The following is a 57,671-nucleotide window of genomic DNA, read 5'->3' as shown; positions in this document are numbered from 1 at the left end:
GCCGCAACAGATCGCACCCGACGATCCCCTGGCGTACATGCGCGGCGGCGGCATCGACATCCCCCAGGTTCATGCGGGCCATGCTGGCTGCGGCATGAGCGATGACCGCGTCGAATCGGGATTGCCGGTGCCGCAGGGCGAACAGTTCTTCGATCAGCCGTACGGATTCGTCGCTGTGCGTCGCCACGCCGGAGTAGAGCAGGATCCGCCCCAACAGCGCGTCGGCGACGACATCGGGATCGCCTGTCTCGCGGGCGATCGTGAGAGCCCTCCTGCTGAGTTCGTCCGGAACCGACGAATCCGGGTGGTAACAGCTGCCGACCGCCAGTGCCGCGAGGACCCGGGAGTGGGCCGCCGGGTCGTCGGAGACGAAAGGTTCCAGGCCCGAAAGTCTTTCGAGGAGGGGCCCCGGATCCTTGCCGTAGGCCACCCACGGCCACGCGCCTGCGGAGCGCAGCAGCGCCGCGGCCAGTCGGCCTGCGGCCGAGGTTCGGCCCTCGCGGACCGCCGCGAGCAGACCGGCGTCGACGACGTCGAGCACCGTCTGGCCGCGGCCGGCCCGCGCGAGTGCTTCGACCCGGGCCACGAGCAGATCGTCACGGGCACCGGCCGATTGTTCGGACGCCGGCAGCAGGTCGAATGCCTTCACCGCCGCCTCCCACCACTGCGCCGCGGTCTCCGAGTTCCATCGCTCGGTCGCTTCCCGTGCCGCTTCCGTGCACGCATCGAGCACGGTACGTGGATCGGCCACAGGCAACGCGGCCATCAGATGCTGCGCTCGCCTGCTCGAGCGGTCGCTGTCGGACGAGTCCGCCAGCGCTTCGGCCACCTGGGCGTGGATGCGCTGGCGGCGCAGTTCCGGTATCTCTGCGAGCACTTCGTCACGGAGCAGACCGTGAGCGAACACGTATCCGCGAACTCCGGGGTCGGCGACGATGATCCGCTCGTCGGCTGCCTCGTCGAGATAGTCGGCGAGGGTGTCGAGATCCAGCCGGGTCGCGGCGGCCAGGATGTCGGTCTCGATGTTGTCACCGATCACTGCGGCGACCCGAAGCACCTGCAGCACAGCTGGTTCCACGGCCGTCAAGCGGCGGCCGAGGACCGACCGGACGGCCAGCGGGATCTCCCCGCCGAGTCGCTCGTCCCGCGGAAGTCGCGCGTACTCGGAGACGAACAGCGGATTGCCACCGGTGCGTTCGGCGAGCATCCGCGCCTCGGTCGCACCGAGTTCCTCGCCGGTCACGTGACGGGCCAGCGCCGCCACTTCCGACTCGGCAAGTGCCGGTACCACGATGTGCCGGTTGCCGTCGCGGCGCAGGACGGCGTCGACGAATTCGCGTACACCGGAACGCATCTCCGAATCACGCAGCGTGAGGACGAACCAGACCCGATGCCGGTGCAGCGCCCCGACCAGGTATCGCAGGCAGCGGAGGGACGTCGGGTCGGCCCACTGGATGTCGTCGACGACGACGGTCAGCGCGGCCTTCTCCGCGGCCACCGTCTCGATCGCGTTCGATACCCGTTCGTAGACGGCGAAACGCGCTTCGTCCGGTTCCACCCCGGTCGGCGGGATGAGTGCGGCGTCGGCGTCGACACCGAGTTCCCTCAGCATCCGCCGGATCGGCCACCACGCGGGCGCACCTTCGTCCTCGAGGCACCGCGCCCACACCGCGGTGCCGCCCGCCGCGACCGTGCGGGCGTCGCATTCCTCGGCCAGCCGGGTCTTTCCGATACCTGCCGGTCCGGTCAGCACCACCCAACGAGGTGCACCGGCCAGGACCTCGTCGAACATCCCGTCGATCACGTCGGTCTCCGTCTCGCGTCCGACGAACACACGTCCGGATTCGGCCTCTGCGACCGGGATCGTGACGGACGGCGGGGCCGGCGCCGGAACCGATTCGGCGCCCGTCCATTCCGGAGTCCTCGGCCAGGCCGCGAGTTCGGGTTCGTGTCTCAGGATCGCGCCCTGCAGTGCGGTCAGTTCGGCGCCCGGCCGCAAGCCCAGCTCGGCATCCAGGCGAGTGACATGAATACCGAACTGCTCCAACGCTTCCGGCGAGCGGCCAGCCCGGTGCAGAGCCAGCATCCGCAGCCAGCACGTCCGGTCCCGGAACGGGAACTCGTCGTACAACCGGGTCGCCTCGGCGAGGGCCGGGGCCAGCCGTCCCATCGCGAGCAGTGCCGTGACCAGGGTCTCCCGACACTCGGTGCGGACCTCATCGAAGCCGGCGGCGGCCACCTCCACCCACTCTTCGTCGCGCAGGTCCTCGAGGAGCGACCCCCGGACGGACGCGAGAGCACGAGCGGCCGTGTCCAGCGCGGATTCCCATTCGCCGTTCTCGGCGTGCCGGCGCGCCGCCTCCGCGTCGTCGAGGAACACGGACAGGTCCACGTCGTCGCGGGGGATGTCGAGGACGTATCCGGGTGGCTGGCGCACGATCGGCGATGCGGCACCCGATTCGGTGCGCAGCGCCCGGCGCAGGTTGGAGATGTACGCCTGGAGGCTCGAGACGGCGCTCGCGGGCGCGTCACCGGACCACAGCGCGTCGATGAGCCGATCGGTGGAGACGACCTTTCCGTGGCTCAGGAGCAGGACCGCGAGCACCGCTCGTTGCTTGCGCGGGCCGAGATCGACGAGATCCGTCCCGGATCCCGGGTCGTGTGGACTGCCCGGCTTCCGCGCGACCTCGAGTGGTCCGAGCAGTCGATAGATCATGCGGGCTCCTCGTACCGGCAGGTGTGGAACGGTAGAAGTGTAGGGACCTGATCCGGCCGACGCGCGGGGACGGTCAGGCGTTGACGCTCGCGGTCTCGCGGGGGTCCTCGGCCGGTGTACGGGTCGGACGCAGCATCACCACGCACACCAGCGCGCCGACTGCGGCGATCACGCCGGCGACCAGCAACGCGTGGTGCAGGCCGGTGACGAATTCGTGCGGCGATCCACCGGGCAGCAGCGACTGCGCGGGCAGCAGTGCGCCGAGACCCGCGACCCCGACCGCGATACCGGTCTGACGGAACGCGTCGTTGATCCCCGCCGCCAAACCGGAATGGTCCGATGTGCTCTCACCGAGAACCAGGCCACTCATCACGGGGTTGAACACCCCGGCCCCGACGCAGGCGAGGATCAGGCCGGGCAACATCGAGTACCTGGACCCGGTGACGTCGACGGTGGTCATCATGACCAGCCCGACGGCGACGAGGAGCAGCGAGACGCTCAGAGAGATGTACACGGGGATCCGCCGGTCCAGTTTCGCGGTGGCGCCGGCCACCACGAACATCGCCACGGTCGCGGGAATGTAGACGAGCCCGGCCTCGACCGGCGACAGATGCAGCACGTTCTGCAGATAGATCGTGGTGTAGACGAAGACCGCGAACAGCGACGCGGAGATCGCGAACGCCGCGATCTGAGCGCCGGCGAACGCCCGGTTCGCGAGCAGGTGCGGCGGCAGCATCGGTTCGCGGGTGCGGAGTTCGTGCAGCACGAACCAGACCAGCGCGACGGCGGCGACCGCACCGGCGGCGACGGTCATCGAGTCGAGCCAGCCGTGTTCGTTGCCGTGCAGCAACCCGAAGACGAGGGCCGCCAGGCCCGTGGAGACGAGGAGTTGTCCGGGCAGGTCGGCACCGCGGGGATGTGGGTCGCGCGACTCCGGTACCCACCGGACCGTGAGCGCGAGCGTGACGAGGCCGATCGGAATGTTGACCAGGAAGATGGCCCGCCAGTTCAGCAGTTCGGTCAGCAGGCCACCGACGAGTGGGCCGACCGCGAACGCCCCGCCGATGGTGGCACCGTAGGCGGCCAGCGCCGCCGCGCGCTGTGGGCCCTCGTCGAACACGTCCGCCAGCAGCGCGAGCGAGCACGCGAACAGGATCGCGCCACCGATACCCTGTGCGGCGCGGGCGATGTCGAGGATCCAGATGTCGGGAGCCAGCGCGCACAGCAGCGATGCCGTGGTGAACCACACGATGCCGATGAGGAACACGTGACGCCGGCCGCGGCGGTCCGCCCAGGATCCCGCGCTCAGGACCACCGTGGCCAATGCCAGCGTGTACGCGTCGATCACCCATTGGAGCGCGCTCACACCGCTGTCCAGGTCGACGGCGATGGACGGCAGCGCCGTGTTGACGACCGCGATGTCGAGCATGAGCATCGCGGTCGTCACGCACACCACCGCAAGGGTGGCTCGTCGGGTCGCGGGGCGGTTCGGGGTGGCCGGGGGAATCATCGGCCCGCCTTGGTTCGTCGAGGTTGAAGTCACCTCGCAGACGTTGCTCCCCCGCGCTTGGACCGGACCGGGTCGAACGCTTGGATGCGTGAAATTCGGTGTGCCCCTGCCGAGTGTGCACAAATGGTTGCGATACGCCGCGTGAAGCGACCATTTGTGCACACTCGAACCGCGCGCCTACGGGCGCTGCAGTGTCACCGTGATCAGCGCGAGTACCCGCTCGTCGTCCCCGGCGTCGACGAGACGGATGTCGATGACGCTGTGGTCGGGGGCGTCGCGCACCACGGTGCCGTACGAGCGCGCCGGACCGGACCGCACCTGGGACAGATAGCGGACGAGCATGTCGGTGGCGACGAGTCCCGGTCGCATCGCGTGGGCGGCAGCCTCGGCGAGCAGGGCCTGTGCGCCGCCCTGGATGGTGCCGATCTGGTTGATGACGAACACGCTCCGGTCGAGTTCGAGGATGCCGACCGCCGCGTCGACGACGCGCAGATCGAGGCGTTCGTAGATGTCGCCGTCGATTTCGCGCTCCGGGTGACCGCGTACCTTGCCCACCCACTGTTCGGGTGTGTAGAGGTCCGCGTGGGCCGCCGCGTGCCGTGGCAGCCGCGCGAAGGTGACGAGCCCGCGCGCCACGAGGGTCGGCCCTTCGGGTTCGTCTGCCGCGCCGGCGTCGATCTCGCGTGCGAAACCGGCGATGTCCTGGCGACCGTGACCGTCGTAGACGTCCGCCGAGACGACGACCGTCTTCTTGCCGGTGCGGACGAGGTTGGCGTCGACGAACAGCGGGCCGTCCTTCGGCGTGCTCACGGCGTGCAGGGACAGGTCCTGCGTCGCGGTCCAGTCGCCGGCCCCGGCGACGAGCGCAGGGTCGGAGGTCACGATGTCGACGGCGGTGACCAGGAATCCCAGAGCCGCCCCGCCGGCCGGGGAGCGCACCTTGTCGGTGAGGTTCGCGCGGATCACCGAGCGGCGCTCGTCGAGCAGGAGGGTGTTCAGTCCGAAGTCCCCGGTGAACGTGCGCGCCCCCGACAGGATGAGCTCGGACAGGTCCTCCGAGAAGTCGACGGAAATGGCGTTCTCTTTCATATCGGCATCATGACAGAGGTTCTGCCTGCCGTGTTGCCGCCCCTTCGCTGCGTCCCGAAATCTGGATTCTCAGTTCTGAAAGTAATATTCTCACAGGAAAGCGAGTGCCGCCGGACAGCTCTGTTCCGCACGAGAGGATTCCGATGAACATTGACGACATGGTGATGATCAGCATCGACGACCACGTGGTCGAACCACCTGACCTCTTCGAGAAGTACTTCCCCAAGAGCCTCAAGGACCAGGCACCGAAGCTGACCGCCAACCCGCGAAATCCCGATGTGCAGGCGTGGATGTTCCAGGGCGTCGTGGTCGGGAGCTCGGGTCTCAACGCGGTCGCGTCGTGGCCCAAGGAAGAGTGGGGCATGGACCCCACCGGCTACGCCGAGATGCGGCCCGGCATCTACGACATGAGCCTGCGCGTGCGCGACATGGACGCCAACGGCACCCTCGCTGCGACCCTGTTCGCCACGTTCCCCGGATTCGCCGGCACCCACCTGGCGAGCCTGCCGGACAAGAAGCTGTCGCTCGCCGCGTGCAGGGCGTTCAACGACTGGGTGGTCGGCGAGGTCCCGAGCACCTACCCCGGCCGCTTCATCCCGCTCGGAATCATCCCGTTCTTCGACGTCGACGAGTCGGTCAAGGAGATCGAGCGGCTCGACGCGATGGGTGTCCGTTCGATCAGCATTCCCGAGACCCCGTACGGCGTCGGCGAGGGTTATCCGCCGTTCAAGTCGGGCTACTGGGATCCGATCTTCAAGGCGTGCGCCGACCGCAACATCGTCCTGAGCCTGCACATCGGCGGCGGCATCAACCTCGTCAAGCGCGCCGAGGGCTTCGACCTCGACGACATGATGATTCTGACGCCGCTCATCTCGACGATCGCCGCGACCGACGTCATGCTCAGCGGTGCGCTCAAGAAGTTCCCCGACCTGAAGTTCGCGATGAGCGAGGGTGGTGTGGGCTGGGTTCCGCCGTGGCTCGACCGGCTCGAGCGGCACGTCACCAACCAGGAATGGACCGGGCGGACCTTCCTGCCCAAGGGCGTGACCCCGACCGACGCGTGGCGCAAGAACTTCCTGGCCTGCTACATCACCGAGCCGAGCGCGCTGAGCAACCGCGACCGTCTCGGCATCGACACGATCGCCTGGGAATGCGACTACCCGCACTCGGATTCGACGTGGCCGCGGTCACCCGAGATGCTGATGGAGGAGCTGAAGGCGTCGAACTGCACCGACGAGGAGATCAACAAGATCACGCACGAGAACGTCGCCCGCTTCTTCGGCTGGGATCCGTTCAAGCACATCCCGCGTGAAGAGGCCACCGTCGGCGCGCTGCGCGCCAAGGCGACCGACGTCGACACCAGCGAGACCTCCAAGCACGAGTACCGCCGCCGCTACGAGCTCGCAAACTCCTAGCGGAGTGGTGTGCCTTTCCGGCGGCCAGGGCCGCCGGAAAGGCACACCGGCGGCGAAGCCGCACTACACGGTCACGGCGCTGCGCCAGCGCTCGAGGATCGTACGGTCCCCGAACACCCCGAGCCCGGCGGAATCCACCCGGTTCCACAACAGAAGCAACAGATCCGACGCGGAACCACGCACCGCGACATCACCTTTCGCGTGCGCGTGTTCGACGGTCACGGCGTCGGCACCCAGCACGATCAACCACTCACCGGCGCCCTCGCCGAGATCCGGGTCGGTCGCGTGCAGGTGGATCGTCTCCCCACCGCGATGCAGTCTGCCGGTGCCGCGGTGCGGGATGCTCACCTCGAACAGCTCGTCGACACCGTCGACGGCCAGGGCGGTATCGATCGGCGTGGGCGCACCGGCCGCCAACTCGCCGTCGACACGGTGCAGCGCGGTTTCGACAGCCATGCGCCGGACCCAGAACGCGGAATGCCGTGGCCCGTCCCAGGTCTCGACCGTCTGCGCGGGGTCGACGGCGGCCTGCGCCGCGAGCAGCTCGTCGAGGCCGCGGCGCACCCAGTCCACGAGGCTCCCGGAGCCCGGCGGCCGCTCGATCTCGGCTGCGCCGCCCCCGGTTGTCAGCCACGCCGCGGCGCGTCGATGCACCCGGCCGACGTGCCCCACCAGCCGTTCGACGGTCCAGCCGGGGCAGGTCGGAACCGGCCGATCGAAGTGCCCGTCGGCGACGTGGAGCAGCCGGTCGGTGTCGGCGCGCAGCAACGCCGGGTAATCGGGACGAGTCATTGCCCGATCATGCCTCAGGGAACGAACTCGGCTCAGGGAAACAGCCGGTCGAGGAATTCGTTGCCGAAGACGCGGTGCGGGTCGTGCCGGTCGAAGACCTCGAGAGCACCGTCCCAGCCGGCCTTCGACGACAGTCCGGTGCGGTACATGGTCGGAATGGTCTCGCCGAGGAACTCCGCATTGCGGTAGCCGCCCTCGTCGTCGAACGCCCAGCCCTTGGACCATTCGGAACGGAAGGTCGCGTAGTCACCCGAGTAGTGGGCCGCCATCCACTGTTCCATCTCCCGGAAGAAGGCCGGCATCCCGGCTGTGCCCGGAAGCGAGACCACGTTCAGCCAGATCGCGGTGTCCCAGTCCGGCCGGTCGGGCCGCGGCCGCACCGGCGACAGGTTCGGGGCGCCCGCCGAGTCGACGAGAACCTCGGACTGGTCGTCGACGGTGCACAGCCGGACCTCGAACGGGCCGTTGACCGGGTACTGACCGAGCGAGGCGTAGTGGGTCATGCGTTCGTGCAGCCACGTGGTGAACTCGTTGATGACGCGCGCGATGTTCTCGCGACGGGTCACCACGACACCACCACCGGCGACGACCCGCAGCGTCGTGTGCCGCAGGTAGAACAAAAGGTCCTTCGACCAACCCCACAGATCGGTGGTTCCGGTCGCGACGAGTCCCGCCGAGACCGCCCCGAACTGGCCCGCCCCGAAGGCCGGGGTGGCGGACTGGAGACCGCTCGCGACCTGACCGAGCGGGGTGGTCACAGCCTCCGGGATCGAGTCGGAGAAGAAGTAGTTGTAGGGACCGGACACCTCACGGGATCCGGCCGGCTTCTCCGGGCTGACGGACCAGATCTTCAGCCACGGAGTTTCGGTGAACGGGAACCAGATCGCCTCGACGCGCCCGCTCTCCTCGACGAACCGCTCGAACGTGCGGCCGGGCGAGCCGGCCGGAGCGAACAGTTCCTGCCACGGCACGTCGGTGAAGCTCTGACAACGCAACCGGTAGTTCGCGCCGGCCTGCAGGGTCACCGACGTGACGAAGCTACGGCCGACGTGGGCGAGCAGCGCGGTGATGTCGGCGTCGGACCGCTGGAAGGTGCGCACTTCGTAGGCACCGGATGCGGAGTTCCACACGACGGCGTCGAGCGCGACCACGAGGTTCGACAGGGAGCCGAACGACTGTCCCGGGATCGCCTTCTCCCCCGCCGCCGGGTAGGTCGCGCCGTGGGCACCGATGGACAGGGCGCCGGCGATGGTGATGTCGCCGATGGCAGGGGAATTCGCCCAGCCGAGTCCCTCGTGCTCGAGGGCGGTCAGGATCGACTCGATGCTCGCCCCGGCACCGGCGGTGACGGTCGCGGGAGTGCCGGAGGGGTCGACGGTCACGGAGTTCAGGTGCGCCATCGTGTCGATGAGCACGATCTTCTCCACGCTGCCTCCGGGTACCACCGTCAGGGGGCTCCAGCTGTGCATGGTGCCCCGCGGACGGACGCGGTAGCCGTGGGCGTGCGCCCAGTTCGCGATGCGCGCGACGTCCTGGGGATCGCGGGCCGTCGCGGTCCACACGGCGTCGAACCGGATGGTCTTGGCCCAGTTCTCGAAGCGCTGTTGGGCGAGCGGGATGTCGGCCGGGAAGTCGGGCGGTGCCGGGATGGTCGCCCGCGGGTCGCCGAGGGGCACGGCACCGGCGGGGCTCCAGCCGAGCCCGGTCAGCGCGGCTGCTCCCGCGGCGGCGCCGAGGAATCCACGTCGGCTGAGGCTGATGGCCGGTGCGCTGTCGCTCACGTCGTCGAGCTCCGATCTGAGGTGGGGTAGAAGATCAGAGCCAAAATAGAACAAGTTCAGTTCCGATACCAGCGGCCCCGAAAATATCCCTCAGAACGCGAGCCCGGAAGCTTCCAGCGCCCCCTGGATGTATTCGGGCGCACCGTCGATCGACCAGATCGCGAATCCCACCGCCGCCATCGTCAGGCCGGGCCCGAGAATCCCCACCTCGAACGGACCACCGGCGCGGATCGCGACGGCCTTCGGCATCTTGAACTCCCACCAGCGCTCACCGCGCCACGGCAGGAACGGCGCAAGGAACGGGATGCCCTCCTTCGTGATGGCGTCACCGAGGCAGTGCGTCGCACAGCCCAGCGTCACCGCGACCCCGAGGCCGACGGAACCGACCTCCCCGGGAAACCACGTCCACGTCAGCACCGACAAGATGGCAGCGGTCGCGGTGACCGCGAGCCAGCCGTTCCGCTTCGCCCACCCCCCGAACAGTCCCCGCAGCGCCAGCCCGAGGGTGACGAACAGGACCGCGACGATCGCCTCGCGCCCGAACCGCGCGACGAGTGCGGACACCCCGACCCCGAGCAGTCCGGCGAACAGCGCGGTGTGGGTCAGGGTGCGGTGCCCGCCGCGGCGCTTGCGGTCCCGGCGCCCCTTGGTGAGGTTGTAGTAGCCGACCGAGACCCGGTCGATGCCGCCCGCGACGGCTTGGCTCACCGGACCGAACGACCGGGCGACCGTCGACTGCGCGGTGTCGAGATCGGGCAGCAGCGCCGCACCGGCACACACCCCCGCGAACGCGAACGTCTCGGCGGTGGACGTCGGCCCACCCCATTCCTGCGGCAGCACGTCGGCGACGAGCAACCCGACGAGCGCGCCGGAAACCGCGTGGGTGGGACCCATCACCATGACAGAGAACACCTTTCGAGAGCGCAGGCAGAAGAACCCGGACCGACGCCGAAGCATCGGTCCGGGTTCCAACCTAGCAATGACTCCCGACACATCCGTCACACAGTTGTTCGAACGGACGGGCGGTGGATCAGGCGAGCTGCGCCTGCCACATCCAGTGCAGCTGCTCGAGCCGAGCGGTCTGCCCGATCAGCAGGTCCTGCGTCACCGGATCGGCGTCCGCGGTGGCGTCGATCCGGTGACGCAGCCGCGAGACGACGGCGGCGATGTTGTCGACGATCGCCGCGACGACCTCCTCGCCCTTGGTCCAGTCGTTGCCGAATCCCTTCGTGCCCGATTCGCGCGCGACCGTGGCGGCGCGGCCGTCCGGGGCGACACCGATTGCGGTGAGTCGCTCGGCCGCCTGATCCGCGAAATCACGTGCGACTGCTACCAACTCGTCGAGTGCGAGGTGGATGCTGCGGAACTGGGGTCCGACGACCGTCCAGTGCGCCTGCTTGCCGATCAGGCTCAGGTCGACGAGGTCGACCAGGGCGGCCTGCAGGGCGGCCGCGGCGACGTCGCGGCGGGCCGGATCGAGTGTGCTGGTGATGGGGCTGTTCATTCTGCCGCTCCTTTCGAGGGCTTCGGGGATCGCCCGAAGCGGTGAGCACGTACGTGGTGGAAGTGGATATCGGTGCCGGCGGGGCGGATGATGGAGGCAACGCCCGCACCGCGAAGGAGGCCGACGATGGAATCCTTGATCGTCTTCGCTCTCGCCGTTCTCGTCTACTGGTGGGGTCTGCTCTGACGCTGCGCCCGGTCAGCCGCGGCCGGCGCGGACACCCTCCTCGACCTTCTTGCCGAGGTCGGTGTCGACACTCCGCCAGTAGTCGAAGATCCGCTCGTACAAGGACTCCGAGGTTCCGCCGAGGATGTGGCCGACGATGTTGTCGACCAGGCGCTCCCGCGCGGCGTCGTCGAGAACCTCGCGTACGAGCGTCCCCGCCTGCGCGAAGTCGTCGTCCTCGGCGTGCCTGACGTATCCGGCGCGGACCGCCTCGGTGCCGAACTCCCACAGGCCGTCGTCACCGGCCTGCTGCGGGTCGGCGTGCGGTCCACCGAAGCTGTTCGGTGCGTACACCGGCGTCGCCGGGTCGTTGAACGAGTACGCCATGTTCCCGTCCTGCGAGTACGAGCGCACCTCGTTGCGAGCCGCATTCACCGGCAGCTGTGCGTGGTTGGCGCCGATGCGGTAGCGGTGCGCATCCGCGTAGGAGAACACGCGGCCGAGCAGCATCTTGTCGGGCGAGAAGCCGATACCCGGCACGATGTTCGACGGTGCGAACGCGGCCTGCTCGATCTCTGCGAAGAAGTTGCGCGGGTTGCGGTTCAGCGTCCACTTGCCGACCTCGATCAGCGGGTAGTCCTTCTGCGACCACACCTTCGTCAGATCGAACGGGTTGAAGCGGTACCCCTCGGCCTCGGCGACCGGCATGACCTGCACCTTCAGCGTCCAGCTCGGGTACTCGCCGCGCTCGATCGCGTTGTAGAGATCGGCCCGGTGGTAGTCCGGATCGGTTCCGGCGAGGGTGTCCGCCTCGGCCTGGGTGAGGAATTCGATCCCCTGGTCGGTCTTGAAGTGGTACTTGACCCAGAAGCGCTCACCGGCGGCGTTGATCCACTGGTAGGTGTGCGAACCGAACCCGTCCATGTGCCGCCAGGTCTTCGGAATACCGCGGTCGCCCATCAGCCACGTCACCTGGTGTGCGGTTTCCGGCCGCAGTGTCCAGAAGTCCCACTGCATCGTGTGGTCGCGCAGACCCGAGCCGGGCAGGCGCTTCTGCGAGTGGATGAAGTCGGGGAACTTGATCGGATCCTTGATGAAGAAGACCGGCGTGTTGTTCCCGACCAGGTCGTAGTTGCCGTCCTCGGTGTAGAACTTGACCGCGAAGCCGCGCGGGTCGCGCCACGTGTCAGGGCTGCCCTGCTCGCCGGCGACGGTCGAAAAGCGCACGAGTGATTCCGTTTTCGCGCCCGGTTGGAACAGCTTGGCCTTGGTGTAGGTGCTGACATCGCCGGTGACGACGAGTTCACCGAACGCACCGCCACCCTTGGCGTGGACGACCCGCTCGGGCACCCGCTCCCGGTTGAAGTGCGCGAGCTTCTCGATGAGGTAGTGGTCGTGCAGGAGAATAGGGCCCTGGGTGCCGGCGGTCAGCGATTCGTCGTCGCTGCCGATCGGGTTTCCCACGTTGTTGGTGGTGAAGGGTGTGTTCGTCATCTTGACCTCCTGATGCGTTGTGCGCGGGGATCTTCGGTCCAGGGGGCGGGATTCCGCCTCGGTCGACGGATGGGCCTAGCGGCAGTCGGGGCACAGTCCCCAGAACGTGACCTCGGCCTCGTCGACGACGAATCCGCGGGCGTCCGAAGGCGTCAGACAGGGTGCCGCGCCGACCACGCAGTCGACGTCGACGACCGTGCCGCAGTTGCGGCACACGAGGTGGTGATGGTTGTCGCCGGTTCGGGCCTCGAACCGTGCAGGGGACCCGGCCGGCTCGATCCGGCGGAGCAATCCCGCACTCACACAGGCCTTCAGCACATCGTAGATCGCCTGGGTGGACACGGAACCGAGTTCGCCGCGCACGGCCGCGGCCACCTCGTCGGCATCGGAATGTGGATGTGCGGCAACCATTCCGAGTACCGCCACGCGCGGAGCGGTCACCCGGAGCCCCACGGAGCGCAATTGCTCCCTGGGGTCGAAGTTCTCGTCCGTTCGTTCCATGACTACGAGTATGCCCTTTTTCTGGAATTAGTCAAGAAAACGGGGACGTTGGTCCCGCACAACACCGTCCGAACGGCGCTTCGACCGAGTCTCGCGATACCTCCACGCAACGAGCCAGAGCGCCCCCACAACGCCGTAGCCCACTGCAGGCCATGGATCTCCGGTCAGGATGGACCACACGGCCAATCCGAACCACAGCACCGCCAGGACCACACCGGTGCGGCTTCCCGACCCAGACCCCGGAAACAGCTCACGCATCGAATCCCCTCACCGTTCAGCGCATCCGGCCCGCTCCCCCACGAAGCGACCTCCCCTCGTCGTCGAACACCTTGCCACGACCGCCGGCCCACAACCTCTCACGGGACCGCGCCTGCCGCTTCCGGGCCGCGCGGAGCGAGGGGGCGGCACACCAGCATGTGGTGGGCGCCCTTCTGGAAGCGGTAGTCCACCTCGGCGACGTCACCGGCGATGTCCCTTCCCCGAAGGTCGGTGAGCAGCTCGCCCAAGCGCGGATAGAGAACCGACGATCCCGAGGTCACGAGCGGAAAGATCCGCACCTCGCCGCGGGCCACCCGCACGAGTTCGGCTATGGCGTCGACGTGGAAGGTGTGGTCGAGGCGGTCGGAATAGCTGAACAGCAGGTGCGAGCTGAGCACCAGGTCGAAGCTGCCGTCCGCGAACGGCAGGGACGGCAAGCGCCCGGCGACGTAGCGCTGTGGGTGCCGGCGTATGTCGGCGGCGAACTTCCGGACCGCGTGCCGCCGGACGCGCCGGTGCTCGTCCGGGTCGGTGAAGAACGTCCAGTCGTACTCGTCGGCGTGAGCGCGGACGTATCGGTTGCCGCGGTCGGTCTCGGCGGCGGTGATGGCGGCCAGCTCTTCCGCCTCGTGCCCGAAATATGCCAGGTCGCATGCAGTTACATCACCGCCGCGGTCGTTCACCTCGCCGGTGAACCCGGCCGCACCTCCCGGGCAGTCCAGGATTCGGCGGGACAGGTCCTCGTCGGTGAGGCCGAACATCGCCCGGTACTCGTGCAGCGATCGGGAACTGATCAGCATCTCGCCGATACCGCGGGTCGGAACAGGATCGTCGTGGGTCATGGGTGGTTCCTCTCGAATCGAGACCACCTCACCGGACGTGTCGCTGCCGCCGCAGGGAGCGAGCGTGACCGGCCGCGGGAGAGGCGGCCGGAGAACACAGTCGACGGGCCGCTAGGAGTACGGCCACCAGAGCTGCGTCAAGGTCATCACCGCTCCATTACAGCACGGGAGGCGCTCGATCCGATCCAACGCCACGAGCACCGGCAAGATTGCCGAGCAGACGCTCGCCAGGGCCGGGACACGCTCGGAACACCCGACGATCACGAATCGATCTACCACGCCCGCACCCGTCGAACCCGCAGTTAGTATCCGAAACAACGGATACCCCGCGTCGGAAATCGAGGGCTGTACATGGATATTCGACCCTGTGCCCGTCTGTTCGCCGTGATCGCCGCCGCAGGGTGCCTCGGATTGTTCGTGACTCCCGCGACCGCGGCCGGTGGGGGCATTTCCGGCCTGGTCGAGGGTCCCGCGCGTCCCGTCGGTGCGGGCAACGCCCGCGCGTACGTCGCCCTCGACGACGACGGCACGCCGGCCACGATCGGGGTTCGGCTCGACGCGGCCGCGCTCGACGAACTGCCCGGCGGCGTGCTGCCGACCACCGACGAGTACGTGCTCGATCTGCCCGAACAGGCGAAGGCCACGCCGTTCGACCACGTCACCCTCGACTGGAATTCGCACGGCCACAACCCCGAGCACGGTTTCGACGTGCCGCACTTCGACGTGCATTTCTATCTGCTCGACAGGGCGACAGTGGCCACGATCGACCCGTTCGTCCCCGGCTACGTCCAGGCAGCCACCACCCTGCCGGACCCGAGATACGTGCCCGCGGGCTACGCACCGGGCGGGGATCCGCTGATGTCGACGGTCCCGCGCATGGGCCTGCACTGGGTCGACACCGCCGAATCGGGACACCACCTCACCGAGACGGTGTTGTACGGCACGTGGAACGGACGGCAGGCGTTCGTCGAACCGATGATGAGCCGCGACTGGCTCGCATCCCGGCCGCTGTTACACGAGCAGTTGCCGCAGCCCGACGCGTACCAGCGCACCGGCCTCTACCCCACCACGTACGCGGTGTGGTGGGACGAGGCGGACCAGACGTACACGATCGAGCTCGGCGGACTGACGATGCGCGAGGCGTCGTAAGGGTCCGCCGACGGGGAAGACAGCCGCGCGCGGTCGCCCGCGCGCGGCTGTCTCCTGCCTCCGCCGATCCGCGCTATCGACCCGGTCCCGTACTCATCCGGCCCCGTGTGATGACGATGCCGTGATGGGTTCCGGACCGCAGCCACCGGCCGAGCGTCGGACCTGCGGCCTGCACGCCCACCCGGGCGTACCGGAAGCGGCCGCGCAGCTTGGCCGTCGCCCGCAACAGTCCCCCGCCCTCGAGGGGCTGTGCGAACGTCAGTCCACCGGCGATGGGCAGCTCGGGGCCCTTGGGCGACGCCCTGGTCGTCACCTTCCACGACCCACCGGTCGCCGAGAACGTCCCGGTGACGTCGCCGGCGAACTCTGCCGGCACCTTCGGCAGATGCCAGTGCGTCCGGCCGCCGTGCACCGACGGCTCCGAGTCCACGGCGATGAACGGCACCGCCATCGACGGAATCACGCCCGGTCGCAGCACCGGGCTGGCCAGGATCTCCCGGTAGGGCCCGACCGGCGACTCGAGGTAGTCCACCATCATGGCGAGGGTGAACGGCAGCGTCGTCCCACCCGGCCCGAACTGCGCCGCGTCGGGGGTACTGCGGTGCCACCACAGGGTCGCGCGCACCGCCGCCGGCCAGGGCGGCGGGGGCGAGACGGGCCAGTCCTCCCGGTCCGTGCTGCTCTCAGGCACGCTCCACAGCATGTGCAGGTTCCTCTCGGCGGACGGTGGGCGTGGGCAGCAGCAGCGCGGCCGGAGCGTCGGCGGGCACTGTCGGCCGGACCGGCGCCACCGGCGCCACGGGGACGTAGCCCTCCCCGAGTGCGGGACGGGTGTCGGCTTCGCCCTTGTTGGGCCACAGAGCCATCGCGCGTTCGGCCTGCGCGGTGATGGTGAGCGAGGGATTCACACCCAGGTTCGCGCTGACCGCCGAGCCGTCGACGACGTGCAGCCCCGGATGCCCGTACGCGCGCAGGTAGGGGTCGACGACGCCGGTGTTCGGCGAGTCGCCGATGACGCAGCCACCGAGGAAGTGCGCGGTCATCGGAATGTTCACGAGGTCGGCGATCGAGCCGCCCGCATCACCGTCGAGCTTGTCCGCGACCCGCCGGATCGCCTCGTGTCCCACCGGTATCCACTCCGGCGGCGGCTCCCCGGGCCCGGGCTTGCTCGTCACACCGCGACCGAACGGGCTTCGGCGGCTCCGCAATTCGAGCGAGTTGTCGTCGGTCTGCATGACGAGCGCGATCACGGTGCGTTCGGACCAGTGCCGCACCGACAGGCTGCGCACGAACGCGCCCGGGTTGCGGGCGGCGACACCGAAGAACTTCACCAGTCGCGGTGCGCGGCCGCCCCCGTCGGTGAGCAGCGCCTGCAGCAGGCCGATGGCGTTGCTGCCCTTGCCGTATCGGACCGGTTCGATGTGCGTGTGGTCGTCCGGATGGAACGACGACGTGATCGCCACGCCGCGGGTGTAGTCGATCGTGGTGTCCTGTGCGGACGCGGCGAGCACCGCCTCCGAGTTGGTGCGCACGACCGTGCCGAGACGGGGCGACAGGTTCGGCAGCGCTCCGGTCTCCTGCATCGCCAGCAGCAACCGCGCGGTGCCGTATGTGCCGGCCGCGACGACGACCTGATCGGCGGTGAAGACCTTGCGGCGCTTACGGATCCGATTGGTGCTCTTCGTGTGGATCTCGTAGCCGCCACCCTCCCGCGGACGCACCTCGGTGACGGTCGTGAGCGGATGAACGGTCGCACCGGCCTTCTCGGCGAGGTACAGGTAGTTCTTGACGAGGGTGTTCTTGGCTCCGACCCGGCAGCCGGTCATGCACCCACCGCACTCGGTGCAGCCGGTTCGATCGGGCCCGGCACCGCCGAAGAACGGATCCGGCACGGTCTCGCCGGGCGTTCCGAAGAACACCCCGACCGGCGTGGTCGTGAAGGTCTCACCGACACCCATGTCCTCGGCGACCGAGCGCATCACCTCGTCGGCGGGAGTGGTCGACGGATTGGGGCGGACACCGAGCATCTTGGCGGCCTGGTCGTAGTACGGGCCGAGTTCGGCTTCCCAGTCGGTGATGTGGCCCCACTGGGGATCCCGGAAGAACGCCGACGGCGGCCGGTAGAGCGTGTTGGCGTAGTTGAGCGATCCCCCGCCGACCCCTGCGCCGGCCATCACCAGCACGTCGGGCAGCAGGTGGATGCGCTGGACGCCGTAGCAGCCGAGGGCCGGTGCCCACAGGTACTTGCGCAGCCGCCAGCTGGTCTTCGGCAGCTCGTCGTCGCCGAACCGCCGACCGGCCTCGAGGACACCGACGCGGTAGCCCTTCTCGGTCAACCGCAGTGCCGAGACACTGCCGCCGAAGCCCGAGCCGATCACGAGCACGTCGTAATGGGTCATGCGTCCACCTTTTCGGCGGCGGGTCGCGCCACGTAGTTCTCGGAGTCGAAACGTCGAGTCGCCTGCCGGAACTTCCACGTGAAGGTCGGCCACATCACGGAGTTGCGGCCCTTGCGGTCCAGGTACCAGCTCTGGCATCCGCCCGCGTTCCAGATCGTATCGGCGAGCATCGGATCCAGTCCGGAGTTGTACCGCCGCTGCGCACCGTCGGTCACCTCGACGGCGCTCAGCCGTCGGGTGCGCATCGTGCGGATCGCGTCGGCGATGTAGGTGGCCTGCGATTCGAGCATGTACACGATGGAACTGTGGCCGAGGTTGGTGTTCGGTCCGTACATGAGGAACAGGTTCGGGAATCCGTGCACCGCCGTGCCGAGGTGCGCGGAGGGGCTGCCGTTCCACGTCTCGGCGAGGGTGCGCCCGCTGGAGCCCCGAATATGCTGGGCCACAGGAGGTTCGGTCGGCGTGAAGCCGGTGCCGAAGATGATCGCGTCGACCTCGTACTCGTTGCCCTTGTCGTCGACGACGGCGTTCTCGGTGACCGCGGTGAGGCCGGAGGCGACCACGGTGACATTGGGCCGGGTGATCGCGGGGAACCAGTCGTTGGACAGCAGGATCCGCTTGCACATGATCCGGAAGTTCGGCTCGAGCTTCGCGCGCAGCTCCGGATCGGCAACCTGCCTCGCGAGGATCGACCGGGCCCGGCGTTCGAACAGCGGCACGATCCACTTGCGCGCGAACGGCTTGGTCATCCCGACCACGTAGGTTTCCTTCTGGCCGTAGACGGCCGCACGGACCGCCTTCTGCGCCGCCGGGAACCGGCGATAGAGCGCTTTGACCGGGGCCGCGATGGTGTGGTCGTGCTTGGGCATGACCCACGAGGCGGTCCGCTGGAAGAGCGTGAGATGAGCGACCTTGTCGACGATGGCGGGGACGAACTGGATCGCCGACGCTCCGGTACCGATCACGGCGACCCGCTTGCCGGTCAGGTCGTAGTCGTGGTTCCACTCGGCGGAGTGGAACATGGTGCCGCCGAACAGTTCCAGTCCCGGAACCTTCGGCAGGGTCGGGGTGGACAGGGCACCGGTGGCGGCGACGAGGACGTCGGCGGTCAGGTCACCTTTGGAGGTCGACACGAGCCAGCGCCCACGCGCGTCGTCCCACTGCGCATCGCGCAGTTCACAGTCGAACACGGTCCGATCGGTCACTCCGGTTTCACGTGCGACGCGGCGAAGGTAGGCGTAGATCTCGGCCTGGGTGCCGTGTGCCTTCGACCAATCCGGCTCGGGGGCGAAGGAGAACGAGTACAGCGCGCTGGGCACGTCGCACGCGGCGCCGGGGTAGTTGTTCACCCGCCAGGTTCCGCCGACGTCGTCCCCGCGTTCGATCACGACGACATCCGCCTTCGGATCCTCGCGCAACAGCGTTGCGGCCATTCCGATTCCGCCGAACCCGGCACCTACGACGAGGGTGTGCACGTGGTTGGGGAGCGTTGCCGAACTCATTTCATCACCAGCGCTTTCCAGACGGGGAGCAGCCGCTCCCGGAATTCACGATCGGATTCGGGGGTACGCATGAGGGAGGACACCGCGAAACCGCGGGCCAGTTCGATACTCAGGTCGATGGCGTCCGGACTGATCCGGTCGCCCATGATCTCGAGGCAGCCGACGTGCAGGGCGTCGGACACCTTCCGCTCCAAGGGGATCATCGCCTCGTGCAGAGCGGGGTCGGTGCGGGCGGCGACCCATAGTTCGAGTGCGGCGTCGAACAGCGGACCGACGAACGCGTCGAACAGCGTCTCGAGCGCGCGGTCCGGTTCGGGCCGTGCCTCGAGAATCTCCGCGAGCCGTTTGTCGACGAGGTGCGCGACGGCCGCGACGACGAGCGATTCCTTGGTCGGGAAGTGGTGCAACTGGGCGCCGCGGGATACGCCGGCGCGTTTGGCGATTCCCTGCGTGCTGGTGCCCGCGTATCCCAGTTCGACGAGGGAGTCGACGGCGGCGTCGAGCAACTTGGCTCTCGTCGCCGCGGTTCGCTGGGCCTGCGTGCGGGGCACACCGGCTGTGGTGTCGGTCACGAAACCGAGAGTAACGGTAAAACTACAAACAGTCCAGACTGTTTGTAACTTTATTTTTCGGGGCTCCGAGGACGGTCAGTCGGCCTCCCGGCGCATCGGCACATGGTCGATCCCGGCCTCGGGATAGTTCGGCCCGGTCCGGCGGAAACCCCAGCGGCCGTACCACTTCTCCAGATACGCCTGCGCCGAGATCTCCATCGGACGCGGGAAGTCGCCGATCACGGCATCGATCAGCCGCGCCGCGTGCCCGCGCCCGCGGAAGTGCTTCGCGGTGGCGACCCGCCCGATGTGGATCACCGGTCCCTCGTCGAGGACCCGCAGGGTCGCCACCACATCGCCGTCGACCTCGGTCCAGTACAGCGTGGTGGTCGGTGCGAGATCGAGACCGTCGAGCTCGGGTTCGCAGACGATCCCCTGCTCGTAGACGAACACCTCGAGGCGTAACCGGACTATCCGATAGAGGGTTGCCGGGTCGATGCGGTCGAGCGTCGCGGAGCGGATGGACGGCACGATGCCAGACTGGCACATTTCCGGCCCGGGGCAACGAAAAGAGCGAGTGGACCACCCCGAAGGGTGATCCACTCGCTCGAGTGCAGTTGGGAGTTTCCGCTCAGACGAGCAGCTCCGCGATCTGGATCGTGTTGAGCGCAGCACCCTTGCGCAGGTTGTCGCCCGAGACGAACAGGGCCAGGCCCCGTCCGTCCGGCACGCCCGGATCCTGCCGGATGCGGCCCACGAGCGACGGGTCGTTGCCCGCGGCGGCCAACGGCGTCGGCACGTCGACGAGCGACACACCGGGAGCGTTCGCCAGCAGTTCCTTCGCGCGCTCGACCGACAGCGGCCGCTCGAACTCGGCGTTGATCGACAGCGAGTGACCGGTCACGACCGGGACGCGCACGCACGTGCCCGACACGAGCAGATCCGGCAGGCCCAGGATCTTGCGCGACTCGTTGCGCAGCTTCTGGTCCTCGTCGGTCTCGCCCGAGCCGTCGTCGACGAGCGAACCGGCGAGCGGCAGCACGTTGAACGCGATCGGCGCGACGTACTTCTCCGGCGCCGGGAAGTCGACGGCGCTGCCGTCGTGGACGAGCTTGTCGGCGTCGGCGATCACCGCGCGCGCCTGGCCGAGGAGCTCCTCGACGCCGGCGATGCCGCTGCCGGACACGGCCTGGTAGCTCGAGACGATCAGGCGCTGCAGGCCCGCCTCGTCGTGCAGAACCTTCAGGACCGGCATCGCGGCCATCGTGGTGCAGTTCGGGTTGGCGATGATGCCCTTCGGCGGGTTCTTCGCCTGCTCGGGGTTGACCTCGCTGACGACGAGCGGGACCTCGGGGTCCTTGCGCCACGCCGACGAGTTGTCGACGACGGTCGCGCCGGCCGCCGCGAAGCGCGGGGCCTGCGCACGCGAGAGGGTCGCGCCCGCCGAGAACAACGCGATGTCGATGCCCTTCAGGTCCTCGTCGGACGTCGCCGCGGCGTCCTCGACGACGATCTCCTCACCGCGGAACGGCAGCTTCTTGCCCGCCGAGCGGGCCGAGGCGAAGAACCGCACCTTTTCGGCAGGAAAGTTGCGCTCCTCGAGGAGGGTGCGCATGACGATGCCGACCTGGCCGGTGGCACCTACAACAGCAATGGTGGTCATGATTACCGTCCCGTTCCGGCGTGGACGACGGCTTCTTCCTCGCCGCCGAGGTCGAATGCGGCGTGCAGGGCACGGACCGCATCGTCGAGGTCGGTGTCGTCGACCAGCACCGAGATGCGGATCTCCGACGTGGAGATGAGATCGATGTTGATGCCGGCCGCGGCGAGCGCCTCGCAGAACTTCGCGGTCACGCCCGGGTGGCTCTTCATCCCGGCCCCGACGAGCGACACCTTGCCGATGTGATCGTCGAACAGCACCTGGGTGAAGCCGATCTCGTCCTGCTGCTTGGTCAGCAGCTCGACGGCGCGCGGACCGTCGGCCATCGGCAGAGTGAAGGTGATGTCGGTCTTGCCGGTCTCGACCTTCGAGATGTTCTGCAACACCATGTCGATGTTGATCTCGGCGTCGGCCACGGCCCGGAAGACCTTCGCCGCGTAGCCGGGGGTGTCGGGCAGGCCGACGACGGTGACCTTGGCTTCGCCGCGATCGTGCGCGACGCCGGTGATCAGGGCCTCTTCCACGGGGATGTCCTCCATCGATCCGGACACGATCGTGCCGGGCTTGGTGGTGTACGACGAACGAACGTGCACGGGCACGTTGTAGCGGCGGGCGTACTCGACGCAACGCAGCATGAGCACCTTCGCACCGCACGCGGCGAGCTCGAGCATCTCCTCGAAGGAGACCTTGTCGAGCCGCTGCGCGTCCTTGACGATGCGCGGGTCGGCAGTGAACACACCGTCGACGTCGGTGTAGATCTCGCAGACGTCGGCGTCCAGCGCCGCCGCCAGCGCGACGGCGGTGGTGTCCGATCCGCCGCGACCGAGCGTGGTGATGTCCTTGCTGTCCTGGCTGACGCCCTGGAAGCCCGCGACCAGGACGATGCTGCCCTCGTCGAGCGCGGCCCGGACACGCCCCGGCGTGACGTCGATGATCTTGGCGTTGCCGTGGCTGCCGGTGGTGATCACGCCGGCCTGGGAGCCGGTGAACGAGCGAGCCTCGGCGCCGAGCGAGTGGATGGCCATCGCGACGAGAGCATTGGAGATGCGCTCACCGGAGGTGAGGAGCATGTCCATCTCGCGGGCCGGCGGCACCGGGCACACCTGCTGAGCGAGGTCCAGCAATTCGTCGGTGGTGTCGCCCATCGCAGAGACGACCACGACGACGTCGTTGCCCGCCTTCTTGGTCTCGACGATCCGTTCAGCGACGCGCCGGATCCGCTCGGCCGTCGCGACCGAGGATCCTCCGTACTTCTGGACGACGAGTGCCACGCTGGCGAACCTCCGGGTATTGGGTGCAAGTCCAGGAAGCGAGTCTACCGATGAGGCCCCGGACGAACCCGCTCGGGCCGTCCAGCGCCTCCGGCGCCCGTGTGTCCTTGTGGCGGTTCCGGGCGCCGGTTGTGCACACCGGCGCGGAGCGCGCGGAGGGCTAGCGTGAGTGCATGGACGCCCGCCGCCGCGTCGCTGCCGCCCGGGTGGCCCGGCTCGCCACAGCGGACGGGTTCGGCACGCCGCACGTGGTGCCGATCGTGTTCGCCCTGGACGGCGACGCGATCCACACCTGCGTCGACGACAAGCCGAAGACCACCCGGCGGCTGCGTCGCCTGACCGACATCGCCGAGAACCCGCGGGTGAGCGTGCTCGTCGACCACTACAGCGACGACTGGTCGCAGCTCTGGTGGATTCGCATCGACGGCATCGCCACGATCCACGACGCGGACACCGAGGCGGGCGCCACCGGACTCGACGCTCTGGCCCGCAAGTACCCGCAGTATCGAGTACGACGGCCGCCGGGACCGGTGATCACGATCGACCGGCTGCGCTGGCGCTCATGGTCGGCCTGAGCCACGACGACGGTCGCCGAGGTCCTCGACGTCGGCCACCCGGTGATCACGGCCGCGGGTCGGTGCGGACCCACCGGCGCCGGTCACTCTGCGTGGCCCCGGTGCAGCGACGGCACAGGACGACGCCGTGCTCCCCGAGCTCCGCCAGATACAGCGCTTCGCTCCACGGCACGTGCGCGAAGCGATCCAGACGGGCACGAGAGAGCGGAACTCCGCACAAGGTCTGATTCGTGCCGGGCGTCCATGCATGCGTATCACCGCGCGGGTACCGGATCCCGTCGCTGTCGATCCACCGGCTCGATGCCGCGACCGCGGGTTCGGTTCGCTGGGCCATGAGTCCGGGTTCCCACGGCCGGGTGAAATCATGCCGACCCGGAGAAAGGTGCAATCGGCACCGGCCGGAAGAACACCGGGAGCCGGCCACGGCGACGATTCCGTTCCGCCGAGGGTTGTTTCGCAATGCCGCGGGATGGGAACAGGACTTCTTGTTCGACGCGGACTCCACGGTTCAGCAGGGACCGAATTTCCGTGCCACCCTTACAGATCAGGGAGAATCCCCATGCGCAAGACAATCATTGCCGTCCTCGCCACGACCACGGTCGCCTTCACCGGCGCCGGCCTTGCCCATGCCGACACCTCCGCCCCGGCCCCCTCGGCTGTTGTCGCCCAAGCCGAAAACGATCCCGACGACGGTGACGACACGGGCCTGTGGGGCCTGCTCGGCCTTGCCGGACTGGTCGGCTTGGCCGGACTCAAGCGACGCAACGCGCCGGCGACACCCGTTGCAGACACCACCGCCTACGGCACCGACCCCAACCGCCGCTTGTAATCGCGGTCGACCTGTGGTCCTGCGCACCGGTCGCAGGACCACAGGTCGGGCGGGCGCGACGCGTCCCGGTCGTCGATATCGCCGACAGACCTCGACTCAAGTCTTTTTCGAGGTCAAGTCCTCGACGGGAGCCGAGGCGGCATTGGCCTTGACCGACGCAATACCGTTCTGAGCCGCTGCCTTCGAGGTGTAACCCTGACTGGCCGCGATGATCTCACCGTTGGCTGCTTTCAATCGGAACCGGAAATCCCCGCCGGTGTCCTTGAAGAGCTCGAACCTGGCAGACATGACACCTCCACTGCGATGCCCACGACGGTCGCAGACCCCGTATCACCACGGTAGGTCGCGCTCTCGAACACCGGCTGTGGAACAGCGTGATCGCCTGTGGCACTGCGTGACTGTGCTTGCCGCCTGCGGACCGACACGGAACGGAAGGTCAGTGCGCCGGAAGATCAGCGCGCCGGAAGATCAGTGCGCCGCCGTGTACTCGTCGACGAGCGACTGAGGTATGCGTCCGCGGGCAGGGACCTCGTAACCGGCCTGGACGGCCCACTCCCGGATCTCCTTGGAACTCGGTGAACCCGAGACGCCGGCCGGGCTCCCTCGCCGCTTGCGCCCTCCGACGCGGGTGGCATGCGCCACGTAGGGCTCGATCTTCTTGCGGAAGTCCCGAGCGTTCTTCTTGTTCAGATCGATGGTGTATTCGACCCCGTCGAGTGCAAAACTTATCGTCTCCCCCTCCTCTTCCAACGGAGTTCCGTCGATGTCGTCGAATATTTCGACAACGGTTCTTTTCGCCACAGGAAACCTCCATTTCCGACATTCGAACGGGTCCGAAAGCAGTGTACATACCGACGGTATGAATTCTCCGAAATCATTGAATCGCCACTCAGAAGTGTTGGCTGCCGCCGATTCCGACCTCGGCGACGTCACGCGAGCCGAAATGGATTCGGCAGGTGTCGATCAACGAATCGCCCCCGAAAAATACCGCGAGGAATCTTTACCGAGTGACAGGGCCGAGTCCCGAAAATGATCACCGAGTCGGCGCGCGTAGCGGCAGCGATCGGACAGATCTCGCCGATCTCCCCGGTCGGGAAATTCCATGCTTTCGGTCGAGCGAGATGCCGCGGCCGCTCCGACCACGCCGGGGTCCCGGGAATCCGAACGCGCCGTCACAGGAGATCGCCGCGATCGAAGCACCGAGCGCGCCTCCGGTCGACTCGGCGCAGCCATGACGGGTTGGTACCGGCGAAATACTGTCCACCACAGGGCAATAGGCCCGCTCGTCCTCCGGGTCCGGCCCACGGAGACCGGTGCGGTCGGGTCGGGAACACGAGCACCGGAAGCATGCAGGGGAAGACGCACGCGAGCCGCGCACCGTCACCTGCGCTCGCCCCGAGTCGGCAACCGGACCACTCGGTCGGGTTGCCGATGGGCATCGCGCACCCTTCGCGCCCTCCCGGCAACGGCCGGCTCGGGGGCCGAGCAGCTCGCCCGAACCGAGGAGACCCACCGCCTGGCCGGCCGCGCGGGTGCGGGTCACGTCCTCACCCTGCAGGGTTGTCCTCCATGTCCGGATCACCGGTTTCGGCCGCGCCCATTCTGTGAGATGGGTCGCCCCCCTCTGGGCCCGACTGGGCCGAGACGAGTACACTGCCAGGCATGCAGCGCGCCCTTCTCCTCGGCCGCCGCGGCGGGATCTGACCAGACCGGCTTCCCGTCGCGGGGTTTCGACGCGCCGGTCGATATTCTGATTCGGACCCACAGGTCCACATTTTCTTTGGAGCACGTCATGTCACCCGCCGACGCATTCACTTCCGGTTCGCGCACCATCACGCCGCCGAGCAAGCCGGCTCCGGCCGACCAGCCGTCCTGGAACAAGCAGAAGAACTCCTCGATGCCGGTCTACCGGTACCTGCCGTTCGCGGAGGAGGTCGAGCCGATCTCGCTGCCCGACCGCACCTGGCCCGACAAGGTCATCGACCGGGCACCCGCGTGGTGCGCCGTCGACCTGCGGGACGGCAACCAGGCGCTGATCGACCCGATGAGCCCGGCCCGCAAGCGCCGCATGTTCGACCTGCTGGTCCGGATGGGCTACAAGGAGATCGAGGTCGGCTTCCCCTCGGCGAGCCAGACCGACTTCGACTTCGTCCGCGAGATCATCGAGGACGGCGCGATCCCGGACGACGTGACGATCCAGGTGCTGACCCAGTCGCGGCCGGAACTGATCAAGCGGACCTTCGAGGCCTGCGCCGGCGCACAGAACGTGATCGTCCACTTCTACAACTCGACGTCGATTCTGCAGCGTCGTGTCGTGTTCCGGGCCGACAAGGAAGCGATCAAGAAGATCGCGACGGATGCCGCCGAACTGGTGCTGGAAGAGGCGAAGAACCACCCCGACACGAACTGGCGCTGGGAGTACTCGCCCGAGTCGTACACCGGAACCGAACTGTCGTACGCCAAGGAGGTCTGCGACGCGGTCGTCGACGTTCTGGGCGCGACCCCCGAGAACCCGGTCATCATCAACCTGCCGGCCACGGTCGAGATGGCGTCGCCGAACGTGTACGCCGACTCGATCGAGTGGATGCACCGCAACCTGGCCAAGCGCGACAGCATCATCCTGTCGTTGCACCCGCACAACGACCGCGGTGAGGGTGTCGCCGCGGCGGAGCTGGGTTACATGGCCGGCGCCGACCGCATCGAAGGCTGCCTGTTCGGCAACGGTGAGCGCACCGGCAACGTCTGCCTGGTGACCCTGGGCCTGAACCTGTTCAGCCGCGGTGTCGACCCCCAGATCGACTTCTCGAACATCGACGAGATCCGGCGCACGGTCGAGTACTGCAACCAGCTGCCGGTTCCCGAGCGGCACCCGTACGGCGGCGACCTGGTCTACACGGCCTTCTCCGGAAGCCACCAGGACGCCATCAACAAGGGCATGGACCAGATGAAGGTCGACGCCGACGACTCCGATCAGGACGTCGACGACATCGTCTGGGCGGTCCCCTACCTGCCGATCGACCCGAAGGACGTCGGACGCAGCTACGAGGCCGTGATCCGCGTCAACAGCCAGTCCGGCAAGGGCGGCGTCGCGTACATCATGAAGCACGACCACGGCCTGAACCTGCCGCGGCGTCTGCAGATCGAGTTCTCCAGCGCGGTGCAGAAGGTTACCGACGGTGAGGGCGGCGAGGTCAGCCCCAAGGAGATGTGGGACATCTTCCACGAGGAGTACCTGGCCCCGGTCACGCCGCTGGAGCGGATGCGCCAGAAGGTCACCGCTTCGGAAACCGACGACGGCACCGACCGCATCGTCGCGACCGTCAAGGTCGACGGCGTCGAGAAGGAGATCGAGGGCGAGGGCAACGGCCCGCTCGCCGCGTTCGTCGACGCGCTGGAGACGATCGGCTACCGCGTCGCCGTGCGCGGATACGCCGAGCACGCGATGTCGGCCGGCGACGACGCGAACGCCGCCGCCTACGTCGAGGCGGACGTGACCCGGCCCGACGGAACCACCAAGCTGGTCTGGGGCGTGGGTATCGCTCCGTCGATCACCACGGCCTCGCTGCGCGCGGTCGTCTCGGCGGTCAACCGGGCGCACTGATTCCACTCGCCGTTCGGCTGCATTCGGACAAACGCGGCGGTACTCTTCGGGAAGTCTCCCGGGGGTGCCGCCGCGTTTGCTGTTTCTCCCGGCGTGACGGCTCCCCTCCGGATCGGGACTCGAAGTTCACACGGGACGAGAGGGAAGCTCCATGGATTTCTGGGACATCATCTGGTTCATCATCGTCAGCTTCGCGTTCATCGCCTACCTGATCATGCTGTGGATGATCATCGGCGACCTGTTCCGCAATCGTGAGCAGTCCGGTTGGGTGAAGGCGATCTGGATCATCTTCCTGTTCATCTTCCCGTTGCTCACCGCGCTGGTGTACCTGATCGTCCACGGCGACGGCATGGCCAAGCGGAGCGCGCGTGAAGCCGCCGAGTTCAAGACCGCCCAGGACAACTACATCCGCGAGGTCGCGGGCAAGTCGCCCGCCGAGCACATCGCCGACGCCAAGGCGCTCCTCGACGCCGGGACCATCACCGAGGACGAGTACCAGGCGCTGAAGGCCAAGGCCCTCTCCTGAGGCGCCTGCGGCGGCGGTGTGCCTTTTCGGCGGTCGGAGGCGTCGGATGGGCACACCGGCGCGGAGCGCCGCAGGCACACCGGCCCCACCGCGACCACTTCGTCCTGCAGCAGGATCGCGATACCCGCGACCGGCTCGCCGACGAGCAGGTCCCGCAGCTGCTCGTCGTCGGGTTCGGGTGCGTGCCGCACCACGATGTCCTGAGTACGCAGCGACGCGCAGACGCGGCGCGCAACCGTGGTGTCGCCGACGATCACGGAGGCACCTGCCCCCGATCCCGGTCGTCTCGTCCTCGAGCACGGAACTCACCTCCGCCGGCCGTCTCCCCCTCGATCCCTGCGTCCGATCCCAGGGGAGCACGCGCGGCACACGCCCGCATCCGCCCACGGCCGGTCTGTGAGCGATTCCGGCCGCCCGGTCGGGGTGTGACCGCACGGACACCACTCGGCTCCGCAGCCCGAACGCAGCTGTGGAAAACTCGCCGGGGTGGGTACTAGCACTGGAATCACCACGCGCGGCCGGTTGGCGTTGCGCGCGGCGAAGGCAGCCGCGTGGGCGTCGCAGAAGGCCGGACGCGGCAAGGGTTCGATGATCGGCGGGCTCATCGCCCTGAAGATCGATCCGACGCTGATGAAGCAGCTCGGTCACGGCCGGAGAACGGTGCTCGTCACCGGCACCAACGGCAAGTCCACCACGACCCGCATGACCGCGGCCGCGCTCGCAACGCTCGACGACGTCGCGACGCAGCCGGACGGGGCGAACATGGACGCCGGCATCGTCTCCACCCTCGCCTCGAACCTCACCGCGCCGCTCGCCGCGATCGAGGTCGACGAGCTGCACACCCCGCATGTCGCCGACGCACTCGATCCGCAGGCGATCGTGCTGCTCAATCTCAGCCGCGACCAGCTCGACCGCGTCGGCGAGATCAACATGATCGAACGCAAGTTGCGCGCGGGTCTGCAGCGTCACCCCGATGCCGTGATCGTCGCCAACTGCGACGACGTCCTCGTCACCTCCGCGGCCTACGACAACCCGAACGTGGTGTGGGTGGCCGCGGGTGCCGGCTGGGCCAACGACTCGGTCAGCTGCCCCCGCTCCGGCGAGCCCATCGTCCGCGACGGCGACCACTGGTACAGCAGTGGCTCCGATTTCGCCCGGCCCCAACCTCATTGGTGGGTCGACGACGAGAACCTGTACGGCCCGGACGGGCTGGTGCTGCCGATGAAGCTGACCCTGCCCGGTCGCGCCAATCGCGGCAATGCCGCGCAGGCGGTCGCCGCCGCGGTCGCGCTCGGCGCCGATCCGGCCGAGGCGGTCGCCGCGGCCTCCATCGTCGAAGAGGTCGCCGGCCGGTATTCGACGGTGCAGGTCGGCCCGCATTCGGTGCGCATGCTGCTGGCGAAGAATCCCGCCGGCTGGCAGGAAGCGCTGTCCATGATCGACCCGGCCGTCGACGGTCTGGTCATCGCCGTCAACGGTCAGGTGCCGGACGGCGAGGACCTGTCGTGGCTCTGGGATGTGCGGTTCGAGCACTTCGACGGCGTGCAGGTCGTCGCGTCCGGTGAACGCGGAACCGACCTCGCGGTCCGCCTCACCTACGCGGGCGTCGAACACACCCTGGTGTCGGATCCGTTGCGCGCCATCGCTTCCTGCCCTCCAGGCCGGGTGGAGGTACTCGCCAACTACACCGCGTTCCGAGATCTGAACACTGCGCTCGCGAAGGGGTCCGCACATGCCTGAGTCGACCGTGCGTATCGGGTTGGTCCTGCCCGACGTCATGGGCACCTACGGGGACGGCGGCAACGCGCTCGTGCTGCGCCAGCGTCTGCGGATGCGCGGGTACGACGCCGAGATCGTCCCCATCGGTCTGGAGGATCCGGTGCCGGAATCGATGGACCTGTACACACTCGGCGGCGCCGAGGACTCGGCGCAGCGGCTCGCGACCCGGCACCTGCTGCGATACCCGGGACTGCAGCGCGCCGCGGAGCGCGGCGCACCGGTGCTGGCGATCTGCGCGGCCATCCAGGTGCTCGGCCACTGGTACGAGACGTCGGCCGGTGAACGCGTCGACGGTGTCGGCCTGCTCGACGTGACCACCACACCGCAGAAGACCCGCGCGATCGGCGAGATCGTGATCTCCCCCGCCGTGGAAGGCCTCACGCAGCCGCTCACCGGGTTCGAGAACCACCGTGGCGGAACGACTCTCGGATCGTCGGCGCGTGGTCTGGGCCGGGTGACCCGCGGCGTCGGCAACGGCGTCGGCGACGGCCTCGAAGGCGCCGTGCAGGGCTCGGTGTTCGGTACGTACCTTCACGGTCCGGTGCTGGCCCGCAATCCGGAGCTGGCCGATCTGCTGCTGGCGCGCGCGCTCGGCGTCGACGCACTCGCGCCGCTGGATCTTCCGGAGGTCGAACGGCTGCGCCGCGAGCGTCTGCGGACGAACTGACCGGACCGGTTCAGCCCCGGCCGCCGACGTGCTCGACGACGAGTTCGGCGAGCGCCTCGGGGGCCTCGTCCGGGATCCAGTGGCTCACTCCGGGCAGCGTCTCGAACCGGAACGGGCCGGTGACCCAGCGGCCGCTCGCCGCGGGGCCGGCCCGTCCGATCGCGAAGTCGCCGTCGCTCCACACCATCAGCGTGGGCACCGGCACCCGGCCGACGGCCTCGCGCGGCGACCACATCGACAACGCCCGGTACCAGTTCAGACCTCCGCGTACCGCGGCGCGATCCGCCAGTCGCGCCGCGTCGCGGGCGGCGGCATTCGCCGGCTGACCGCTGCGCCGCAGCACCCGGCGTGCCGTCTTCTCGTCGGCGAACAGCCTCTCGGGCAGCCAGGGCAGCTGGTAGAAGAGCATGTACCAGGATCGGAACAGCTGCAGGCTCGTGCCCAGCGCCCGGACGAACGCGGCGGGATGCGGCACCGACACCGCGGTGAGCGAACGCACCAGGTGCGGATGGCGGGCGGCGGTCGCCCACGCGACGATCGCGCCCCAGTCATGCCCGACCAGGTGGACCGGCCGCCCGATCCGGTCGATGAGCGCCACCGTGTCGGCAACGAGTTCGGACTGCCGGTAGTCACGGCGCCGGCGCGGGCGGGCACCGGGCGAGTAGCCGCGTTGGTCCGGCGCGATCGTGCGGTACCCGCGGGCGTGCAGCAACGGTGCCACGCCGTCCCAGGAGCGGGCGTCCTGCGGGAATCCGTGCAAGAGCACTATCGGTTCGCCGTCGGGCGGTCCCTGGTCGCGGACGTCGAAGGTCAGTCCCGCCCTGCTGATCGATTCGATGCGCTCCGGCACCCCGCCCCCCGTTGCGATCTCCCCCGAACCGCGAACTGCCCCTGAACAGGGGTTCGGCCCGAATATTCGCTTTACGCGAACTCCGGGCCGGATCTCTGCTTCACGAGCCTCTGTCGTCCTCGGACGTCTGCTCGATTCGCACCAACGATGTTACGCGCGTCACAATCGACAGCGCAAGTGCATTTCCGGCCGAGATCGCCTGATCGGCCAGCGCCGACACTTCCGGCCGTTGCACCAGCTCGCGCACGGCCGTGACCGGGGCGAAGAGCCACTCGACGGTGCCGACGATCTTCTCGACGCCCACCAGCGTCGCGTCGACCCTGTCGATCGAGCTACCGAGCCGATCCACAACGGTCTCGAAGTCCCCGAGCCTCGAATCGAAGGAAGCGAGCACACGGTTGAACTCGTCGAGCGATGCCGCGATCCCACCGGAGACGTCGTCGATCCGGGCGATCGTCGCGTCGGCGTTCAGCGCTGCGGCGGTGAGGCGCCGCAGCCGGCTCGGATCGTTCGGCCTGGTCTGATCCACCACGTCGGCTCCCCCTTCCCCCGCTCACGGCTCTCGCCGTGGGCTGTCACTTCGCGTCGGCACCGTCCAGCAGCCACCGGTCGCCGTCACGCTCCAGCGTGATCAGGAACCGCGTCGCGTCGGTGCGCCCCTCCGGCACGGCCACATTCTTCACATCCTGGTCGAGGAACACCAGGACCGTCGCGCGGTCGCCGTCGACGGTTTCGACAGCGGCGTGATCGGCGCGCGCAACCGAGCTGCCCTGTCCGTTCTCCACCAGCGACCGCAACTCTCCGGCGACCGTGTTGTACTTCTGCGCGAACTCGTCCGTGGAGATTTCGGTAACCGCGGCGAGCGAGGCGTCGAAACTCTGGAAGTCGTAGGTGCCCAGCGTGATCGCGTACTCGCGGGCGCTGTCGAGCGCCTCGGTGCGCAACCGGTCCGCCGACTCGGCCCGCCACCACAGCACGGCGAAGACCCCGGCGGCGATCGCGAGCACGAGAACCAGGCCCTTCACGATCCACTGCCGACCCGATCCGGCGTCGTTCGACGTCCGCTCGGGAACCTCGATCGCTTCGAAGGGTGCGGTCACCTCAGGAGCCTTGCCGTCCGACGTATCCGTCGTTGCCATCAGTCGCGCATTCCTTCCAGCGATTTCGCCGTTCGTTGAAACTCCGCCGTTTGAAACTCCGCCGTTTGAAACTCGGCCGTTCATGAAACTCGACACGGGGGCAGCGGTTCGACCGCTGCCCCCGGTCCGGACACGATTCCCCTGTCGTCGTGTTCCGAAATCCCCCCGACCATCCCCCGACCCGAGGGACACACGGCTCCCCCCGCCGTGTGCCCCCCAACTCGACCGTCAGCCCTGCACGACGGCCGAGAGTCCTCCACGCAATTCATGCTTGACGACCTTGCCGCTTGCGTTGCGCGGCAGGGCCTCGACGACCACCACTTCCTTCGGGTGCTTGTAGCGCGCCAGGTTCTCGTCGAGGTACGGCTGCAGTTCCTCGATCGTGAGATCGTCGGCACCGGGAGCCAGTGCGACGACCGCGACCGGAACCTCACCCCACTTGGCATCCGGACGGCCGATCACCGCAGCCTCGAGCACCTTCTCGTGGCCGTACAGGACGTTCTCGACCTCGGCGCAGTAGATGTTCTCGCCGCCGGAGATGATCATGTCCTTCTTGCGGTCCACGACGTAGACGAAGCCCTCTTCGTCGACGCGCACGAGGTCGCCGGAGTGGAACCAGCCGCCGGCGAACGCATCCGCGGTCGCAGCCTCGTTGTTCCAGTACTCGCGCATCATGGTCGGTCCGCGGTAGACGATCTCACCGACCTCGCCGGGAGCGACGTCGTTCATCTCGTCGTCGACGACGCGAGCCTGGATCGTAGGGATGACCTGGCCGACGGAACCGAGCTTGCGAATCGCGTCCTCGCCGTCGAGAACACACGTGATCGGCGACATCTCGGTCTGCCCGAACACGGCGACATTGAATGCGTCGGGGAACGTCTCGGCCATGGCCCGCAGGATCGTGTCCGAGCTCGGGGCCGCACCCCAGGAGATGTTGCGCAGCGACAGATTGCGCGGATTCGCCTGCTGCGCAGCGCACATCGCCTGCCACTGCACCGGTACGAGGAACAGGCTGGTCACGCGCTCGGCCTCGAGCACGTCGAGCAGGGTGTTCGGGTCGAACGCGCCGACCGGGTAGATGACGGTCGTCTGGCCGAGCATGAGGCTCGGAGCCATCGAGCCGAGCGCGGCGATGTGGAACATCGGCGACGCACAGAAGCCGATGTTGTCGTCGCCGAACATGTGGAAGGCGCGGATGCAGGTGAGGGACTGCGCTTCCATGTTCGAGTGCGTCAGCACCGCACCCTTGGGCCGGCCCGTCGTTCCCGAGGTGTACATGATCAGCGCGGGCGTGTCGTTCGGAATATCCAGGGGCGCATGCGCTTCCCCTTCTTCCGCGACGAGGTCCTCGTAGGCCACCGCGTCGCCCTGCGGGTCCGCGCCGACGGTGACGACCAGGTCCAGACCCTCGGACTGTGCACGCGCGGCGTCCGCGAGCGGGACGAGCGGCCCCTCCACGACGATGGCCTTGGAACCGGAGTCCGCGATGAGGAAGGCCACCTCGGGCGGCGTGAGCCGGAAGTTGACCGGCACGGCGATCGCGCCGAGCGCGTTCGCGGCAAGCACGGTTTCGAGGTACTCGGGGCGGTTGAGCATCAGGATGATGACGCGGTCGCCGAAACCGACACCGCGCCGCGACAGTGCGTCGGCGAGCTTGTTCACCCGCTCGTCGAGCTGCGCCCAGGTGATCGACTCACCCTGGAATCGCAGCGCCGTGCGCTCGGGGATCATCAGTGCGTGGCGCGCGACCTGGTTGTTCCAGTTGTTGTTGCGGAAGCGCATGGACTCCGAGCGTGCGGAGGTAGCGGTCATCGACTGTTCCTCTCGAGGGGACGGGGAGCGAACCGGCGGGGTCGGCACCGTTACGTTGTGACACACATTACAGATGCCGAAAGGTATGCGCCAGGCCCTTTGTTAACGTGGATTCTCTGATTTTCGGACGTTCGCGGGCACGTGATTCCGGAGGGACTCCGCCCACAGGATCTCGTAATCCGCTGGTCGGCACGGTGTGCACCGGTGAACAGGCCGCAGGAGCACACCGCCAACCAGTGGCGACAAGTGCACCGTCGGTCGTCAGGCGAAACGCGGGGGTCGCTTCTGCAGCATCGCGGTGGCGCCCTCGAAGAAGTCCGCGGACGTCAGCAGCTCCGTCTGGCCGGCCTTCTCGCGTTCGAGCGCCTCGTCCAGTGCACCGAGCGTCGCTGCGTTCAGCGCCTGTTTGGTCAGGGCCAGCGCGCGTCGCGGTCCCGCCGCGGTCCGTGCCGCGACCGTCCGGACGTGGTCGAGGAGCTGATCGTCCGGCAGTGTCTTCGCCACGAGACCGAACCGGTCGGCGTCCGCCGCGGAGACCCGGTTGCCGAGCAACGCCATCTCGGCTGCGCGAGCCCGCCCGATCGCTGCCGGGACGAGCAGGCTCGACCCGCCGTCCGCCATCAGGCCGACGTTGACGAAGGACAGGAAGAAGTACGCGCTCTCGGCGGCGTAGGTGAAGTCCGCGGCGATGGCGATCGACACCCCGAATCCCGCGGCCGGTCCGTTGACCGCCGCGATGACCGGAACCGGCACGGTGGCGATGGAGCGGATCAACTCGTTCGCGGTGTCCATGGTGACCGAAGGGTCGACCGGATTCTCCGCTCCCGCAGCCAGATCCGCGCCGGTGCAGAATGCCGCGCCCTCACCCGTGACGACCACGGTCCGCACGTCGGGATTCTCCCCCGCTGCATCGACGGCCTCGCGCAGCGCCTGCGTCGTCGGGAGGTCGACGGCGTTCATTCGCTTGGGCCGGTCGATCGTCAGCCACAGAACGTTGTCGATCAACTCCGACCGCAGGCCCTGCACGGCCGCCTCACCGCCGCCGGTCATGCCTTCACCGCCGCCGTGTCGAGGAAGCTCGTGAGGCGGCCCGCGATGATCGATTCCGCCTCCGTGACCATCCGCTCGACGAGTTCTGCCACGGTGGGGATGTCGTCGATCAGGCCCTGGCACTGCCCGGCGGTCCAGATGCCGGCGTCGATGTCGCCTTCCTCGAAGACCTTGCGGCCGCGAGCGCCCGCAACCAGGTGCTGGATGTCCTTGAATTCGGCTCCGCGGGACTCGATCTCGACGACCTCCGCACTGACCGCGTTGGCCGCGACCCGTGCGGTGTTGTGCAGGGTGCGGAAGATCAGCTTCGTGTCGAGTTCGCTGTTCGCGACGATCTGCTCCTTGACCGCGTGCGCGACGGGCGACTCGACGGTGCACATGAACCGGGTCCCCATGTTGACGCCGTCGGCGCCGAGCGCAAGTGCCGCGACGAGGCCGCGTGCGTCCGCGATGCCGCCGGAGGCGATCACCGGAATCCGGAGCTTGCGCGTCGCTGCGGGGATCAGCACCAGGCCGGGCACATCGTCCTCACCCGGGTGGCCGGCGCACTCGAAGCCGTCGATGCTCACCGCGTCGACACCGACCCGCTCGGCCTTGACGGCGTGGCGGACGCTCGTGCACTTGTGGATCACCTTGATTCCTGCGTCCTTGAAGAACGGTAGGTGGTCCACCGGATTCGACCCGGCGGTCTCGACGATCTTGATGCCGGACTCGATGATCGCCTGCCGGTATTCGGCGTAGGGCGGCGGCGTGATCGACGGCAGGATCGTCAGGTTCACACCGAACGGCTTGTCGGTGAGTTCGCGGGCCCGTGCGATCTCGCGCACCAGATCCTCGGGTGTGGGCTGGGTGAGGGCGGTGATGAATCCGAGCGCCCCCGCGTTCGCCACCGCGGCGACGAGTTCGGCGCGGCCGACCCACATCATGCCGCCCTGAACGATCGGATGCTCGACGCCGAACGCCTCGGTAAATCGGGTTCTCACAGGTCCTCCCGGGATCCGCGCAATGTCGTCGGAAGGGCGGGACGCACAGCCCGCCCGTCGCTAAGTCTGAGAATCGTCATTAACTTTGATTCTCGGCTCGCGCTTTGTCAATACGTTGTGTACTGCAGTTTTCTCGGAGTTCGGGAGCTTCCTGATGCTGTCGGGCGTGGAGTAGGATTGTTACCTTAGAGACACAGACCCCGAACGCGAGGAGGCCCTGTGGCCGAACAGGCACAGGTCGAGAGTCGCCCGAGCCGCACCCGCGCAGCCGACGATTCCACCCGGCCCGCACCCCGGCGCCGCCCGAAGAACCGGAAGGCGCAGATCGCAACGGTCGCGGCCGAGGCGTTCAGCGAACGCGGATACCACGGGGTCAGCGTCGACGAGATCGCCGCGGCCGTCGGCATCTCCGGTCCGGCGCTCTATCGGCACTTCCCCAACAAGTACGCGTTGTTCCTGCACGCGGTGACCGCACTGACCGAGGCGCTGCAGGCCGCCGTGGCCGAGCCCGAACCGGACTCCGACGCCGCCGGACTCGATCCGCAGGACGCACTCGACCGGCAGCTGCTCGCGACGATCCGCACCTCCATCGACAACCGCCGCACCGGCGGTCTGTACCGCTGGGATCGGCGGTACCTCGCGAAGGAGGACCGCGCCGAGATCGACCGCATGATGCGGGACATCAACAGCCGCATCGGCGAGACGATCGCCGGGGTCCGGCCCGGGCTGGCCAAGTCCGACTACGTGCTGCTCAGCAGCGCGGTGCTCAGCGTCATCGGCTCCATCACCGCCCATCGGGCACCCCTCGCGAGCCGCCGGCTCGAGCAGCTGCTGCTCGGCGCGTGCCACGCCGTGATCGGTACCGAGCTCGAGCCCGAGGAGCCGCAGACGGACGAGCCCACGCGGGCTCCGGGGCTCGCGGTCGCCAACCGGCGGGAGGTGCTCCTGCGCGAGGCGGTTCTGCTGTTCGATGCGCACGGGTACCACGAGGTGAGCATCGAGGAGATCGGTGCGGCCGCAGGGATCAACGCCTCCGGCGTCTACCGGCACTTCGCCAGCAAGGCGGATCTGCTCGCCGCGGCCTTCCACCGGGCCGGCGACCGGCTGGCCGTCGCCGTCGGTTCGGCCCTCGCCGATTCCACGACACCGTCGGAAGCCATCGACGCGCTCACCGAGGTCTACGTGCGACTGGCGTTCGAACGCAGCGAGCTGATGTCCGTGTACTTCGCCGAGATCGGGAACCTGCCCGACTCCCATCGCGCGGACCTGCGCAACGTGCAGCGCCTGCACGTCGACGAGTGGGCCCGCCTGGTCGGTGACGTGCGGCCCGAGCTCTCCGCGGTCGAATGCCGTTTCCTCGTCCACGCGGCCCTCAATCTGGTCCTCGACAGCGGCCGGCTCGTGCGATTCGATCCGGCACCGTCGAACCTGAGGCGCGTGCAGCAGTTGATGCGCGCCGTCCTGCTCGGCGACACCACCGGGCAGGACGACGCGTGACCCGCACCGCGACCGCGGCCGTGCTGCGCGCCCACGGCAACGCCCCCGCCCTCGAAACCGTCACCATCCCGGACCTGCGGCCCGACGAAGTGCTCGTGTGCATCGCGGGAGTCGGTATCTGCCACACCGACCTCACCGCCGCCGACGGCGGTGTTCCCCTGCCGCTGCCCGCGGTGCTCGGACACGAAGGCGCCGGCATCGTCGCCGAGATCGGCTCGGAAGTCACCGAACTCGCGGTCGGCGACGCGGTGGTCCTCGGATTCGACTCGTGCCGTACGTGCCGCAACTGCAGGCGCGGTCGACCCGCCTACTGCACCCGGTTCGCACCCCTCAACTACGGGGGCCGCCGACCCGACGGCAGCACCACGCTGCACGACGCCGCGGGCGAACCCGTCCACGGCAACTGGTTCGGGCAGTCGTCGTTCTCGTCGCTGGCGGTCGCGACCGCCCGCAACGCCGTGCGCCTGCCCGACGACGTGCCGGTGGCGCTCGCCGGGCCGCTCGGCTGCGGCCTGCAGACCGGTGCCGGCACCGTGCTGAACACGCTGCGACCGGAGCCCGGCTCGTCGATCGCGGTGTTCGGGCTCGGCGCGGTCGGCATGGCCGCGATCGCGGCGGCGAGGATCGCCGGGTGCACCACGATCGTCGGAGTCGACCCGAATCCGCGGCGGCACGACCTCGCAGGACAGCTGGGCGCGACCGCCGTCCTGTCCCCCGACGAGAAGACGGCACGACAGATCCGCGAACTGACCGGAGGCGGAGCCGATTTCGCGGTCGAGTCGGTCGGGTCCGAGGCGGTGATCAGGCAGGCGCTGTCGTCGCTGGCCAGTCCCGGAACGTGCGCCACACTCGGCCTGCGCGCGGGACGCAATCCGATCACCGTCGACCAGACGCACCTGCTCAGCGGTCGCACCCTGACCGGGGTCATCGAGGGCGACAGCGATCCGCACGTGTTCCTGCCCCAACTCGCCCGGTGGTGGCGCGAGGGCCGGTTCCCCGTGGACGCGCTGGTCAGGACGTTCCCGTTCGAGAAGTTCGGCGACGCACTCGCCGCGGTCGAGGCGGGCGAAGTCGTCAAAGCGGTACTGACATTCGAAGAGTGAAGGAGTATGGGATGACGGTCCAGGAGGACGTCGCGGCTCTGCGAGCCCGCACGGATCGCATCGATCCGCGTGAACTCGACACGGTGTGGGACCGACTCGAACCGGCCACGATCGACGATCTGGTCGGATATCGGTGGCGCGGATTCAGTTTCGACACCGGTCACCACACGCACCAGATGCTGGGCGCGGCACGCTGGTACGGCAAGTCGTTCGCCTCCGCCGAGAGCGCCCAGCCGTTGCTGTGTTACGACGAGGACGGAAACATCTTCTCCGACAAGGCCACCGGCCGCGGTGGAGCGTCGCTGTGGGAGGTCCGGTTCCGCGGTGAGGTCACCGCGACCATGGTGTACGACGGTATGCCGATCTTCGACCACTTCAAGAAGGTCGACGACGACACGCTGATCGGCGTGATGAACGGCAAGGGCCGGCTGGTCTTCGACAACGGCGAGCACTACTGGTTCGGCCTCGAGCGCGACATCGCCCTCTGAAACCCGTTGATGGGAGCTGTCATCCGTCGAACCGGATGACGGCTCCCATCACTCGGCAGAGCGCGGGGCCTCGCCGGGGCGAGCGCTGCGTCCGGCGATCAGATGATTCGCTTGCCGGCGGCGAAGCGGCGGCGCATATCGCGCAGGTAGTAGGTCGCCGACAGCTGCCGGATCGGACGGGGCACCTTGACGTAGACGGCTCCGATCGTGGCCATGAGGCGGTCGAATCGGCGCTGGTCGCGGGGACTCCACGGGAGCGCGAACTCGTCCCGGATACGCTGCGGCAGAAGGCCGATCGTGAGGAACCGCTGCAGCGGCATGGCGAGACGCACCGGCAGCGGCGAGTCGCCGCCGCTGAGCAGCACACGGGTGTACGCGCGGACCTTGTCGTCGACTCGGAGGGTCGCGATCTTCTCGTCCCAGTAGGCGTCGAACTCGGCCCGGGTCGCCGGCCACATGTCTTCCTTGACCTGCAGCGCGGTGCCGTAGACCGCGGACTGCCGGTAGATGCGCTCGGCGTCGGCGCCGGACAACTTCCCGAAGAAGCGCTCGTACATGTTGAGACCGTTGCGGTACAGCGTTGCCGCGACCCACAACTGCAGCTCGGGATCGAATGCGTTGTAGGTCTCCGAGCGCACCGGTACGTGGGCCTTGTTGACCAGCCGGACGATCGCCTTCTTCTCCTCCTCGGTACCGAGGGTGACGGCGTAGACGTAGGTCATCGTGGTGCGCAGCCGGTCCAGCGGCCGCTGCAGGGTCGTGCTGTGGTCGGCGACGCCGTATCCGACCCCGGGCTCGGCGAGCTGCAGCAACACGGTGGCGCCGGCGCCGAGGAGCAGCATGGACTCACCGACGAAGTCGTTCAGGTTCACCGAGCCGGGCGGGATCGGCGGCACCGCCGCCGTCGTTTTCGGCGCGGACGTTTCGACACGCTCTTCCGTACGGGTCCCCATCGGTTCGTCCTCTTCTCAGCGAAATTCCGAGTGCTACACGGTCACCCAATATTGTGCACGGGTGTGTGCAGATTCCACAAGGGGTCGAACTGCCCTACTCGGCAGACCCGAAGCCGACGCGCTCGAGATGCGCCACCAGACGCTTCGCGGCGTCGTCGAACAGGGACAGGGTTTCGCCTCGCACGGCGTCGCGGTCGCGGGTGCGCAGCGCGGCGATCAGGCGCCGATGCGATTCGACGGCCCGCTCACCCCACCCGATATCCCCTGCATAGAGGCGGTACGGGGTGTTGCGGGCGGCGCTGCCGAGAAACCAGGCCAGCTTCGGACTGTTCGCGAGGCGGTTGAGTTCCCGGTGGAAGACGAACTCGGCATCCGCGATTCGCTCGATGTCCGGATCCCCGCCTCGGGACGACGAAACTGCCGCAGCCAGAGTCTGATTGAGCTCGTCCAGGCGATCGAGATCGGTCTCCTTCGCGCGATCGACGACGCGGAGCGCCAGCTCCACCGCGATACGCCCCTGCAACCAGAAGACGTCGGCGACGTCGCCGGACCCGAAGGGCGCGACGACGTACCCGCGGTTGGGGACCGACTCCACCATCCCCTCCCCCCGCAGCGTCAGCAGCGCCTCCCGCACCGGCGTGACGCTGACGCCCAGTTCGGAGGCGGTTTCGTCGAGCCGGACGAAGTCGCCGGGACGGAGTTCACCGGACATGATCGACCCGCGCAGATGCGCCGCGACCTCGTCGGACAGTTGCGGCCGTCGCGCCGATCCCGTGCCGCGGGACGCACGTGTGGGTGCAGCCATCGCCTCTCCTCTATCCTTCTCTCGCGCAACGATCCGATCGCGGGTAACAGGCGAATAGGGCGTGGCCGGTTGTCATTTCGCCTCTTCGCGCTCCCGGATCGGGCGAATACGGCCACACCTGCCCACGAGGGGTTGTCGACGCGGGACGCGCGGCCTAGTGTGAAACGCATTACCAGGAATCGCATCAAATATATGTGATGCGCTCGGCCAAGGAAGCGGCGCCAATGACCCAGGAACTGACCCCCACCGAGACGACAGGCGAGGCGGCCACCACGTTCGCCAGCCTCGATCCCCGCAACGGCAATGTGCTCGCCGAGTATCCGATCGCCACCACCGCGGACGTCGCCGACGCGGTCGAGCGCGCTCGGACCGCCGCCCGCTGGTGGGACGCTCAGGGCTTCCGCGGCCGCCGCGACTGGCTGCTCGAATTCAAGAAGGCCATCGCGGTGGACGCCGACTCGCTCGCGAGCGTCGTCTCCGCCGAGACCGGAAAGCCGCACGGCGACGCGTTTCTCGAAGTGATGCTCGCCATCGAGCACCTCGACTGGGCGGCGAAGAACGCGAAGAAGGTCCTCAAGGCGCGCAAGGTGCCCTCCGGCCTCGCGAGCTTCAATCAGGCGGCGACGCTCGAGTACAAGGCGCTCGGCGTCGTCGGTGTCATCGGGCCGTGGAACTACCCGGTGTACACCCCGATGGGTTCGATCTCGTACGCCCTCGCCGCCGGCAACGCCATCGTGTTCAAGCCGAGCGAACTCACGCCCGGCGTCGGCAAGTGGCTCGAGACCAAGTGGAACTCGATCGCCCCGACCCAGCCGGTCTTCCAGGTGATCACCGGTCTCGGCGAGACGGGTGCGGCGCTCGCCCGCTCCGGCGTGGACAAGATCGCGTTCACCGGCTCCGGCCCGACCGCCCGCAAGGTCATGGCGGTGTGCGCCGAAACCCTGACCCCGCTCGTCGCCGAGTGCGGCGGCAAGGACGCGATGATCGTCGCCGGGGACGCCGACCTGGACAAGGCCGTGCAGTTCGCCGCGTTCGGTGCCTTCGGCAACGCCGGCCAGACCTGCGCCGGCGTCGAGCGCATCTACGTCGTCGAGTCGGTCTACCAGCAGTTCCTGGACAAGTTCGTCGCGGCCGTCAAGCGGGCCGTCCCCGGCGGCACGGACGATTCCACGTACGGCCCGATGACCCTGCCGCGCCAGATCGACGTCGTGCGCAGCCACGTCGAGGACGCCCTCGCCAAGGGCGGCACCGCCGTCGTCGGCGGTCCCGAGTCCGTCAAGGAGCGGTACGTCGAGCCGGTGATCCTCACGGACGTGCCCGAGACGTCCAGCGCGGTGTGCGAGGAGACGTTCGGCCCGACCGTCGTCGTGAACAAGGTGCGCGACCTCGACGAGGCCGTGGAGCGCGCGAACGGCACCAGCTATGGTCTCGGCGCGTCGATCTTCACCAAGAGCAAGTCGCGGGGTCGCGCGATCGCCGAGCGCCTGAACAACGGCATGGTGTCGGTGAACTCGGTGCTCGGTTTCGCGGGCATCCCATCGCTGCCGTTCGGTGGCATCGGCGAGTCCGGTTTCGGCCGTATCCACGGTGCCGACGGCCTGCGCGAGTTCAGCCGCCCGAAGGCCGTCACGGTCGAGAAGTTCAAGGCTCCTCTGAATCTGATGTCGCTCGAGCGGTCCGAGCGGGACATGAAGATCTCCGCCGCCATGCTCAAGTACATGCACGGCCGGTGATCGCGTGACCACGACACGTCCGGCCGGCCGCCGCACCCGCAAGCCCGCGGTCGCGGCGGCGCCCGAGGCCCGCATCGAGAAGGCGGGTTCGTTCCCTGCGCCCGATCGTGATCCGCATCCGAAGCGCGGGCGCCTCGGCTGGCTGAGGGTGATCGAGGGTCTCGACCCCGTCACCCACCATCAGGACATCATGCGCATCACGGCGGGCTACGAGTTCCCGTGGGACTACCAGCGTTCGCTCGAGTTCGCTCTGTTCCGCACCTACTGCGTGCCGACGATCTCCGGCTTGCTGGCGCGCACCGGGGAGTTCGAGAAGCGACCGCAGAAGCGGTACGACGACACGTCGCTGCTGATGGCCGAGCTGATCGAGCACGGCTACGACTCCGATCGGGGTCGCGAGTCGCTGCGCAACATCAACCGGATGCACGGGATGTACACGATCGACAACGACGACATGCTGTACGTCCTGTCGACGTTCATCTACGACCCGCTGGACTGGATCGACCGGTACGGCTGGCGGCGGCTGCATCCGAACGAGCGCCTCGCGTCGTTCCACTTCTACCGCCAGGTCGGTATCCGGATGGGCATCAAGGACATCCCGGAGTCCTTCCAGGAGTTCCACCGATTCAAGACGGAGTACGAGCGGACGAAGTTCGTCTACAGCGACTCCAACAACAAGATCGGCACGTACACGCTGCGCCTGTTCGAGTCGTGGTACCCGTCGGTGCTCCGGCCGGTCGTTGCGTCGGCGGTGTATGCGCTGATCGACGAGCAGATGGCGACGGCGTTCGGATTCAAGCAGGGATCGCCGCGGTCGCGGGCGATCGCCGAGTCGGCACTGCGCGCGCGGTCGGCGCTGGTGCGCCTGCTGCCGAAGCGCCGGGCGTCGGTATCGGCGAAGAACCCGCAGAACCGCACGTATCCGGGCTACCCGGTCGGTTACCGGCCGCGCGATCTGGGCGTCGGACACCACTGATCCGGCCGGATCCCGAATCCAATCGGCCCCCGTTCCTCCGCCGGTTCGATCGAACCGGGCGGGTGAACGGGGGCCGACGGGTTGTTCGCTGTGATCAGGCGATGCTGCTGCGACGCCCGCGGGCCGGCAGCGTGAAGGCTGCGGCGAACACGATCACCGCGCATGCCCCGCATGCGAGGTAGGCGAGCGTGAATCCGGTGCCCGAGATCCCGCCGGTCAGGGTGTACGCGGCGAGGATCGAGGCGACCGTCGCGCTGCACACGGTGCTGCCGACGGTACGCAGCAGCACGTTCACGCCGTTGGCGGCGGCGTTCTGCGTGGCCGGGACGGCACCGAGGATGAGCAGCGGCAGCGTGCAGTAGACGAAGGTGGTTCCGATCGCGGCGACGAACACCGCGGCGACGACCGTCCAGACCGGCTTGTCCGGCACGGCGTGGACGCCGTAGCCGACTACGAGGAACACCGCACCGGCGAACATCGCGGCGCGTGCGCCGAACCGGTCCGCGACGCGGGCCGCGACGAGCGCGAAGATCATCATCGCGAAGCTCGCGGGCAGCTGGCACAGCGCGGCCTGCAGGATCGTCAGCCCGTAGCCGGCGCCGTGTTCGGGTGAGGCCTGCAGCAGCTGGGTGGTGATGAGCGTGTTGCCGTAGAACGCGAAGCCGACGACGAGCGCCGTCAGGTGCGGGGCCAGGACCGTGCGCTTCGCGGAGACCCGCAGGTCGACGAGCGGATTGCCGTTGCGGAGCTGCTGCATACCCCACAGCAGGAAGAGCACGACCGCGGTCGCGAACATCGTCAGCACCGCGGGGCTGGTCCAGCCCCACGTGCTGCCCTGGGTGATCGGCACCAGCAGGCACACCAGGGCACCGGTGAGACCGACGGCGCCGACGGCGTCGAATCGGCCGCCGGTGCGGGTTCGGGATTCACGGATGAAGATCACGGCCGCGGCGAGCACCCCGGCGCCGATCGCGGTGGTGACCCAGAAGAGCACGTGCCAGTCGGCGTATTCCACGATGGTCGCGGCGAACGGGATACCCACGGCGGTGCCGATCCCCAGGGTGGCGCTGAGCACGGCGACGGCACGGTCGACGCGTTCGCGGGGCAGTTCGTCCCGGAGGATCGACATGCCGATGGGCAACACCGCGGCACCGGCGCCCTGCAGCCCGCGGGCCACGATGAGCAGTCCGATGTCCGAGGTCAGCGCGCAGATCAGCGAGCCCAGCGTCATGAGAGCGAACGCGGTGACCAGCATCCGCTTCTTGCCGATCATGTCGGCGAGGCGCCCGAAGATGGGGGTCATGATGGCGCCGACCAGCAGTGTGGTGGTCAGCAGCCAGGACGCGGCGGTGGCGCCGGCACCGGTCAGGGCCGGCATGCTCGGCAACAGCGGAACCATGACCGTCTGCATGATGGCCTGGAACACCGCGCCGACGGCGAGAATCGGGAAGACGAAACGCGACGAGCCGCCGCGGGGGGCGGTCGTGCGGGAAGGTGCAGCTACTGGTGAGGACAATCGGTCTGTGCGCGGGAAGCGGATGCGCAAAGGGAGAACCGATGCCTGAGCCATCAGAAACTCCTTGCCTGTAGTAAATAATTGTTCACCACTGTAGGTGAACGCCCATTTACCTCACAAGGTGTGAGAGCTTTTTCACTCGCCGTCGAGCAGTTTCTGCACCAGAGGCGCGTACAACGGGATCACGTCGTCGACAGTCCCGGTCGCGAGCTCACGCATCATCCGGCGCCGCATGATCGCCAGTCCCATCACCATCGACATCGCCAGCTCCGCCCGCAGCCGCGCATCCGGGCCCGGCAGACGCGCGGCGAGCGCGTCGATCATCTGCGTCGAGTAGTTCTCCCGCAGCGTGCGGTTGCTCTCCTCGCTGGTCCCGCTCATGAACAGGATGTTCATCGACAGCGGCCGATAGGGCTCACTCGGTCGCGCGAGCAACGACACCATGTGCTCGCCGAGTCGTTCGACGGGCGCGTCGAACAGTGTTTCGGCGCCGCTGTGGAAGTCGATCAGTTCCTCGAACAACTGCTCCTTCGAGCCGAAATACTTGATGATCAGCGAGGCGCTGACCCCGGCATCCTCGGCGATCTCCTTGAGCGTGATCTCGCGGTACGGCCGGGTCGCGAACGCGACACCGGCTGCGTCGACGATCAGCTTCCGGGTCTCCTCGGCGGTCCGGCGGCGTCGGTGTTCCGGCGCTCCCGCTTCCGGCGGCGCCGTCTCCCTGGGCACCGACACGGCTACAACGTCCGGCGACCGGACAACGCCCGGCCGAGAGTCAGTTCGTCGGCGAACTCGAGGTCGCCGCCCATCGGCAGACCCGACGCGAGCCGGGTGACGGTCAGCCCGGGGAAATCGCGCAGCATCCGCACCAGGTACGTCGCTGTCGCCTCCCCCTCGGTGTTCGGGTCCGTCGCGATGATGACCTCGGTGACGTCGACGCCGTCCTCCTGGTTGCCGATGCGGGTCAGCAACTCGCGGATGCGCAGCTGGTCCGGGCCGATCCCGTTGAGCGGATCGAGCGCACCGCCCAGCACGTGGTAGCGGCCGCGGAACTCCCGGGTGCGTTCGATGGCCTGCACGTCCTTGGGTTCCTCGACCACACAGATCTGGGTGCGGTCGCGCCGCGGGTCCGCGCAGATCCGGCACCGTTCGTGATCGGACACCGTGCCGCACACCTCGCAGAAGCGCACACCGTCGCGCACCTTCTGCAAGGCCGCCTGCAACCGGTCGATCTCCGGCGGCTCCACCGACAGCAGGTGGAACGCGATGCGCTGGGCGCTCTTCGGTCCGACGCCCGGCAGTTTCCCGAGTTCGTCGATCAGGTCCTGGACGGGTCCCTCGTACACGCCGGTCCTCTAGAACCCGGGCAGGCCCGGGATACCGCCCCCGAGACCGCCGGCCAACGGGCCCAGCTTCTCCGCGGCGATCTCCTGTGCCTTCGCGGACGCGTCGGCGATCGCACCGACCACCAGATCCTGCAGCGTCTCGACGTCCTCCGGGTCGACGACCTTCGGGTCGATGTGCACCGCGACGACCTCACCGGTGCCCTTGACGGTCGCGGTCACCAGGCCGCCACCGGCCTGACCGGTCACCTCCGCCTCGGCCATCTCGGCCTGCGCGGACATCAGCTGCTGCTGCATCTGCTGGGCCTGGGCGAGGAGCTGTTGCATATCGGGCATTCCACCGGGCTGCACGAGCACGTCCTTTCAGCAAGTTTCCACCGCCAGCGTAGTCGCTCGCCGGTACCGTGACGGAATGCGTGCGCGCCGATGGTCGGGATGGATCGTCCCAGTTGCCGTTGCTGCGGTGCTGGTTGCCGGGGCCGGGCCGGCGCCGGCGCAACCCAGCGGTCCGCTCGCCGGCCGCACCGTCTATCTCGACCCGGGGCACAACGGCGCGAACGACGGCACCCTCACCACCCAGGTCCCCACGGGACGCGGCGGCACCAAGGACTGCCAGACCACCGGGACCGCCACCGACGACGGATACGCCGAGCACACCTTCAACTGGCAGCTCGCGCAGCTGGTCCGCGACGAGCTCGTCGCGCTCGGAGCGCAGGTGCTGCTGAGCCGGTCCGACGACAGCTCGGTCGGCAGCTGCGTCGACCGGCGTGCGATCGAAGCGAACGAGGCCGGGGTGGACGCCGCGGTCAGCCTGCACGCCGACGGCGCCGCCGCCGATGGCCACGGCTTCCACGTGAACTACTCGGCGCCACCGCTCAACGAGGTACAGGCGGGGCCGTCCGTCGCACTGGCGACCTCGATCCGCGACGCCCTGCTCGCCGGGGGAGCCACGCCGTCGACCTATCTGGGCGCCGACGGGCTGCTCGGCCGCGACGACCTGGCCGGCCTGAACCTGTCGCAGCGCCCGTCCGTGCTCGTCGAGGTGGGCAACATGCGCAACCCCGGCGACGCCGCGCGCATGGCCGATCCCGCGGGCCGCGCCCGGCTCGCCGGTGCGGTCGTCGCGGGGATCGCGACGTTCCTCGGGTGACGACGGAAATCAGTCGACTTCGCGGCGGAGGTTCTCGAGCACCTGCTGCTGGATCTTGCGCAACCCGAGCGGCGCGAAGGTGCGTTCGAAGAAGCCGCCGATGCCGCTCCCGCCCTTCCACTGGGTCAGCGTCACCACGGTCGACCCGGTGCCGTTCGGCACCACACTCCACGTGGTGACCAGCGTCGAATTCGCGTCCTCTTCGGTGATCGTGCTGCCCGACACCGACACCTTCGCCTCGATGTCGCGGACGCGCTTCTCGGTGGCGTGCAGCTTCCACTGCGCGACGGTTCCCGTGCCCTGACCGCCCGAGACGACCCGGTAGTCGGTGTAGTGGTCGGACAGGATGCGCGGTCGCACCGTCTCGTAGTCCGCGAGGGCCGCGAGCACCCGCTCGGGAGCCGCCGCGAGCTGAATCGAACTGCTTGCGCTGACCTGCGCCATGGGGTCCTCCTGGTGTCGTGTCTCGGCCGTCTGCGGTCGCACCGACCGGCAACTCGTCGAGTCCGCGCGGTAACCGGACGTACTCGACACTCCGGTCTATTGTGGATTGCGCCCGCAGACGCCGAGCCCGCAGGGGGAGCCGAATGCCGAGTACGCCACGTCAGATCGTTCCGACCGGTGTGCCGGCGCACCGTGAAGGCGTGGACCGCCTGCTTCGTTCCTACCGCAACATCCCCGACGACGCACCGGTTCGGCTCGCGAAGAAAACCTCCAACCTGTTCCGGGCCCGCGCAAAGATTTCCGCACCCGGCCTGGACGTCTCCGGTCTCGGCGGGGTGATCTCCGTGGATCCCAAGGCGCGCACCGCCGATGTGGCCGGAATGTGCACCTACGAGGACCTCGTGGACGCCACACTCCCCTACGGCCTGGTGCCGCTGGTGGTGCCGCAGCTCAAGACCATCACGCTCGGCGGTGCCGTCACCGGGCTCGGGATCGAATCCACGTCGTTCCGCAACGGCCTTCCGCACGAGTCGGTCCTGGAGATGGACATCCTCACCGGTGCCGGCGAGATCGTCACCGCCACCCCGGACAACGAGCACGCCGACCTGTTCCGGGGTTTCCCCAACTCCTACGGTTCGCTCGGCTACGCAACGAGGCTGCGCATCGAACTCGAGCCGGTGAAACCCTATGTTGCGCTGCGGCACCTGCGGTTCGATTCGCTCGGCGCGCTGCAGGCCGCGCTGGACCGCATCGCCACCGAGCGCAGCCACGCGGGCGTGCCGGTCGACTATCTCGACGGCACGGTGTTCTCGGCGACCGAGAGCTACCTGACGCTCGGGACGCAGACCGACGAGCCGGGACCGGTGAGCGACTACACCGGTGAGAACATCTACTACCGCTCGATCCAGCACGCGTCGGTCAACCATCCCAAGACCGACCGCCTCACGATCCGCGACTACCTGTGGCGGTGGGACACCGACTGGTTCTGGTGCTCACGCGCATTCGGCGCCCAGAACCCCCGGATCCGGCGCTGGTGGCCGAAGAGACTGCTGCGCAGCAGCTTCTACTGGAAGCTCATCGCGCTCGACCACAAGTACGGCATCGCCGACCGGATCGAGGCCCGCAAGGGGAACCCGCCGCGCGAGCGCGTCGTGCAGGACATCGAGGTCCCGATCGAGCGCACCGCCGAATTCATGCGGTGGTTCCTCGCCGAGATCCCGATCGAACCGGTGTGGCTGTGCCCGCTGCGGTTGCGTGATCGCAGCGCCCCGTCCGATGCGCTGTCGTTCGACGCGCAGCGTCCGTGGCCGCTGTACCCGCTCGAACCGAAGCGCACCTACGTGAACGTCGGGTTCTGGTCGTCGGTTCCGACCGAACCCGGCAACATCGAGGGAGCCGCGAACCGGACGATCGAGCGGAAGGTCGCCGAACTCGACGGCCACAAGTCGCTGTACTCGGATTCCTACTATTCGCGGGAAGAATTCGAAAAGCTCTACTACGGCGGGGGCGAATACCCGGCGCTGAAACAGAAGTACGACCCCAGGTCCCGTCTACTGGACCTCTTCGCGAAGGCGGTGCATCGAAAGTGACCACATTCAAATCGGCGCCGACAACCCGCAGAGCGGGCGGACACGACGACAAGCTGAATCTGGCGGAGATCGTCGAGATCGTGACCGGCGGCGACATGCCGCTGCGGTTCACCGCATACGACGGGTCCGCCGCCGGCCCGGAGAACTCCCCGTTCGGCCTGGCCCTGAAGTCCCCGCGCGGTGCCACCTACATCGCGACCGCCCCCGGCGACCTCGGAATGGCCCGCGCCTACGTCGCCGGCGATCTCGAACCCGAAGGGGTGCATCCCGGCAACCCCTACGAACTGCTGAAGTCTCTGGGCGACCTGCACTTCGAACGCCCGCCGGCGCTGGTCCTCGCTCAGATCGCGCGGTCGCTGGGTCGTGAGCTGCTGCGGCCGATCGCCCCGCCGCCGCAGGAACACCTGCCGCGCTGGCGCCGGATCGCGGAGGGCCTGAGGCATTCCCGCAGCCGCGACGCCGAGGTCATCCACCACCACTACGACGTGTCGAACGAGTTCTACGAAATGGTGCTCGGCCCGTCCATGACGTACACGTGCGCCCTGTTCGAGTCCGAGGACCAGTCGCTCGAGGAGGCGCAGGAGAACAAGTACCGGATCGTCTTCGAGAAGCTGAACCTCGAGCCGGGCGACCGCCTGCTCGACATCGGTTGCGGCTGGGGCGGAATGGTCCGGTACGCGGCGCGGCGCGGCGTCAAGGCGATCGGCGCGACGCTGTCGCGCGAGCAGGCCGAGTGGGCGCAGAAGGCGATCGCCGCGGAGGGACTGGGCGACCTGGCCGAGGTGCGGTTCTCGGATTACCGGGACGTGCCCGAGACCGGCTTCGACGCCATCTCCTCGATCGGGTTGACCGAACACATCGGCGTCAACAACTACCCGGCGTACTTCGGGTTGCTGCACAGCAAACTCCGCGAGGGTGGCCTGCTCCTCAACCACTGCATCACCCGTCCCCGCAACAACGGGAAGGCCAAGGCCGGCGGGTTCATCGACCGCTACGTCTTCCCCGACGGCGAGCTGACCGGTTCCGGCCGGATCATCACCGAGGCGCAGGACGTCGGCTTCGAGGTGCTCCACGAGGAGAACCTGCGTCAGCACTACGCCCTGACGCTCAAGGGCTGGTGCGAGTACCTCGAGGCCAACTGGGATGCGTGCGTCGCCGAGGTCGGTGAGGGCACGGCCCGCGTGTGGGGCCTGTACATGGCCGGATCCCGGCTCGGATTCGAGCGCAATATCGTTCAGCTGCACCATGTCCTGGCGGTCAAGCTCGGCGCCGACCAGCGTCCCCTGACCCCGCTGCGTCCCTGGTGGAAGCCGTAGGCGGCTCCGCCGCCCGTGCGTGGTTTCGGTAGCACCCGCTACCGAAACCACGCACGACACTCGCAGGGGTGCAGGTGCCGGACCGCTCCCCTGCCGATGCCCGCCTCCGTCGGCTCGGCCTGGGTGACCAGACCGGTGCGGTCGTCGAACAGCCTCTGCACGTTGCTTTTTCCGAAATCGTCCCCCATGCGGTCGATGATGACCGATGTGGAGACGGGAAAGGGCTCCCGACCGGGGTCGGGAGCCCTTTCCTGTGGATAACTCGTGCGTGGTTTCGGTAGTTGTTGCTACCGAAACCACGCACGGGCGCGCTAGCGCAGGGAGGCCGGCGGGGTGAAGCGCTCGCCGTACTTGGCGGCGAGTTCCTCGGCCCGCTTGACGAAGCCTTCCTTGCCACCCGGGTAGCCGACGATGAACTGCGCGACACCGCCGGTCCAGGCCGGGAAGCCGATGCCGAGGATCGAACCGATGTTGGCGTCGGCGGTCGTCTCCAGAACGCCCTCGTCGAAGCACTTCTGGGTCTCGATCGCCTCGGCGAACAGCATGCGGTCGATCAGGTCCTGCAGCGGCACGTCGAGCGTCGCCTTGGTCTGGTAGTGGTCACGCAGACCCTGCCAGATGCCGAGACGCTTGCCGGTCTCGTCGTACTCGTAGAAGCCGGCCTTCTCGAGGCGGCCCGGACGGCCCTGCTCGACCATCCAGTCGACGACGTCGAGCGCGGGGTGACGGGTGGCGCCCATCTTGGTGTCACCCTTGGCCGCGGCCTCGGCCGTCTCCTTCGCGATCTTCTGCATGAGCTTCATGTTCAGCTCGTCGGTCAGCTGCAGCGGCGGAGCCGGGTAACCGGCCTGCGAGCCGGCCTGCTCGATCGTCGCGGGCTCGATGCCCTCGCCGAGCATCGCGATGGCCTCGTTCACGAACGTGCCGATGACCCGCGAGGTGAAGAAGCCGCGGCTGTCGTTCACGACGATCGGGGTCTTGCGGATCGCGAGCGTGTAGTCGAACACGCGGGCCAGCGCCTCGTCGGACGTCTTCTCGCCCTTGATGATCTCGACCAGCGGCATCTTGTCGACCGGGGAGAAGAAGTGGATGCCGATGAAGTCCTCGGGGCGCTTCACGCCGGTCGCGAGACCGGTGATCGGGAGGGTCGAGGTGTTCGAGCCGAGCAGCGCGTCGGGATCGACGATGTCCTCGATCTCCTGGAACACCTTGTGCTTGAGCTCGGTGTTCTCGAAGACGGCCTCGATGACGAAGTCGACGCCCGCGAAGTCGGCGACGTCGGCGGTCGGCTTGATGCGGTCGAGCAGAGCCTTCGACTTCTCCTCGGTGGTCTTGCCACGAGAGAGGGCCTTGGCCTCGATCTTCTCCGAGTAGTTCTTGCCACGCTCGGCGGCCTCGAGGGTGACGTCCTTGAGGACGACCTCGAAACCGGCCTTGGCGGAGACGTATGCGATGCCGGCGCCCATCATGCCCGCGCCGAGCACGCCGACCTTCTTGATCTCACGCTTCGGCACGTCCTTCGGACGCGACGCGCCCGAGTTGATGGACTGCATGTCGAAGAAGAACGCCTGGATCATGTTCTTCGCGACCTGGCCGGTGGCCAGCTCGACGAAGTAGCGGGACTCGATGGTCGACGCGTTGTCGAAGTCCACCTGCGAGCCCTCGACCGCGGCGGCCATGATGGCGCGCGGAGCCGGCATCGGAGCACCCTTGAGCTGCTTGCGCAGGTTCGCGGGGAACGCCGGGAGGTTCGCGGCGAACGCCGGCGACGCCGGGGTACCACCGGGGATCTTGTAGCCCTTGACATCCCACGGCTGCACGCCGCCCTCGGGATTGGCCTTGATCCACGCCTTCGCGGCCGGGACGAGTTCCTCGATGCTGCCGACGACCTCGTCGATCAGGCCGAGCTCCTTGGCCTTGACCGCGTTGTACTTGTTGCCCTGCAACAGCACCGAGAGCAGCGCGGTCTGGATGCCGAGCAGACGGACGGTGCGGGTGACGCCACCGCCACCGGGCAGCAGGCCGAGGCTCGCCTCGGGCAGACCGATCTGCAGGCCCTTGACGTCGGCGGCGATGCGGTGGTGGGTCGCGAGAGCGATCTCGAGGCCGCCACCGAGTGCGGCACCGTTGATCGCGGCGACGACGGGCTTGCCGAGGGTCTCGAGGCGACGCAGGTCCGCCTTGATGTCCTGCACCTCGTCGAACGTCTTCTGCGCGTCGTCGGGTCCGATGGCGATGAGGTTGCGCAGGTCGCCGCCGGCGAAGAAGGTCTTCTTCGCGGAGGTGATCACGACGCCGGTGATCGAGTCCTTCTCGGCGACGAGACGATCCACGGTCGCCTTCATCGACGCCTTGTAGAGCTCGTTCATCGTGTTCGCGCCCTGGTTGGGGTCGTCGAGGGTCAGCACGACGATGCCGTCGGCGTCCTTCTCCCAGGAAATCATGTTGTCGCTCACTGTTTTCAGATTCCTTCCGGTGTCAGACGCGCTCGATGATGGTGGCCACACCCATACCGCCACCGATGCACAGGGTGACGAGGGCGCGCTTGGCTCCGCGGCGCTCGAGCTCGTCGACCATCGTGCCGGTGATCATGGCGCCCGTGGCGCCGAGCGGGTGGCCCATCGCGATGGCGCCGCCGTTGACGTTGAGCTTCTCGTCCGGGATGTTCAGATCCTTCTGGAACTTCAGGACGACGGAGGCGAAAGCCTCGTTGATCTCGAACAGGTCGATGTCGTCGACCGTCAGGCCCGCCGCAGCGAGGACCTTGTGCGCGGCCGGGGTGGGGCCGGTGAGCATGATCGTCGAGTCGGCACCGGAGGTGGCGGTCGCGACGACGCGGGCACGCGGGGTCAGGCCCAGGTCCTTGCCGGCCTGCTCGGAACCGACGAGCACCAGCGCGGCACCGTCGACGATGCCGGAGCTGTTACCACCGTGGTGGACGTGGTTGATCTTCTCGACGAAGTGGTACTTCTGCATCGCGACGGCGTCGAAGCCGCCCACCTCACCGATCGTCGCGAACGACGGAGCGAGCTTGCCGAGGCCCTCGAGGGTCGTGTCGGGGCGCATGTGCTCGTCGTGATCGAGGATGGTCAGGCCGTTCTGGTCCTTGACCGGCACGACGGACTTCGAGAAGTAGCCACCGGACCACGCGGCAGCGGCGAGCTGCTGCGAACGCAGAGCGTAGGCGTCGACGTCCTCGCGGCTGAAGCCCTCCATGGTCGCGATGAGGTCCGCGGAGATGCCCTGGGGCACGAGGTAGCTGTCGTAGTTGGTGGCGGGATCGAGCATCCACGCGCCACCGTCGGAGCCCATCGGGACACGCGACATGGACTCGACACCGCCGGCGATGACCAGCTCGTCCCAGCCGGAGCGCACCTTCTGCGCAGCCAGGTTCACGGCCTCGAGGCCGGAGGCACAGAAGCGGTTGAGCTGGAAGCCACCGGTGGTCACGGGCAGGCCGGACACGGTGACCGCGGTGCGCGCGATATCGGCACCCTGGTCGCCGACCGGGCCGACGACGCCGAGGATCAGGTCGGAGATGCGGTTCTCGTCCAGGTCGGGGAAGCGAACACGCAGCTCGTCGATCAGGCCCGTAACCAGGGAGATCGGCTTGACGGAGTGCAGCGACCCGGTCTTCTTGCCGCGGCCGCGCGGAGTTCGGATGGCTTCATAGATGAATGCCTCTGTGGTCACAGTGCGGGGTTCCTTCCCGTGCTTTCGAATGTGACGGGCGTTGTCCGCTGTGACAGCAGCCACGCCCAACCTCCACCACCCTAGGAGCGTCCGCTCCGGCGGTTAAGGACCGAACCGATCGGAGTCCGTGACCGAAGCGAGCGAGCGCTCGGGTACGGGACGGACGGGTGGCGTCAGATGCCGAGACCGGCTTCGCGGGCCCGCACGATCGCGGTCGCGCGATCGACGGCGCCGAGTTTGCCCAGCACGTTCGACACGTGGTTGCGCACCGTCTTCTGGCTCAGGACCAGCCGCCGCGAGATCGTGGCGTTGTCGTAGCCGCGCGCGACCAGATCCAGCACCTCGCGTTCGCGGTCGGTCAGTTCGGGGAACGCACCGCGCGCGACCGTGCGGGACGTGGCCATCACGCCCAGCGCCTTCTCCGCGACCGCGGCACCGACGATCAGTTCCCCGCCCGCGACCGCCCGGATCGCCCGTTCAACCCCGGACGGATCGGCTCCCTTGACGAGATATCCGCGCGCTCCGGCCCGCATCGCCGCGACGAGCAGATCCGCGTCCTCGTGCATGGTCACCATCAGCACCCGGAGCGCGGGATATTTCGTGAGGAGGCCGGCGGTCGCCTCGATGCCGGAGCCGTCACCGAGTTCGATGTCCATCAGCACGACGTCGACGTCCGCGGTCACCACGTCGAGGGCCTGGCCCACCGAGCTGGCCTCGGCGACCACCTCGATTCCGTCGAGGGTGCCGAGCAGCGCGACCATCCCGAGCCGGAAGACGGGATGGTCGTCGACGACGGCGACGCGGATACTCATGACCCTCCTGCCGGAACTGCCGGTGACGTGGCCGTCCACGGCAGACGAGCGCGCACGACGGTGCCGTGCGGGTGTGCCTCGACGATGTCGACGACCCCGCCGACGTCGCGGGCACGTTCGCGCATGCTGTGGGTGCCGACGCCGGCGCGGGCGTCCGGTCCCCTGCCGCGACCGTCGTCGCCGACCTCGACGGTGAGCAGGTCGCCGGTGGCGCGGATACGGACCGTGCATCCGCGGGCACCGGAATGCCTGCGCGCGTTCGTGACCGCTTCGACGGTGATGCCGTACGCCGCGGCGGCCACCGCCCGGGACAGTCCGGCCGGGGCGTCGGCGTCGACGTCGATCGTGAACCCGCTGTGCGAATGGATGCCGGCGAGTTCGTCGACCGCGGCGACGAGTCCCAGTTCGTCGAGCACGGGCGGGAGCAGCCCCCGCGACAGTTCGCGCACTCCCTCGACCTGGTGGTCGAGTTCGCGCAGCAGCGCGTCGATCAGTTCCAGCGCGGCCTGCGGGTCGGTGCCGGCGAGGTTGCGGGCCCCCTGCAGCCCGAGCCTGATTCCGGCGAGCGACGGGCCGAGCCCGTCGTGCAGTTCCCGGCGGATGGTGCGCCGCTCCTCGAGGCGTGCCTCCCGCAGCTGGTGCCGCGCCGCGTCGAGTTCCTCCGCGGACCGCAACACGACGAGTCCGGCTTCCACGACGGTGGCGAGCTCACCGAGCGCGCGCAGGCTGCGGGGCCCGAGGGTCTCCCCGGGTGGCGCGGTCACCGTGAGGGTTCCGGAGTCGAGGACCGTCTCCTCGGCGCGGCCGGTGGGTTCGCCCCAGCGGGCGAGGATCTCGCCGTCCCGGCTCACCGTGACCGATTCGAGCCGCAGCGCGGTGCCGATGCCGGCGGTGAGGTCGCCGAGGAGCCGGCGGGGCGTGCCGGCACCCGCGAAGTGCCGGCCGAGGTTCTGTACCGCGCGGGCGGAGTCGATGCCGTCGCCGTACACGAGGCGGTGCACGCGACGTGTCAGGCGGCTCCGCACCGGCTGCACGGCCAGCGCGACCGCGGTCGCGGCGATGGCCTGGGCGACGACCGAATCGTCCGGCGGCAACATCAGCGACGCGGTCACCGCGACCGCGAGGTACCCGGCGGCGAGCACCGCGACGAGGCTGCCGGCGAGGGCGGCGCGGCTGACCGCGAAATCCAGCCCCCACAGTCGTTGCCGCAGCACCACGACGAGGATCGCGACGGGGTAGAACGCCTGGGTTGCCAGGTGGATCAGCGGAGTGAGCATCCACGGCAGCCCGGGAACGGCGAGCGGAATGTAGGAGGCCGTCATCAGTGCCGCACCCAGCGCGAGCCAGCCGAGCCCGGCGGACTCCGCGGCCGCTGCGGTGCGGCGCCGCCACAGCACGTGCGCGGCGGCGAGGAACCCGATCACCACCACGGGTAGCACCAGCCACACGTCGGCGGTGTCGGTGTACGTGCGGGCCCACCAGAACCAGACGGTCGCAACGGTTCCGGCGGTCACCCCGATCCGCTCGCGCCGACCGGGCGCGCCGTCCCGGACCAGCCACGGCACCACCAGGAACAGTGCGAGCGTTCCCGGGATCCACGCCGAATTCTGCAGCGGGGAAAGAGCTTCGACGAACGGCAGTCCGGGCCGCACGAGTGCGAGCCGCGACCACGCGTAGGACAGCGCCGCGACACCCACGCCGATCGCGGCGACCGCCGTGATGATCGGTACCGGATGCACGCGACGCGCGAGCACCACCCCCGCGACCGTCCCGTACACGGCGGCGCCGACGACATCGACGAGGAAGAACAACTGATCGGCGTCCAGCGTCGGCCGGGCGGCGG

At 68.4% G+C, this 57,671-nt stretch carries 53 protein-coding genes (1 of these 53 running past the window's edge); 16 read left to right on the top strand and 37 right to left on the bottom strand.

Annotated elements, in window-relative coordinates; all coding sequences use genetic code 11:
- The 3 genes from ACN675_RS05885 to ACN675_RS05875 form a co-directional block, all read right to left on the bottom strand.
- Positions 1–2,716 carry the 5' portion of a BTAD domain-containing putative transcriptional regulator gene (locus ACN675_RS05885; protein ID WP_420749971.1) on the bottom strand. It extends 704 nt beyond the left edge of the window, so only the first 2,716 of its 3,420 coding nucleotides appear in the window; its start codon is at positions 2,714–2,716; the stop codon falls past the left edge of the window.
- Between the two features lie 73 nt (positions 2,717–2,789).
- Positions 2,790–4,226: an MFS transporter gene (locus ACN675_RS05880; RefSeq protein ID WP_420749970.1), complete on the bottom strand. Its 1,437-nt coding sequence runs from the start codon at positions 4,224–4,226 to the stop codon at positions 2,790–2,792.
- Between the two features lie 177 nt (positions 4,227–4,403).
- On the bottom strand, positions 4,404–5,315 hold the full coding sequence (locus ACN675_RS05875; protein ID WP_420749969.1) for a hypothetical protein: 912 nt from the start codon (positions 5,313–5,315) through the stop codon (positions 4,404–4,406).
- Positions 5,316–5,458: 143 nt separating this feature from the next.
- On the opposite strand from ACN675_RS05875, the gene ACN675_RS05870 reads away from it, so the two are divergent.
- Positions 5,459–6,730 (top strand): amidohydrolase family protein, encoded by a 1,272-nt coding sequence (locus ACN675_RS05870; RefSeq protein WP_420749968.1) that lies wholly within the window; start codon positions 5,459–5,461, stop codon positions 6,728–6,730.
- A 63-nt stretch (positions 6,731–6,793) separates the two neighbouring features.
- On the opposite strand, the gene ACN675_RS05865 is transcribed toward ACN675_RS05870, so the two are convergent.
- The 7 genes from ACN675_RS05865 to ACN675_RS05835 form a co-directional block, all read right to left on the bottom strand.
- Positions 6,794–7,522, bottom strand: a complete 729-nt coding sequence (locus ACN675_RS05865) for a maleylpyruvate isomerase family mycothiol-dependent enzyme (RefSeq protein WP_420749967.1) — start codon at positions 7,520–7,522, stop codon at positions 6,794–6,796.
- 32 nt (positions 7,523–7,554) lie between these two features.
- The gene (locus tag ACN675_RS05860; RefSeq protein ID WP_420749966.1) at positions 7,555–9,303 is read right to left on the bottom strand and encodes a cholesterol oxidase substrate-binding domain-containing protein; all 1,749 of its coding nucleotides are present in this window, start codon (positions 9,301–9,303) and stop codon (positions 7,555–7,557) included.
- 90 nt (positions 9,304–9,393) lie between these two features.
- On the bottom strand, positions 9,394–10,203 hold the full coding sequence (locus ACN675_RS05855) for a metal-dependent hydrolase (RefSeq protein ID WP_420749965.1): 810 nt from the start codon (positions 10,201–10,203) through the stop codon (positions 9,394–9,396).
- Between the two features lie 130 nt (positions 10,204–10,333).
- Positions 10,334–10,807 (bottom strand): Dps family protein, encoded by a 474-nt coding sequence (locus ACN675_RS05850; protein ID WP_420749964.1) that lies wholly within the window; start codon positions 10,805–10,807, stop codon positions 10,334–10,336.
- A 198-nt stretch (positions 10,808–11,005) separates the two neighbouring features.
- Positions 11,006–12,466 (bottom strand): catalase, encoded by a 1,461-nt coding sequence (locus ACN675_RS05845; protein ID WP_420749963.1) that lies wholly within the window; start codon positions 12,464–12,466, stop codon positions 11,006–11,008.
- A 75-nt stretch (positions 12,467–12,541) separates the two neighbouring features.
- Positions 12,542–12,967, bottom strand: coding sequence for a Fur family transcriptional regulator (locus ACN675_RS05840; protein WP_420749962.1), 426 nt, complete (start codon positions 12,965–12,967; stop codon positions 12,542–12,544).
- A 356-nt stretch (positions 12,968–13,323) separates the two neighbouring features.
- The gene (locus tag ACN675_RS05835) at positions 13,324–14,067 is read right to left on the bottom strand and encodes a methyltransferase domain-containing protein (RefSeq protein ID WP_420749961.1); all 744 of its coding nucleotides are present in this window, start codon (positions 14,065–14,067) and stop codon (positions 13,324–13,326) included.
- Between the two features lie 351 nt (positions 14,068–14,418).
- Between ACN675_RS05835 and ACN675_RS05830 the strand changes: the two genes are divergently transcribed.
- A complete protein-coding gene (locus ACN675_RS05830) occupies positions 14,419–15,216 on the top strand; it encodes a DUF5602 domain-containing protein (RefSeq protein ID WP_420749960.1) in 798 nt (265 codons plus the stop codon).
- A gap of 73 nt (positions 15,217–15,289) precedes the next feature.
- Here the strand turns inward: ACN675_RS05830 and ACN675_RS05825 are convergent, their stop codons facing one another.
- From ACN675_RS05825 to ACN675_RS05795, 7 genes are all read right to left on the bottom strand, one after another.
- Entirely contained in the window at positions 15,290–15,907 is a 618-nt protein-coding gene (locus ACN675_RS05825; protein WP_420749959.1) for a hypothetical protein, read from the bottom strand.
- On the bottom strand, positions 15,900–17,615 hold the full coding sequence (locus ACN675_RS05820; protein WP_420749958.1) for an FAD-dependent oxidoreductase: 1,716 nt from the start codon (positions 17,613–17,615) through the stop codon (positions 15,900–15,902). The genes ACN675_RS05825 and ACN675_RS05820 overlap by 8 nt, the downstream gene beginning before the upstream one ends.
- Positions 17,612–19,117 carry a flavin-containing monooxygenase gene (locus ACN675_RS05815; RefSeq protein ID WP_420749957.1) on the bottom strand — a complete coding sequence of 502 codons (1,506 nt, stop codon included), beginning with the start codon at positions 19,115–19,117 and terminating at the stop codon, positions 17,612–17,614. Before ACN675_RS05815 ends, ACN675_RS05820 begins: the two co-directional genes overlap by 4 nt.
- Positions 19,114–19,689, bottom strand: coding sequence for a TetR/AcrR family transcriptional regulator (locus ACN675_RS05810; protein WP_197256917.1), 576 nt, complete (start codon positions 19,687–19,689; stop codon positions 19,114–19,116). The genes ACN675_RS05815 and ACN675_RS05810 overlap by 4 nt, the downstream gene beginning before the upstream one ends.
- A 75-nt stretch (positions 19,690–19,764) precedes the next feature.
- Entirely contained in the window at positions 19,765–20,199 is a 435-nt protein-coding gene (locus tag ACN675_RS05805) for a GNAT family N-acetyltransferase (RefSeq protein ID WP_420749956.1), read from the bottom strand.
- 100 nt (positions 20,200–20,299) lie between these two features.
- The gene (locus ACN675_RS05800) at positions 20,300–21,331 is read right to left on the bottom strand and encodes an aspartate-semialdehyde dehydrogenase (RefSeq protein WP_420749955.1); all 1,032 of its coding nucleotides are present in this window, start codon (positions 21,329–21,331) and stop codon (positions 20,300–20,302) included.
- A 2-nt stretch (positions 21,332–21,333) separates the two neighbouring features.
- The gene (locus ACN675_RS05795; protein ID WP_420749954.1) at positions 21,334–22,599 is read right to left on the bottom strand and encodes an aspartate kinase; all 1,266 of its coding nucleotides are present in this window, start codon (positions 22,597–22,599) and stop codon (positions 21,334–21,336) included.
- A 173-nt stretch (positions 22,600–22,772) separates the two neighbouring features.
- Between ACN675_RS05795 and ACN675_RS05790 the strand changes: the two genes are divergently transcribed.
- On the top strand, positions 22,773–23,174 hold the full coding sequence (locus ACN675_RS05790) for a TIGR03668 family PPOX class F420-dependent oxidoreductase (RefSeq protein ID WP_420749953.1): 402 nt from the start codon (positions 22,773–22,775) through the stop codon (positions 23,172–23,174).
- 46 nt (positions 23,175–23,220) lie between these two features.
- Here the strand turns inward: ACN675_RS05790 and ACN675_RS05785 are convergent, their stop codons facing one another.
- Positions 23,221–23,508: a hypothetical protein gene (locus ACN675_RS05785; protein WP_420749952.1), complete on the bottom strand. Its 288-nt coding sequence runs from the start codon at positions 23,506–23,508 to the stop codon at positions 23,221–23,223.
- A gap of 225 nt (positions 23,509–23,733) precedes the next feature.
- Between ACN675_RS05785 and ACN675_RS05780 the strand changes: the two genes are divergently transcribed.
- Entirely contained in the window at positions 23,734–24,003 is a 270-nt protein-coding gene (locus ACN675_RS05780; RefSeq protein ID WP_420749951.1) for a WGxxGxxG family protein, read from the top strand.
- Between the two features lie 96 nt (positions 24,004–24,099).
- Here ACN675_RS05780 and ACN675_RS05775 read toward each other — a convergent pair whose 3' ends face one another.
- Together ACN675_RS05775 and ACN675_RS05770 are read right to left on the bottom strand one after the other, a co-directional pair.
- Entirely contained in the window at positions 24,100–24,291 is a 192-nt protein-coding gene (locus ACN675_RS05775) for a YegP family protein (protein WP_420749950.1), read from the bottom strand.
- 180 nt (positions 24,292–24,471) lie between these two features.
- A complete protein-coding gene (locus ACN675_RS05770; RefSeq protein ID WP_420749949.1) occupies positions 24,472–24,804 on the bottom strand; it encodes a histone-like nucleoid-structuring protein Lsr2 in 333 nt (110 codons plus the stop codon).
- A gap of 991 nt (positions 24,805–25,795) precedes the next feature.
- On the opposite strand from ACN675_RS05770, the gene leuA reads away from it, so the two are divergent.
- The 4 genes from leuA (at position 25,796) to ACN675_RS05750 (ending at position 30,576) form a co-directional block, all read left to right on the top strand.
- The gene (leuA, locus tag ACN675_RS05765) at positions 25,796–27,604 is read left to right on the top strand and encodes a 2-isopropylmalate synthase (protein ID WP_420749948.1); all 1,809 of its coding nucleotides are present in this window, start codon (positions 25,796–25,798) and stop codon (positions 27,602–27,604) included.
- A 151-nt stretch (positions 27,605–27,755) separates the two neighbouring features.
- Positions 27,756–28,130, top strand: coding sequence for an SHOCT domain-containing protein (locus ACN675_RS05760; protein ID WP_420749947.1), 375 nt, complete (start codon positions 27,756–27,758; stop codon positions 28,128–28,130).
- A gap of 486 nt (positions 28,131–28,616) precedes the next feature.
- Positions 28,617–29,870 carry a MurT ligase domain-containing protein gene (locus tag ACN675_RS05755; protein ID WP_420749946.1) on the top strand — a complete coding sequence of 418 codons (1,254 nt, stop codon included), beginning with the start codon at positions 28,617–28,619 and terminating at the stop codon, positions 29,868–29,870.
- Positions 29,863–30,576 (top strand): type 1 glutamine amidotransferase, encoded by a 714-nt coding sequence (locus ACN675_RS05750; protein ID WP_420749945.1) that lies wholly within the window; start codon positions 29,863–29,865, stop codon positions 30,574–30,576. The genes ACN675_RS05755 and ACN675_RS05750 overlap by 8 nt, the downstream gene beginning before the upstream one ends.
- A gap of 10 nt (positions 30,577–30,586) precedes the next feature.
- On the opposite strand, the gene ACN675_RS05745 is transcribed toward ACN675_RS05750, so the two are convergent.
- From ACN675_RS05745 to ACN675_RS05720, 6 genes are all read right to left on the bottom strand, one after another.
- A complete protein-coding gene (locus tag ACN675_RS05745) occupies positions 30,587–31,426 on the bottom strand; it encodes an alpha/beta fold hydrolase (protein WP_420749944.1) in 840 nt (279 codons plus the stop codon).
- A 100-nt stretch (positions 31,427–31,526) separates the two neighbouring features.
- Positions 31,527–31,955, bottom strand: coding sequence for a hypothetical protein (locus ACN675_RS05740; protein WP_420749943.1), 429 nt, complete (start codon positions 31,953–31,955; stop codon positions 31,527–31,529).
- Between the two features lie 46 nt (positions 31,956–32,001).
- Positions 32,002–32,565: a hypothetical protein gene (locus tag ACN675_RS05735; protein WP_420749942.1), complete on the bottom strand. Its 564-nt coding sequence runs from the start codon at positions 32,563–32,565 to the stop codon at positions 32,002–32,004.
- Between the two features lie 228 nt (positions 32,566–32,793).
- On the bottom strand, positions 32,794–34,377 hold the full coding sequence (gene fadD5 / locus ACN675_RS05730) for a fatty-acid--CoA ligase FadD5 (RefSeq protein WP_420749941.1): 1,584 nt from the start codon (positions 34,375–34,377) through the stop codon (positions 32,794–32,796).
- A 261-nt stretch (positions 34,378–34,638) separates the two neighbouring features.
- Positions 34,639–35,427: an enoyl-CoA hydratase gene (locus ACN675_RS05725; protein WP_420749940.1), complete on the bottom strand. Its 789-nt coding sequence runs from the start codon at positions 35,425–35,427 to the stop codon at positions 34,639–34,641.
- On the bottom strand, positions 35,424–36,410 hold the full coding sequence (locus ACN675_RS05720; protein WP_420749939.1) for an NAD(P)H-dependent flavin oxidoreductase: 987 nt from the start codon (positions 36,408–36,410) through the stop codon (positions 35,424–35,426). The genes ACN675_RS05725 and ACN675_RS05720 overlap by 4 nt, the downstream gene beginning before the upstream one ends.
- Positions 36,411–36,629: 219 nt before the next feature.
- Here ACN675_RS05720 and ACN675_RS05715 point away from each other — a divergent pair, with 219 nt between their 5' ends.
- Genes ACN675_RS05715 through ACN675_RS05705 form a run of 3 tightly spaced genes read left to right on the top strand, consistent with a single transcriptional unit; the run spans position 36,630 to position 39,498 of the window.
- Positions 36,630–37,907 (top strand): TetR/AcrR family transcriptional regulator, encoded by a 1,278-nt coding sequence (locus ACN675_RS05715; protein ID WP_420749938.1) that lies wholly within the window; start codon positions 36,630–36,632, stop codon positions 37,905–37,907.
- Positions 37,904–39,010 carry an NAD(P)-dependent alcohol dehydrogenase gene (locus ACN675_RS05710; RefSeq protein ID WP_420749937.1) on the top strand — a complete coding sequence of 369 codons (1,107 nt, stop codon included), beginning with the start codon at positions 37,904–37,906 and terminating at the stop codon, positions 39,008–39,010. Before ACN675_RS05715 ends, ACN675_RS05710 begins: the two co-directional genes overlap by 4 nt.
- An 11-nt stretch (positions 39,011–39,021) precedes the next feature.
- The gene (locus ACN675_RS05705; RefSeq protein ID WP_420749936.1) at positions 39,022–39,498 is read left to right on the top strand and encodes a DUF4334 domain-containing protein; all 477 of its coding nucleotides are present in this window, start codon (positions 39,022–39,024) and stop codon (positions 39,496–39,498) included.
- 98 nt (positions 39,499–39,596) lie between these two features.
- Here the strand turns inward: ACN675_RS05705 and ACN675_RS05700 are convergent, their stop codons facing one another.
- Together ACN675_RS05700 and ACN675_RS05695 are read right to left on the bottom strand one after the other, a co-directional pair.
- Positions 39,597–40,451: an oxygenase MpaB family protein gene (locus ACN675_RS05700; protein WP_420749935.1), complete on the bottom strand. Its 855-nt coding sequence runs from the start codon at positions 40,449–40,451 to the stop codon at positions 39,597–39,599.
- A gap of 94 nt (positions 40,452–40,545) precedes the next feature.
- Positions 40,546–41,256 (bottom strand): GntR family transcriptional regulator, encoded by a 711-nt coding sequence (locus tag ACN675_RS05695; protein ID WP_420749934.1) that lies wholly within the window; start codon positions 41,254–41,256, stop codon positions 40,546–40,548.
- Positions 41,257–41,480: 224 nt separating this feature from the next.
- Here ACN675_RS05695 and ACN675_RS05690 point away from each other — a divergent pair, with 224 nt between their 5' ends.
- Both ACN675_RS05690 and ACN675_RS05685 read left to right on the top strand, forming a co-directional pair.
- Entirely contained in the window at positions 41,481–42,989 is a 1,509-nt protein-coding gene (locus tag ACN675_RS05690) for an aldehyde dehydrogenase family protein (RefSeq protein ID WP_420749933.1), read from the top strand.
- Between the two features lie 73 nt (positions 42,990–43,062).
- Positions 43,063–43,965, top strand: coding sequence for an oxygenase MpaB family protein (locus ACN675_RS05685; RefSeq protein ID WP_420749992.1), 903 nt, complete (start codon positions 43,063–43,065; stop codon positions 43,963–43,965).
- 94 nt (positions 43,966–44,059) lie between these two features.
- On the opposite strand, the gene ACN675_RS05680 is transcribed toward ACN675_RS05685, so the two are convergent.
- The 4 genes from ACN675_RS05680 to ACN675_RS05665 form a co-directional block, all read right to left on the bottom strand.
- Complete coding sequence (locus ACN675_RS05680; protein WP_420749932.1) at positions 44,060–45,535, bottom strand: MFS transporter; 1,476 nt, start codon at positions 45,533–45,535, stop codon at positions 44,060–44,062.
- Between the two features lie 81 nt (positions 45,536–45,616).
- Positions 45,617–46,210, bottom strand: a complete 594-nt coding sequence (locus ACN675_RS05675; protein ID WP_420749991.1) for a TetR family transcriptional regulator — start codon at positions 46,208–46,210, stop codon at positions 45,617–45,619.
- A gap of 8 nt (positions 46,211–46,218) precedes the next feature.
- Complete coding sequence (gene recR, locus ACN675_RS05670; protein ID WP_072813516.1) at positions 46,219–46,827, bottom strand: recombination mediator RecR; 609 nt, start codon at positions 46,825–46,827, stop codon at positions 46,219–46,221.
- A gap of 9 nt (positions 46,828–46,836) precedes the next feature.
- Positions 46,837–47,160, bottom strand: a complete 324-nt coding sequence (locus tag ACN675_RS05665; RefSeq protein ID WP_072813514.1) for a YbaB/EbfC family nucleoid-associated protein — start codon at positions 47,158–47,160, stop codon at positions 46,837–46,839.
- A gap of 76 nt (positions 47,161–47,236) precedes the next feature.
- On the opposite strand from ACN675_RS05665, the gene ACN675_RS05660 reads away from it, so the two are divergent.
- Complete coding sequence (locus ACN675_RS05660; RefSeq protein ID WP_420749931.1) at positions 47,237–47,974, top strand: Rv3717 family N-acetylmuramoyl-L-alanine amidase; 738 nt, start codon at positions 47,237–47,239, stop codon at positions 47,972–47,974.
- A gap of 9 nt (positions 47,975–47,983) precedes the next feature.
- Here the strand turns inward: ACN675_RS05660 and ACN675_RS05655 are convergent, their stop codons facing one another.
- Positions 47,984–48,418: an SRPBCC family protein gene (locus tag ACN675_RS05655; RefSeq protein ID WP_420749930.1), complete on the bottom strand. Its 435-nt coding sequence runs from the start codon at positions 48,416–48,418 to the stop codon at positions 47,984–47,986.
- Between the two features lie 143 nt (positions 48,419–48,561).
- Here ACN675_RS05655 and ACN675_RS05650 point away from each other — a divergent pair, with 143 nt between their 5' ends.
- Both ACN675_RS05650 and ACN675_RS05645 read left to right on the top strand, forming a co-directional pair.
- Positions 48,562–50,007, top strand: a complete 1,446-nt coding sequence (locus ACN675_RS05650) for an FAD-binding oxidoreductase (RefSeq protein ID WP_420749929.1) — start codon at positions 48,562–48,564, stop codon at positions 50,005–50,007.
- On the top strand, positions 50,004–51,323 hold the full coding sequence (locus ACN675_RS05645; protein WP_420749928.1) for a class I SAM-dependent methyltransferase: 1,320 nt from the start codon (positions 50,004–50,006) through the stop codon (positions 51,321–51,323). Before ACN675_RS05650 ends, ACN675_RS05645 begins: the two co-directional genes overlap by 4 nt.
- 311 nt (positions 51,324–51,634) lie before the next feature.
- On the opposite strand, the gene ACN675_RS05640 is transcribed toward ACN675_RS05645, so the two are convergent.
- The 4 genes from ACN675_RS05640 to ACN675_RS05625 all read right to left on the bottom strand — a co-directional run.
- Positions 51,635–53,767: a 3-hydroxyacyl-CoA dehydrogenase NAD-binding domain-containing protein gene (locus ACN675_RS05640; RefSeq protein ID WP_420749990.1), complete on the bottom strand. Its 2,133-nt coding sequence runs from the start codon at positions 53,765–53,767 to the stop codon at positions 51,635–51,637.
- A gap of 34 nt (positions 53,768–53,801) precedes the next feature.
- On the bottom strand, positions 53,802–55,016 hold the full coding sequence (locus tag ACN675_RS05635; RefSeq protein ID WP_420749927.1) for an acetyl-CoA C-acetyltransferase: 1,215 nt from the start codon (positions 55,014–55,016) through the stop codon (positions 53,802–53,804).
- 173 nt (positions 55,017–55,189) lie between these two features.
- The gene (locus ACN675_RS05630; protein ID WP_420749926.1) at positions 55,190–55,828 is read right to left on the bottom strand and encodes a response regulator; all 639 of its coding nucleotides are present in this window, start codon (positions 55,826–55,828) and stop codon (positions 55,190–55,192) included.
- Positions 55,825–57,671, bottom strand: a 1,847-nt coding sequence (locus tag ACN675_RS05625; RefSeq protein ID WP_420749925.1) for a sensor histidine kinase, incomplete at its 5' end; no start/stop codon positions are given. The genes ACN675_RS05630 and ACN675_RS05625, both read right to left, overlap by 4 nt.

Origin of the sequence: Rhodococcus sp. O3 (assembly GCF_048897285.1) — a bacterium.
Taxonomy (GTDB): Bacteria; Actinomycetota; Actinomycetes; order Mycobacteriales; family Mycobacteriaceae; genus Rhodococcus.
This window is presented reverse-complemented; position numbering and strand designations above follow the sequence as displayed.

Bases quoted from the DNA above. Each gene is read 5' to 3' on its own strand.
- ACN675_RS05880 (WP_420749970.1), bottom strand. From the start codon at position 4,226: ATGATTCCCCCGGCCACCCCGAACCGCCCCGCGACCCGACGAGCCACC.
- ACN675_RS05875 (WP_420749969.1), bottom strand. From the start codon at position 5,315: ATGAAAGAGAACGCCATTTCCGTCGACTTCTCGGAGGACCTGTCCGAG.
- ACN675_RS05870 (WP_420749968.1), top strand. From the start codon at position 5,459: ATGAACATTGACGACATGGTGATGATCAGCATCGACGACCACGTGGTC.
- ACN675_RS05865 (WP_420749967.1), bottom strand. From the start codon at position 7,522: ATGACTCGTCCCGATTACCCGGCGTTGCTGCGCGCCGACACCGACCGG.
- ACN675_RS05855 (WP_420749965.1), bottom strand. From the start codon at position 10,203: ATGGTGATGGGTCCCACCCACGCGGTTTCCGGCGCGCTCGTCGGGTTG.
- ACN675_RS05850 (WP_420749964.1), bottom strand. From the start codon at position 10,807: ATGAACAGCCCCATCACCAGCACACTCGATCCGGCCCGCCGCGACGTC.
- ACN675_RS05845 (WP_420749963.1), bottom strand. From the start codon at position 12,466: ATGACGAACACACCCTTCACCACCAACAACGTGGGAAACCCGATCGGC.
- ACN675_RS05840 (WP_420749962.1), bottom strand. From the start codon at position 12,967: ATGGAACGAACGGACGAGAACTTCGACCCCAGGGAGCAATTGCGCTCC.
- ACN675_RS05835 (WP_420749961.1), bottom strand. From the start codon at position 14,067: ATGACCCACGACGATCCTGTTCCGACCCGCGGTATCGGCGAGATGCTG.
- ACN675_RS05830 (WP_420749960.1), top strand. From the start codon at position 14,419: ATGGATATTCGACCCTGTGCCCGTCTGTTCGCCGTGATCGCCGCCGCA.
- ACN675_RS05820 (WP_420749958.1), bottom strand. From the start codon at position 17,615: ATGACCCATTACGACGTGCTCGTGATCGGCTCGGGCTTCGGCGGCAGT.
- ACN675_RS05815 (WP_420749957.1), bottom strand. From the start codon at position 19,117: ATGAGTTCGGCAACGCTCCCCAACCACGTGCACACCCTCGTCGTAGGT.
- ACN675_RS05800 (WP_420749955.1), bottom strand. From the start codon at position 21,331: ATGACCACCATTGCTGTTGTAGGTGCCACCGGCCAGGTCGGCATCGTC.
- ACN675_RS05790 (WP_420749953.1), top strand. From the start codon at position 22,773: ATGGACGCCCGCCGCCGCGTCGCTGCCGCCCGGGTGGCCCGGCTCGCC.
- ACN675_RS05785 (WP_420749952.1), bottom strand. From the start codon at position 23,508: ATGGCCCAGCGAACCGAACCCGCGGTCGCGGCATCGAGCCGGTGGATC.
- ACN675_RS05780 (WP_420749951.1), top strand. From the start codon at position 23,734: ATGCGCAAGACAATCATTGCCGTCCTCGCCACGACCACGGTCGCCTTC.
- ACN675_RS05775 (WP_420749950.1), bottom strand. From the start codon at position 24,291: ATGTCTGCCAGGTTCGAGCTCTTCAAGGACACCGGCGGGGATTTCCGG.
- leuA (WP_420749948.1), top strand. From the start codon at position 25,796: ATGTCACCCGCCGACGCATTCACTTCCGGTTCGCGCACCATCACGCCG.
- ACN675_RS05760 (WP_420749947.1), top strand. From the start codon at position 27,756: ATGGATTTCTGGGACATCATCTGGTTCATCATCGTCAGCTTCGCGTTC.
- ACN675_RS05750 (WP_420749945.1), top strand. From the start codon at position 29,863: ATGCCTGAGTCGACCGTGCGTATCGGGTTGGTCCTGCCCGACGTCATG.
- ACN675_RS05735 (WP_420749942.1), bottom strand. From the start codon at position 32,565: ATGGCAACGACGGATACGTCGGACGGCAAGGCTCCTGAGGTGACCGCA.
- fadD5 (WP_420749941.1), bottom strand. From the start codon at position 34,377: ATGACCGCTACCTCCGCACGCTCGGAGTCCATGCGCTTCCGCAACAAC.
- ACN675_RS05725 (WP_420749940.1), bottom strand. From the start codon at position 35,427: ATGACCGGCGGCGGTGAGGCGGCCGTGCAGGGCCTGCGGTCGGAGTTG.
- ACN675_RS05705 (WP_420749936.1), top strand. From the start codon at position 39,022: ATGACGGTCCAGGAGGACGTCGCGGCTCTGCGAGCCCGCACGGATCGC.
- ACN675_RS05700 (WP_420749935.1), bottom strand. From the start codon at position 40,451: ATGGGGACCCGTACGGAAGAGCGTGTCGAAACGTCCGCGCCGAAAACG.
- ACN675_RS05695 (WP_420749934.1), bottom strand. From the start codon at position 41,256: ATGGCTGCACCCACACGTGCGTCCCGCGGCACGGGATCGGCGCGACGG.
- ACN675_RS05690 (WP_420749933.1), top strand. From the start codon at position 41,481: ATGACCCAGGAACTGACCCCCACCGAGACGACAGGCGAGGCGGCCACC.
- ACN675_RS05680 (WP_420749932.1), bottom strand. From the start codon at position 45,535: ATGGCTCAGGCATCGGTTCTCCCTTTGCGCATCCGCTTCCCGCGCACA.
- ACN675_RS05665 (WP_072813514.1), bottom strand. From the start codon at position 47,160: ATGCCCGATATGCAACAGCTCCTCGCCCAGGCCCAGCAGATGCAGCAG.
- ACN675_RS05660 (WP_420749931.1), top strand. From the start codon at position 47,237: ATGCGTGCGCGCCGATGGTCGGGATGGATCGTCCCAGTTGCCGTTGCT.
- ACN675_RS05655 (WP_420749930.1), bottom strand. From the start codon at position 48,418: ATGGCGCAGGTCAGCGCAAGCAGTTCGATTCAGCTCGCGGCGGCTCCC.
- ACN675_RS05650 (WP_420749929.1), top strand. From the start codon at position 48,562: ATGCCGAGTACGCCACGTCAGATCGTTCCGACCGGTGTGCCGGCGCAC.
- ACN675_RS05640 (WP_420749990.1), bottom strand. From the start codon at position 53,767: ATGATTTCCTGGGAGAAGGACGCCGACGGCATCGTCGTGCTGACCCTC.
- ACN675_RS05630 (WP_420749926.1), bottom strand. From the start codon at position 55,828: ATGAGTATCCGCGTCGCCGTCGTCGACGACCATCCCGTCTTCCGGCTC.